Genomic DNA, 52,935 nt, shown 5'->3' on the forward strand with positions numbered 1-52,935 from the left:
GCCAAGAAGGACGCCCCGGCTGCCAGCACCTCCGCTCCTGCGCCCAGCGCCGCGCCTGCATCGTCAGGCGGTGCCGATCGCACGGAGGAGCGGGTCAAGATGACCCGCCTGCGCCAGACCATCGCCAAGCGGCTGAAGAGCGCGCAGGAGAATGCCGCGCTGCTGACCACGTTCAACGACGTGGACATGACCGCCGTGATCGAGGCACGCGAGGCGTACAAGGACGTCTTCGCCAAGAAGCACAACATCAAGCTCGGCTTCATGAGCTTCTTTGCCAAGGCCGCCTGCCTGGCGCTCAAGGACGTGCCGGCGGTGAATGCCCGGATCGAAGGCGACGAGATCATCTACAACAAGTATGTCGATCTCTCGGTCGCAGTCAGCGCCCCCAACGGGCTGGTCGTGCCGGTGGTCCGCAACGTCGAGGCGATGAGCTTCGCCGAGGTGGAGCAGGCGATCGCCGGCTTCGGCAAGAAGGCCAAGGAAGGCGCTCTGACCATGGCCGACATGGCCGGCGGCACCTTCACCATCTCCAATGGCGGCGTGTTCGGATCGCTGATGTCGACGCCGATCATCAATCCGCCGCAGAGCGCCGTGCTGGGCCTGCACCGGATCGAGGATCGCCCGGTCGCCATCAACGGCCAGGTCGTGATCCGGCCGATGATGTATATCGCTCTGTCCTACGACCACCGCATCATCGATGGGCGCGAGGCGGTGACCGCGCTTAAGATCATCAAGGACGCCATCGAGGATCCGATGCGTCTGCTGATCGACCTGTAAGGAAGAATGGGCCGGCCGCTCCGCTACGGAGCTGCCGGCCTTCTGATTTGGCCCGCTCGTGCCCACATCGGCACGCACGGAAGGAAGACCAATGGCTGAACACGACTACGACGTCCTTGTCATCGGTGCCGGACCGGGCGGCTATGTCGCCGCGATCCGCGCCGCGCAGCTGGGATTGAAGACCGCCTGCGCCGAAAGCCGCGAGACTCTGGGTGGCACCTGCCTCAATGTCGGCTGCATCCCGTCCAAGGCGCTGCTGCACGGCAGCGAGCTGTTCGAAGAAGCGCATGAGGGTGCCCTCGCCAAGTTCGGCGTGAAGGTAGAGGGCGTCAGCCTGGACCTCGACGCCATGATGGGCGAGAAAGCCACCGCCGTTAAGGAGCTGACCGGCGGCATCGAATACCTGTTCAAGAAGAACAAGGTCACCTGGCTGAAGGGTCAGGCCAGCTTCGTCGACGCCAACAGCGTCGAGGTCGCGGGCCAGAAGGTCACCGCCAGCAACATTGTGGTCGCCACTGGCTCTAGCGTCACCCCGCTGCCGGGCGTGGAGATCGACAATGCCGCCGGCGTGGTGGTCGACAGCACCGGCGCGATCGCGCTGACCAAGGTGCCCAAGCGCATGGTCGTGATTGGCGGCGGTGTAATCGGGCTGGAACTGGGCAGCGTATGGCGCCGTCTAGGGGCCGAAGTGATCGTGGTGGAGTTCCTGGATCAGTTGCTGCCCGGTATGGACGGCGAGATCCGGAAGGAAGCCGCTAAAATCTTCAAGAAGCAGGGCATGGAACTGCGCCTGTCGACCAAGGTGACCGGCGTCGCCGTTAACGGCAGCACCGCCACCCTCACACTGGAGCCCGCCGCCGGCGGCGCGGCCGAGACGCTGGAGGCGGATTGCGTGCTCGTCGCCATCGGCCGCCGCCCCAACACCGCCGACCTGAACCTGGAGGCCGCGGGCCTCGAGGTAAACGGCAAAGGCCAGATCGAGACCGACCACGGCTTCAACACCAAGGTCGAGAGCATCTGGGCTATCGGTGACGTCATCACCGGCCCGATGCTGGCGCACAAGGCGGAGGACGAAGGGATTGCCGTCGCCGAGAACATCGCCGGGCAGGTCGGCATCGTCAATCACGCGGTGATCCCGTCCGTGGTCTACACCATGCCCGAATTCGCCGGCGTCGGCTTGTCCGAAGAGGCCGCGAAGGAGGCCGGGCACGAGATCAAGGTCGGCAAGTTCCCGATGGCGGCGAACAGCCGGGCCAAGACCAACCGCGACACGACCGGCTGGGTGAAGGTCATCGCCGATGCCAAGAGCGACAAGGTGCTGGGTGTGTGGATGGTTTCCAGCCTTGCCGGCACGATGATCGCACAGGCGGCGCAGGCGATGGAGTTCGGCGCCACCAGCGAGGACATCGCCTACACCTGTCACGCGCACCCGACCCATTCGGAAGCTATCAAGGAAGCCGCCATGGCGGTTCAGGGCAAGCCGATCCACGTCTGACCGGAACGCCGGCCAAGTGGGACAAAAGGGTCGTCCGGCAGCGGACGGCCCCTTTTTGTTGCGCCGTTCCCGCAGCTAAGTCAGGGCAACGACGATGGAACCGCTGCCTACCCCTGCCCTGCCGCCTTTGCTGGACCTGACCGGAATAGCAATCTTTGCGGTAAGTGGGGCGCTGGTCGCCGCGCGGATGCGGCAGACCTTCGTCACCACTTGCTTCTTCGCACTGGTGACGGGCGTGGGCGGCGGGACCGTGCGTGACGTGCTGATCGGGTTGCAGGCGTTCTGGATCAGGGATCCGTGGGTCGCGGCCGTCATCCTTGCTTCCGCCCTGCTGGTCTGGCTGACGCCGACCCGGTGGTGGGAGGGAATGCTGCTGGAATGGGCGGATGCGCTCGGCCTGGCGGTGTTCTGCGTGCTGGGAACGGCGAAGGCGATCGCCTATGGCGTGGCACCGCTGCCGGCGGCGGTGCTGGGAGTGGTGACGGGCTGTGTCGGCGGGATCATCCGCGACGTGCTGGCCGGCGTTCCGTCCATCCTGATGCGGCCCGAACTCTACGTCACCGCCGCCGCCCTGTCGGCTGGGCTGTGCGCCTTGTTCACCGCGCTGAACGTGCCACCGGCATGGGGCTGGAGCATCTCCGCCGCGGCTGGTTTCGCATTGCGCGGGGCGGCGATGGTTTGGCGAATCGAATTGCCCGCCTATCGCGCGGAATAGCTTCGGCCATCGCCCAGGTCGCCACGTGCGCGAATATAGGTGGCATCGTCGTACTGGCCGTCAATCGGGGCCGCAGCACCGTAATAGCCATCATCGGCGGGCTGCCCAGCGTCACCCACCTGGACGTCGCTGACCCGGCCGTCATTGCCGATACGGCAGGAGAACGGCGCCCCGCCATCGACCGCGCCGGACACGAACCAACCATCGCCGGTGCGGTTGGCCCCGTCTACCCCAACGACATTGGTGCCCGTCGCCTCCAACTCGGCCACGCAGATGTCGACGGCCCGGTCTAGCCCGCTGCCACCCGCCTGGCTGCCATACTCCGCGCCATAGCCGCGCGTATCCTGTTCCGGGTAACGGACCGGTACAGGCTCGTTCTCCCGCTGGCGCCCGTCGAACACGCCCGCAATGGCGGCAATGGCGCCCAGCACGGCAACGCCTGCGATTACGTCGCCGGCACTCACGCCATTGTCACGATCATAGTGCCGATCCCAGTCGCGTCCGCGACCCCAATGGTCACGCGCCATGACAGGCGTTGTAATCAGCGCGAGGCTGGCGGCGGCGGCGGCGAGGAGTTGAGTATGGCGGCGCATGGGCGTTTGATCCGACTGGTTAGATGAACATGATAGGTGGCCGGTGCTTGCATGATGCTGAACCGGCCACCCGCTGATCACAGACCGCGGATCCCGCTGTAATCGATATCAACCACCCGGCCCCAATCGATGCGGCAGGTGAAGTTGCCGGCATCCCAACCACGGTAATTGTCGTTCCAACCGCGGTAATCATTGTTCCAGCCGCGACCGTAGCGTGGATCGCCGCGGCGCCAGCCGCGATCCATCTGGTTCACCGCAATACGGCCGCGGATGCGATAGCCGTTGCGATTGCGGTCGATGTCGCGGATGTCGGTCACTTCGGATCTGCCACCATAGGAATAACGGCTGGCCGTCCGCTCCGCCACGGCAACGCACTGCTCCACGGCGTCGCGCGGATTGTATCCGTAATAACCGTCATTGTAATAACGATCGTCGTAATAGCCGCCCCGGCGATTGTCGCGGCTGGCCGCGCTGGCGACGGCTGCGATGCCGCCGATGATCAGCGCGCCCGCGATGATCTCACCAGCGGAGATGCCATTGTCGCGGTCGCGATAACGATAACCTTGCGCCTGTGCCGGCGCGATGCTGCCCAGCGCCATGGCGCCGGCGGCAGCGGAACCGATCAGACCCTTGGTAATGCTGTGCATGATCTTGCTCCTGACTTCGTGAAGGTGACCTGATGAGCCACTGACCGGACCTGGATAGAGCCACAGCCATGATGCTTCACTGAACCGGGCTGGCAAGATCTGTTCATGTTTGCCGCCCACTATCTGAACATATTGATACGGCTGAGCGGGCGCGTTTACTTTCCGTTCTACCACCGCCATCTACTCGACATGGATGCCCTGTCCTTGCCTGCTCTTCATGCCAGCCATGCCGGTTGCTGGCTGGCCGATGCCGAAGGGAACGTCAGAGCGCTGGGCAAGGGGGCCGCGCTGAATGCTGCCGCGGAAACGCCGGTGCTGCTGCTGAACGCGCCGCTGGTCGCCAGCCGCTTGGGTTATCCCGACCTCAGCGGCCTCGATCTGCTGGAACTATTCGCCTTCCTGCACCCCGCCCGCTTCGTCGTGCCCACACCCAAGGGTCTGGCCGAAGCGCTGAGAATGCCCGTGCCCGGCAGTGACGATCAGGTGCCCGCCTTGCTACGTGCAGCCGCAGCGCGGCTCGTCTCGGTTTGCGCCGATCCCGCCTGGGCGGAACGGGAGGGCGCGTGGAGTGCGCTGCAATCACTGAGCCGATTGCGGTGGCCGTGGGCGCAGGTGCTGGGGCCGCATATCGCCAAGCCGGAGCGGGCGGAACGCTGGCTGTTCGCCCGACTACCCGAATGGCAAGAGGCCGCGCCCCGCGCTCAGCCGCGACAGGCGATCCTGGAACCCGATTCCATCAACGCACGCCTGACCAATCTCACCGGCACAGGCGCCGAACGCCGTGTCGGGCAATTCGCCTATGCCCAGGGCGTCGCGCAGATGTTCGCGCCACGCGCTACCCGGGGTCGCCCGCACCTGCTGCTGGCACAGGCGGGCACAGGCATCGGCAAGACACTGGGTTATCTTGCCCCCGCCAGCCTGTGGGCGGAACAGAGCGGCGGAACCGTTTGGGTCAGCACTTATACCAAGAACCTTCAGCGGCAGCTTCGGCGTGAAAGCGCGCGCGCATGGCCACAGCAACGGCCTGACGGCAGCCGCCCCGTCGTGGTGCGTAAGGGACGCGAAAACTATTTGTGCCTTCTGAACCTGGAGGATGCGCTGCAAGGCGGCTTCGGCGGACGGGCTGCCGTCCTGGCGCACCTGGTGGCGCGCTGGGCCGCGTACACGCAGGATGGCGACATCGTGGGCGGCGACCTGCCCGGCTGGCTGGGCACGCTGTTCCGCAGCCGCGCCATTCGCAGCCTGACCGATCAGCGCGGCGAGTGCATCTACGCCGGCTGCCCGCATTACCGCAAATGCTTCATCGAACGCGCCGCACGCGCGAGTGCCGAGGCGGACCTGGTCATCGCCAATCACGCGCTGGTGATGGTGAATGCGGCGCGTGGGCGCGATCATGCGCAACGCCCGACACGCATCATCTTCGACGAAGGACACCACGTGTTCGAGGCGGCGGACAGCACTTTCGCCGCGGCGCTGACCGGGCGGGAGGCGGTGGAGCTGCGCCGCTGGCTGCTCGGCCCCGAACGCGGCGGCAAGGGTCGCCGACGCGGGCTAGCGGCGCGCCTAGCTGACATCGCCAGCTATGACGAAGCGGGCAGCGGGGCAATCGCCGGCGCGGTCGAGGCTGCCGACGCCCTGCCGGCCGACGGATGGCTGCAGCGGGTCCATGAAGGAGTCCCGCTTGGCCCTGTAGAAGCGCTGCTCGGTGCGGTGCGCGCCACCACCTATGCCCGGGACGAGAGCGCTCAAGATGCAGGCTACGGCTTGGAGACCGAAGTAGCCGGGCTGGACGGTTCGGTAGTGGAACTGGCGCAGCAGGCCGCCATGTCTCTGGCGGCGATCCGTCAACCATTGCTGCTGCTGGGCCAGCGTTTGGAAGCGGTGCTAGAGGACGCGCCCGACTGGCTGGATGCACAAGGCCGGGCGCGGGTGGAAGGCGCGCGACACTCCCTAACCTGGCGGGTCGATCTGCTGCTGGCGTGGGAGGCGATGTTGGCGCGTCTGGGTGGCCCTGCTGACCCCAGCTTCGTCGACTGGATGGCGGTGGATCGGGCCGATACTCGCGAGTTCGATGTCGGGCTGCACCGCCACTGGCTGGATCCTAGCAAGCCATTCGCCCGCGTGGTGCTGGAACCGGCTCACGGCGCCATGCTGACCAGTGCCACGCTGTGCCCGGGCAGCGCGGAAGGGGAGGACTGGCAGGTGGCGCTGGCCCGATCTGGCGCCGCCCATCTGGAAGGCTCCCCGCTGCTCACCGCCGCCGCCAGCCCATACGATTATGCGAGCATGGCGGAGGTGCTAATCGTCACGGACGTACCCCGCGGAGACATTCCCGCGCTCGCCGGCGCGTACGGGCGGATCATTGAGGCCGCAAGCGGCGGCGTACTCGGGCTGTTCACCGCCATCCGCCGGCTGCGCGCCGTGCATGCGCGCATCGCCGACCGTTTGGCCAGGAACGGGCTGCCGCTTTACGCGCAGCATGTCGATCCGATCGATACCGGCACGCTGGTCGACATCTTTCGCGACGACACCCGCGCCAGCCTGCTGGGAACCGATGCCTTACGCGACGGTGTCGACGTGCCCGGCCACTCGCTGCGTTGCGTGGTGCTGGAACAGGTGCCCTGGCCAAAGCCGGGCATCCTGCATCGTGCCCGCCGCGCCGCGCACGGCAGCGGCACGGCCTATGACGACATGCTGATCCGCGCTCGGCTGGCGCAGGCCTTCGGCCGCCTGATCCGCTCTGCCGGGGATCGCGGCCACTTCATTGTCCTGTCAGCCGCATTCCCAAGCCGCCTGCTTGATGCCTTTCCCGCCGGCACACCGGTTAGACGCGTGAGTCTGGAGCAGGCTTTACAAGCTGTCGGTGCGGGTGTCTCATGCCTGACGGAAGCAGCGGTGCCGGACGCCGGACTGCCAGGGGAGCCGTGAGCAAGGTCGTGAAGCTGCTGGGTTTGCTGCGTCATGCCAAGTCCGACTGGTCGGAAAGCGAAATGCGCGGCGGCGCGCAGCGGGACTTCGATCGTGGACTGAACGGACGCGGGCGACGCGGCGCCGCGCTGATGGGGCGGCACATCGCCGACCATGGCGTCAGGTGGGATCACCTGCTCGCCAGCCCGGCAGAACGGGTGCGGCAGACATTCGCCGCAACCGGACTGCCGTTCCAGCCGGACTGGCGCGAACGCGCCTACCTGGCCGATGCGGACACGCTGCTGGAGTTGGTGCAGGCGCTGCCCGCAGCGGCGACGAGCGCGCTGGTCATGGCGCACAACCCCGGCTTGCAGGATCTGGTGATGCTGCTCGCCCATCATGGCGAGCCCGGCCTGTGCGCCGCAGCGGCGGAGAAGTTTCCTACAGCCGCCTTCGCCGTCCTGGAACTCGATGTGGCGACTTGGCGCGATGCGGAACCCGGGTGTGCCCGGCTGGTTCACTTCGCCCGTCCGCGCGATCTCGATCCCGCACTGGGACCGGAGCCGCACCCGGCGGGCTGACCTACGGCCTAGAGCTTGCGCTCAAGCTCCAGGTAGGTGTCCGGGATCTTCAGCGCTGCGGTGGCGACGCGGGTTTCCCGCAGGAAGTAGAGCAGCGCCACCATCAGCGTGGCAATTGCCAGGAAGAAGAAGGCGCCGGCAAAGCTCTGCAGATTGACGCTGAAGATCTCCTCCACGAACAGCATGGCGACCGTGATCCCGATCAGCAGGCCGCTCGACACCAGCAGCAGCATGGCGCTGTTGATGAGGTTGATGCGGCGGTCGACGATGCGGATCTCCCGCACGATGGCGTCATGTTCCGCGCCGCTGGTGCGCGGGTGATTTTCCTGCAGCGTGCGTGAGCGGTCGACCACTCGGGCAAGACGGTTTGATAATATATTCATGATGTTACCGATGGCGACCAGCACAAAGACCGGCGCCAGCGCCAGCTGGATCGTCTGCGCGATGACCCCCTGAAGGTTCAGTTCCATGCCCGACGGTCACTCCTTGCCCCTTGCCCGGGAACCCTAGCGGCAGCTAACGCTTTTGGAACAGAAGGAATTTATCAAGACGACATGCCTATCGGATCATTCCCGTGAGGCTGCCTCTGGCGGGGACATGAAGATAGTGGCGTATCGCACTTGGAGTGTGCCGGCGTGACCAGCACGGTCCACCAGTACGACCTGACCGATTGCGACCGGGAACCGATCCATCGGCCGGGCAATATCCAGAACTTCGGTGCGCTGATTGCGCTCAATGCCGACTGGATCGTCGCGCACCGTTCCGCCAATCTTTCAGACATTTTGGGTCGCGATCACGCTCCGACCATCGGCGCGCGCCTGGGCGAACATTTCGTTCCTACCGCCATGACCCAATTGCGCGAGGCGGCCGGTCAACTCGACGAAGGGGACACGACCGGCAACAGCGCCGACCTTGTCAGCCGACTGTTCGGCATCAGCCTGATGGGCAATGGCGATCTGTTCGACATAGCCGTGCACCGCACGGGTAGGCTGGTGGTGATTGAGCTGGAACCCCATGCACCCGGTGGTGAATTGACCCATCTGGGTGGCCTGCGGCCGTTGATGCAGCGATTGGCGCGGCATAACGACGTCGGCGATCTGTGCGCCGACGCGGCTCGCCAGATGAAAACCCTGCTCGGCTTCGACCGGGTCATGGTCTATCGCTTCCACCCCGACGGCAGCGGAGAGGTGTTTGCCGAGGCGCGCGAGCCACGGTTGGAGCCGTTCCTGAACCTGCGCTATCCTCACACCGACATACCGCAACAGGCGCGCACGCTGTACCTGCGCAACCTGCTGCGGATCATCGCCGATGTTGATGCGACGCCCGTGCCGATCGAGCCGGCAACCACGCTGGAAGGTGCGCCGCTCGATCTGTCGCTCAGCACGCTGCGGGCGGTGTCGCCGATCCACCTGGAATACCTGCGCAACATGGGCGTCGCAGCGTCGCTGTCGATCTCCATCGTCGTTGGCGGCAAGCTGTGGGGGCTGTTCGCCTGCCACCATTACGAGCCGCGCAGCGCCAGCTATTCGCTGCGGACCACGGCGGAACTCTTCGCGCAGCTGTTCGCGCTGCAACTGGAGCTGGCGATCTCTACCGCCGGCAGCCGCGTGGCGGAGCGCGGGCGGCAATTGCATGATCGCCTCATGACCCGACTGGTCGGCGGCACCGCACTGGTGGAAAACCTTGCCACGCTGGACAGCGTGATCGGTCAGGTCATCCCGCATGACGGGGCGAGTGCCTTTGTCGATGGCGATTACCGCTGCCGCGGCGCCGCTCCGTCGGAAGAGGAGTTCATGGCGTTGGTCCCGGCGCTGAACGCCGCCTCGACCAGCCAGATCATCGCCACCGAAGCGCTCGCCGACCTGCTGTCGGCCGCTGCTGCATTCGCTGATCGTGCCTGCGGCGCGCTGGTGATCCCCGTCAGCCGCCGCCCCCGCGACTATGTAGTCCTGTGGCGGCGCGACCTGCCGCAGGTGGTCGTCTGGGCCGGCCGGCCGGAGAAGGCCGTCGATTACGGTCCCAACGGCCCGCGTCTGTCCCCGCGCAAGAGCTTCGAGGCATGGCAGCAATCGGTGGAAGGGCGCAGCACGCCATGGACGCCGGAAGAGCTGACAGTGGCGGAACATGTGCGCATCACCCTGCTCGAGGTTATCCTGCGCCTCAGTGACGAACAGATGGTGGAACGCCAGCGCGCGGCGGAGCAGCAGGAACTGCTGATCGCCGAGCTGAACCACCGCGTGCGTAACATCCTCACGCTGATCCGCGGGCTCGTCAGCCAGTCCCGCAGCGAGGGGACCAGTATCGAGCAATTTGCAGATCTGGTGGGCGGACGCATCCGCGCACTGGCACTGGCGCATGACAATATCACGCGCGAACAATGGGCCCCTGCCTCGCTCCACGATCTGATCCGGACGGAGGCGGAAGCGTATCTGTCAGGCAAGATCCAACGGGTGAGCATAACCGGTCCGGACGTGCTGGTCGCCCCGGAAGCCTACACCGTGCTGGCGCTGGTCTTGCACGAGATGATGACGAACTCGGCCAAATACGGTTCGCTGTGTGACAGCAGCGGGCGGTTGGCCATTGATACGCGTCTCGACAAGTTAGGCGATCTGCAGATCAGCTGGCGCGAAAGCGGCGGACCACCGGTGCGTCCGCCGCAGCGGCGCGGCTTCGGCAGCACGATCATCGAACGATCGATTCCCTATGAACTGCGGGGCGCCGCCAATCTGCGCCACAAATTGAGCGGGGTGGAGGCTGACTTCACGATCCCGTCCCGCTTCGTCCAGCCCGCCGGCCCGGGTGCGGCGCGCGAGCCGGCGGAAGGATTCACCCTGATGGAACGCAAGGGCAGCGAAGGAACCGGCACCATGCAGCATGTGCTGGTGGTCGAAGACAGCATGATCATCGCTATGGATGCGGAGGAGGCCCTGCTTGGCCTCGGCGTGCCGCGGGTGAGCGTGGTCAGTTCCGTCGCCGGTGCCCTGCCCATGTTGGAGCAAGATCGTCCCGACCTGGCGCTGCTCGACTTCAATCTCGGTGTGGAATCGAGCGAGCCCATCGCTCGCGCGCTGGATGCGGCCGACATCCCGTACTGGTTCGTCACCGGGTACGGTGATGCCATCGCGCAACTGGGAGAGACCAGCGCCCGCGGTATCCTGCAGAAGCCGTATTCGCCTGCCGATCTGGCGGGCATCCTGGAAGAGATGCGCGGGGGCTGAACCAGCCCCCGTCATCCTGACAATTACTGACTGCTCGCGCCTGTCAGCTTGCCGACTTTCTGCGCGCCGGCCATGCTGGTCACCAGCACCTCGCCGTTATCCACGACCACCGCGATGTCTTCCAAGCCGATGACCGACACGCGTGGGCCATCCGTTTCGGCCAGCACACCGCGACAATCCACCAGCTCGACATTGCCGATCACGGTGTTCGCGCCATCGTCGTCCAGACCGCCGAGGCGCGCGTCGCGCAGAGCGTGCCAGTTGCCGATGTCAGACCAGCCCATCACCGCCGGCACGACCGCCGCGCGGTCCGTTTCCTCCATTACTGCGTAATCAACCGACTCGCCATCGATCGCGCCGAAGCTATCGACATCCGGGAAGAACAGTGCGCCCTCGCTGCGGCCATCGACCACCGATCGCTGCACCAGAGCAGCCATGTCAGGACGGAACCGCTGCAAGGCATCGAGATATGCGCCCGCACGAAACGCGAAGATGCCGCCGTTCCAGCTGTAATTGCCATCCTTCAAGAAGGCTTCCGCTGTGGCGAGGTCTGGTTTCTCCACGAAACGCTGCACTGCAAATCCGCCTGGAATTGCCTCCCCACGCAGGATGTAGCCGTAGCCGGTTTCCGGATGGGTGGGGGTGATGCCCAACGCGACCAGCCAATCCTCTCCGGCCAGGGCCGCTGCCGCGCATGCCGCCTGGGTAAAGGCGGGCGCATCGGCGATGTGGTGGTCGCTGGGGCAAACCAGCATGATCGCGTCGACCGGGAGGCGCGCCGCGGCGAGCGCGATGGCCGGTGCAGTGTTCTTGCCCTCCGGCTCGACGATCACCTCCGTTCCAGGGAATGCCGCGGCCTGTGCCTGCACATGGGCGAGGTGCGCCGCGCCCGTGACGATCAGCGCGCTGGCAAAGCGGTCATCACCGGCGCAACGGCCCAGCGTCGCTTCGAACAATGTACGTTCTCCCACCAGCGGCAGGAACGGCTTGGGCATGTGCTTGCGGCTGCGCGGCCACAACCGCGTTCCGCTGCCGCCGCTCAGGACTACCGGGTGGATCGCCGCCATTATTATTATTCTTTCTGAAGTCGAGAGAAGCCGACACCCGGCCTAGCCGGTGTCACCCACCCTGTCATGCCTATGTTGCAGCGCCAAGCTTGGTTCAGAACCAGTCCTGCCGCCATCCGAATACCGCCTCGATCGGCTCACCCGCCGCGTTGCGGGCCGGACGGAAGCGGAAGCGCCGTTCCGCCAGATCGCAGGTCCGCCTATCGGCTTCCGCGTCCGGGCTGGCCTCCACCACCCGACAATCGCGTGCTCGACCATCCACCCCGACGAGCATGTAGACCACCACGTGCCGCCCCTTCCGCACGTCGCGCCCACCAGGCGGCGTGGGATAGTCACGGGCATCGTTGATCTCACCCGCGATCTTGACCGGACGGGTCACCGCACCACCGCCACCACCCTGCCCTTCTCCACCACCTCCGCTGCCGGGCCCCTCTCCGGCGCCTCCACCGCCAGTTCCTTTCCCGGCGTCAGCCGCACCGGATCGGTTCTCGTCACCACTGCTGGCGACGGGCGGAGCGGGTGGAGCGACACGCGGCAACACGATCACAGGCGAAGGCGCAGCGATGGGGCGGGGACGTGCCCGTGGCGCCGGTGGTGCCGCCTCGCCTGCATCATCTTGTTGACGGGAAGCCGGCTCTGGCACCGGTTGCGGCGGTGGTGGTGGCGGCAGCGGCAGGTCGATGGACACCAGCCGCTGCACCTCCGCCGCCGCTCGTCTGGTGAGATCCGGAGCGAACGCATGGACTAACCCGGCCAGTGCCATACCGTGCAATGCGATTACCGCCGACAGCGTCAACCAGTGTGGACGCTCCGGCCCAGACTTGTAGGTCATCGTGCCGGGCGACCCACAGCCTTGCGGCTCAGCTATCGGGGTCGGCGACCAGCACACCCAACGGAGTCTGCGAGTGCTGGACCACAACCCACTCCTCATGCTCCAGCTGCATCAGCGTGGAGGTGGCGAGCGCATGATAGCTCTCGCCCTCGCGAGATGCCTTGGCACGATAGGCGATGACGATCAGGCCACGATGCGGGCGCGCGACGGTCTGGTCCGCAAACTCGACATCCGACCAGCGCGGCGTGTCTTCCACTGCCTTGGTCGCGCTTTCGCCATCAAAGATGAAAGGCTCCGACGGGAGCGCCATGACACAGTCATTCGCTACGCGTTCGCGATAGACGTCACCGCCACCAAGCCACAGTTCACGCTCGAAATTCCAGATCCGGTTATCGTCCATGCGACTGGTCCCTTTTATCTTTCAAGTCGCATGGGGAATGCCCGAGCCTGCGGTTCGGTGCCCTGCGCAGCGGGGCACGCGCAAGATTTCGCCAGCCGTGCCGAGCGTGCGACGAACAGCGGAACGGCAAACGCCTGCGATCCGTTATGCCGCCAAACGAAATCGAGAGGAATCGCCATGTTCGAGAAGCTGCGCATCAAGGAGCACATGGAGGTGACAGATGCCAATGGTCGCCATGTCGGCACCGTCGACCATGTGGAAGACGAGCGGATCAAGCTGACCCGGTCGGATAGCGACGACAACATGCACCACTACCTGCCGCTCGATGCGGTGGACCGGATCGACGACAACCGAATATACCTCAAAGAAGGTACAATGATCCCGCAAGGGGTCTGACGGAGGGTCGTTTTACCCTCTGGCCGGCCACTTCCCCCCTCCCCGGACGGTCAGAGGTATTGGCCCCGGCACGCTTCCCCCCGCGTGCCGGGGCTTCTGTTTAGGCCTTGCTGCGTAGTCAGCCGCGCTCCAGCAAGATTTCGATCGCAGCGGTCACTTCCCCGATTGGGGCCATGCCATCCAGTCGGCGGACGATCCCGCGCGCTTCGTAGCCAGGGAGGATCGGCGCAGTCTCCTGACGATAGACCTGCATCCGCTTGCGCACAGTTTCCTCATTGTCGTCGGGCCGGCGCTTGAATTCGTGCGATCCGCAGCGGTCACAGGTACCCGCAATGACAGGCTGCTTGGAGGTGTCGTGGTACCCCTCCCCGCATTTGGCGCAGGTGTAGCGGCCGGTAATCCGGCGGACGAGTTCATCCTCGTCCACCGCCAACTCGATCACCACATCAAGCTGACGGTCGTGCTTGGCGAGGATAGCGTCAAGCGCCTCCGCCTGAGCAGCGGTGCGGGGATAACCGTCGAAGATGGCTCCGGTGACCGGCTCCATCGCAACCAGCTCAGCATCAATGAGGGCGGAGACGATGTCGTCCGAGACCAGCTGGCCGGCATCCATGATCGCCTTGGCCTGGATGCCGATCGGCGTATGGGCGGCAACCGCCGCCCGCAGCATGTCGCCCGTCGATAGCTGCCGCATGCCATGGTGCTGCACCAGCAAGGACGATTGCGTGCCCTTGCCCGCGCCCGGCGGGCCCAGCAGGATGATGTTCATCGGCGCTCTTTCCCCCAATTCGTTCGGCTCTGCCATGGCCAGTTCTGGACCATGGCCAGCCCGTCAGCTCAGCGCAAGCGCCCCTTGAGCCGCGCCTTCTTGATCAAGTCGCCATACTGGTGCGCCAGCAGATGCGACTGGATTTGCGTGATCGTGTCCACGGTGACGTTCACCACGATCAGCAGGCTGGTACCGCCCAGAAACAGCGGCAGGCCGGTCTGCGCGACCAGGTACTCGGGCACCACGCACACTATCGTCAGGTAAATCGCGCCAAGGACGGTGATGCGCGTCAGCACGTAATCGAGATATTCCGCCGTACGCTTGCCCGGCCGGATGCCAGGGATGAATCCACCGTTCTTCTTCAGGTTCTCCGCCGTTTCCTCCGGATTGAAAACCACCGCGGTGTAGAAGAAGCAGAAGAAGATGATGCCGATGGCGTACAGCAGCATGTAGAGCGGTGCCCCGTGCTGCAGGTACTGGTTCAGCGTCTGCACGATGCCGTAGGCCGCGCTGTTCGTGTCCGTCGCGTTGCCGGCGAACTGCGTGATCGTCAGCGGCAGCAGCAGCAGCGAACTGGCGAAGATCGGCGGAATGACGTTCGCGGTGTTCAGCTTCAGCGGCAGGTGACTGCGATCCGCCTGCATCATGCCACGCGCGCTAGCCCGCTTGGGATACTGGATCAGCAATCGCCGCTGGGCCCGCTCCATGAAGCTGATGCCCCAGACCAGCGCCACCATCATGGCCACCAGACCAACGATCAGCACCGGGCTGATGGAGCCGGACCGGCCGCCTTCGAACAGGTTGCCGATGAAGGTCGGGAACTGGGCGACGATGCCGGCCATGATGATCAGCGACACGCCGTTGCCGATGCCCCGACTGGTGATCTGCTCACCCAGCCACAGCAGGAACATGGTGCCACCGATCAGGTTCACGACCGCGATCACGCGGAACATGATGCCGGGATCGACCACGGCCTGCAGCCCGCTTTGTGCACCGTAGGCTTCCAGCCCGCTGGCCAGGAACCAGCCCTGCACCGCGCACAGCAGCACCGCGCCATAGCGGGTGTACTGATTCAGCTTCTTGCGGCCCGCCTCGCCTTCCTTCTTCAGCGCCATCAATGCCGGATGCAGCGCCGCAGCCAGTTGCACCACGATGGAGGCCGTGATGTAGGGCATCACGCCGAGCGCAATCAGGCTCATGCGTTCGAGCGAACCGCCGGAGAAGGTGTTGAACAAGTCCAGGATGCCGCCACGCGTCTGGTCATAGAGCGTGGACAGGATCAGCGGGTTTACGCCGGGCAGCGGCACGAAGCTTAGGAACCGGAACACGATCAGCGCGCCGACCGTGAACCAGATGCGCTGCTTCAGCTCCGTCGCCTTGCCGAAATTGGCGAGGCTCATGTTGCTGGCGATATTATCGGCGCGTGATGCCATTGTGGGTAGATGCCTTCGCTGGCCGGGCGGCACCGATGGCCCCCGCCCCCTGTGCCAGCCCCCTATGGAGGTCCGCGATATAGGGGACAGGCGCGGTTACCGGAACCCCGCCCGCCCGTTACCTCATGCTTATTCGGCGGCGTCCTGCTGGGCCGCCTTCGGCTGCACGGTCACCTCGACCGAGCCACCGACCTGCTTCACCGCGGCGATCGCCCCGGCGGAGGCGCCGGCGACCTTGAATTGCGCGGTGGCGGTCAGCGCGCCCTTGGCCAGCAGGCGCACGCCATGCTTGCCGCCGCGCGCCACGCCCGCCGCCTTCAGCGCGGCATGGTCGATCACCGCACCGGTGTCGAGCTTGCCTGCGTCGATCAGCTTCTGGATTTGGCCCAGGTTCACCTCCGCATAATCCTTGCGGAAGATGTTGTTGAAGCCGCGCTTCGGCAGCCGCATGTGCAGCGGCATCTGGCCACCTTCGAAGCCCTTGATGGCGACACCGGAACGGGCCTTCTGGCCCTTCTGGCCACGCCCCGCGGTCTTGCCCTTGCCGGAACCGATGCCGCGGCCCACCCGCATCTTGCGGTGGCGGGCGCCGGCATTGTCGCGAAGATCTGTCAGTTTCATGTGTGCACTCGCTTTCGCTATGTTCGCGCTGATTGATAGGAAGCGGGCCCGTTAGCGGACGAGGGGCCGCTTGTCACGCCCTTACGACAGCAGACGCTGATGCGTCATTCTAGCACAGCCATTCGTCCGCAAGATAACGGTTTAACGTCTTGTGCAGTGCGGCAAAGGCAATTAATCGAATTCTTGCCAAACTTTTGCTCACCTGGCTTGGCTTAAACCCCTTTGCAGGAAGAAGCGATGAGCGTTGCACCGCCTCGGCTGTCGTATGGAGAGCCGCGCCACGCTTGGTTGGACTGGCTGCGCTGCATTTCCATACTGATGGTCCTCGGGACTCACTTCATGGTAGATTGGCGACAGGCGGGGCTGTTCATGCCGATCGCTGGCGCTGCCATGCGCATCGGTTGGTCAGGCGTTGATTTCTTCTTCGCTATCAGCGGCTTCCTTATCGGCAATCTGCTGCTGGGCGAGATCATGCGATATGGCGAACTCGACAGTTGGCGGTTTTACATACGTCGTGCGGCGAAGATTTGGCCACTTTATTACCTTGCGTGCCTGCTATACGTAGTCACAGGTCTACTGCTCGCCGGGGACAGCATGACGGCGATGCTACACGCGATTGCACCCACCCTGCTGCATCTGCAGAATTATTTAGGCACAGCGCCTGGCATGGGGCACTTCTGGAGCCTTGCGGTGGAGGAGCACTTCTACCTGCTTCTGCCTATAGTATTGATCCTGTTGCTGCAAATGCCAGGGGTGGAACAATTTCGTTGGCGCCTGCTGCTGTTGTGCATTGCCGCCATCATCACGGTTATGCTTGTGCGGATTGGCTATGTGCTGGTCACGGGCAGTACCGCGCGCGAGATGCGTTTCCTTACGCACTTTCGCATCGACGCACTATTCTGCGGCGTGCTGCTTGCCACGCTCTATCGATTTTGGCCGCATTGCTGGCGGCGTCTAAGCAACGCCAGAGTCTTGCTGGTGGCAGCAGCGGCCATCGGCATCATGACATTTGCCTTCGACCCGAATACCTCTATCTTCGTCGCCACCTTAGGGTACACCTCCATCCAGCTGCTGTTCTGTGCTGCGATCATCTTCTGTTCGCGCTTAGAAGGATGGCAGCCGTCATCCGCGCTCAAGACGCCGCTGCTGCTGATGGCGTTCGTTGGGCGACACTCCTACCCGATCTACCTCCTGCACCCATTCTTCTGGGAATACGGCAGCAAAGCTCTGCTGCCGCTGTTTGAAGGCCAAGGATTCGTCGCCCGCTCGGCGCTATGGCTCGCCGGCTTTGCGATTTTTGTGACGGTCTCGATCGGCGTCGGCGTCTTTGTGGGCGAACTAGTCGAACGTCCGCTGCTGGCATTACGTAACCGTACCTGTCCGCCACGCAGCGTCGCGCTGGAGCGACCATCACCCGCAGGTGATTGGATAGCCGACAAGGCTATGTCCCCTGTTTATGGCCGGCCAGCGACAGGTCCGTAGCCTGAAGTCTCTCCCGCAGAAAGCGGGTGAAGGACCATCACCTTATTGCTATAGGCTGCGAGCTCCAGCCATTCTTGCTGCCAGAACGGGGTCGCCGCGATGTACGAGTTTATGCTGGCCATCTCCGTGGTACTGTTCCTTGGCATAGCCGTATATTACGTGCGCCACCGGGCAGCTTCCATGTTCCACCCTGTGACCTTTTACCTAATGTTTCATGGGTTGATCTTCGTGGTACGCCCGCTGTTTGCCTGGGCTTACAACTTCCATGTCATGTATGATGTGATCGGTTTTCAGCCCGACCTGTGGCACAAGACAACTGTCTTGATCTGTACGAATTTGGCGCTGGTGGTTTTCACCTTCGTAGGCTTGCATATCGGCGGCGATGCGCCGCCGTTCCGCCAGTCAGTGGAAGAGCGCGAACATAGAGCGGACCTTCTGCGCGGCTTCTGGCCTTGGGCGGCAGTGATCGCCGCCCTTGGTCTTTGGGCCGTCATCACAGGTCTGCAATTCATGTCATCGGGCGACCTCAGCCAAATTCGGGAGATCGATTCCCGGACTGGCGCGGGGCGATTGGTCGGGGTGAGTGGCTACTTTCTCAGCCTGCCGCTCATGCTTGCTTCCCTAGTTGCCATTATCGTCTATCTGGGGCGCTTCCGCGCATGGACATTCGCCATTTTCGGCATCTATGCACTGCTTAAATTGGGAACAGGTGGCCGAGGGCAGGTGGTGGCTGCCGCCGTCATGATTGCCCTCTTCTACCTGTTCGATCGCCGGCAGAAGTGGCCCGGCATGACCATCGTCCTCGCTGCGCTGGCCGGATTTTTCCTGTTCGGTCAAATCGGTGCTGATCGCGGGGCTGGTATCCGCACCCTGATCGGCCTTGAAAACACCCGCCAAGTCCAGTTGCGCGCGCATGTGGAGGAGAAGCCGCTCGAGACCATGGATCTGGCCAACATGGAGTTTTTCGAGTACCTGGTCTGGGCCGTGCCCGAACGCACTGGAACCCACGAATACTTTGTCCATAACTTGCAAATCCTGACCGAGCCGATCCCGCGTGCATTGTGGCCGGGCAAGCCGGTCGGCCCCCCCATCAGGATGTATGACCTCTACCGCTATGCGCAGCCGCTAGGCGCGACAAATTCAATGCCCGGCACCGGCTGGGTCGCGATGGGGTTTGCCGGGGTGGTGATCTGGAGTGCGTTCTTCGCGTTCCTTTATTGCGGTGCCTACCGCCTTTTCGCGCGGAGCAGGGCCGGCAACCTGGCTGTGGTGTCGTATGTCGTGTTCGTGTCCACCTCCGTTGTGGTGTTCCGCGACGGCGAGTTGATGAGCATCCTGAAAGGTCTGCAATTCTACTTCGTGCCGGTGCTCGCCTTGCTAGGTGTAGCGATTTACCTCGGGAGGCAGGCCGGTACATATCCACAAGGAGCCGGCGCTTTGGCAGGCATTGCGGTCGATGCGCGTACGCGACGCCGGAGGCTTGCGGAACGAAATACATTGCCAAGTGCGGGTGAGCCGACCAGCAGCGCTCCCGACCCTAACTCACCCCGTGCCCGGCGTCTGGCGCGCGCAGCCGGGCAGTCCTGACGCCGCCGCGCTTGCGGTTGCCTGCGATTGTGCAATGCGGCAGAACGCAGCCGGGCGTGGATCGCGTCTGATGCAGGCGGGGTTATGGTGGCACAATCCAGGGTCGCGGTGTTCCATCCAGGTACCCAACACAGTTGGCAGACGGCGCGGGCGGCACAGCAGCTCGGCCGGCTGCAATGGTATGCCACCTCGATCCTCTACCAGGCCGACCGTTGGCCGTACAAACTGGACCGCCTGCCTGCTCCGCTAGGCCCCAAGCTGGCCCGCGAGTTCCGCCGCTTTGAGGCACCCGGGCTGGACACCGCCCTCGCCAAAACCTTCGGGGCCGACGAATGGCTGGAACGCATGGCGCAACGTGCTGGGTGGGTGAAGCTCGCCCGCTGGTTCGACAAGCGCGGCAATCGCGCCTTTGGCCGTGCCCTTGCGCGCGAGATCGGCCGGCCGGAGCCGTTTGCGCTATGGGGCTATGACAACAGCGCGCGCGAGGCGTTCGAGCATGGCCGCGCACATGGCCGCACCTGCATTCTCGACCGCACGATCGGCGACAATCGCGCGCTCAACCGCACCATGGCCGAATTGCATGCGCACTGGCCGGACTGGTTCGCGACCAAGAGCGACCCGATACCCGACTGGCGCCTGCGGCAGCAGGATGAGGAATACGAGCTGGCCGACGTGATCGTGGCTGGCAGCCAGACCTGCGCCGACACTGTCGTGGCCGAGTCCCCGGTATCCGGCCTCGCCGCCAAGCTGCGTGTCCTGCCCTATTGCTTTGATGAGACGCTGTTCGGTGGGCAGCCTGCACCTGCTCCGGTCACGGATGACGAGCCGGTTCGTTTCCTCCTGGTCGGGCATCTGGGCCCACGGAAGGGGCTCCATCTGCTGCTGCAAGCGCTGGATCACCTGCCACGCGACAAGTTCACCTTGACCCTTCTGGGCGAGATCGTCAGCCCGCCCGCAACCGTCGCGCGCTATGCGGACCGGATCACCCATATTCCGCCCGTACCGCGGCGCGAAGTACCCGGCATCATGGCGCGGCACCACGTGTTCATCTTCCCGAGCTATTTCGAAGGCTCCGCCGTGTCGCTGCTGGAGGCCATGGCAAGCGGGCTAGCCCTCATCCAATCGCCGCAAGCAGGGCAAGGGGTCACGCCCGATTGTGGCCTGCTGTTGCCCGAGCAGACGGTCGAGGCTGTAGCCGAAGCGATGCTGGCCGCGATCGAGGATCGGGAACGGCTTAACAGCTGGCGCCGTGCCGCGCAGGCGGAAAGCCGCAACTACACCTTCGCCCGCTATCGCGACCGGATAGCCACACTGCTGGACAGTCTTCCGGGCTGACGGCGCAGCGCCAAAGAAAAACCCCGACGCAGCGTGGCTGCACCGGGGTTCATTCTCATGCCGATGTGGCAGGATCGGTCAGTCGATCACCGCCACCATGTGCGGCAGACGGGCAATCGCGCCGCGCACCTCGGGGGTGTCCTGCACCTCCACAACGCGGTGCATCTTGCCCAGGCCCAGCCCGACCAGAATCTTCTTCTGGGCTTCGGGGCGGCGGATCGGCGAACCGATCTGCTTCAGCTTGATGGTTGCCATGTTGAATTACTCCACAATCGCTTCGGCAGCGGCCTCGGCCTCCGCCTCGCTGGCACCGCCACGACCCAGCAGGTCCGCGACACGCTTGCCACGACGCTGCGCCACCGACTTGGGAGAGGTCTGCTCGCCCAGCGCGTCGAAAGTGGCGCGGATCATGTTGTACGGGTTGGAAGTGCCGATCGACTTGGTGACCACGTCCGCCACGCCCAGGCTCTCGAACACCGCGCGCATCGGGCCGCCGGCGATGATGCCCGTACCCGCCGGAGCCGAACGCACATTGACCTTGCCGGCGCCGAAGTGACCCTTGCCGTCATGGTGCAGCGTGCGGCCGTCCTTCAACGGCACACGGATCATCTTCTTCTTGGCGGCAGCAGTCGCCTTGGTGATCGCTTCCGGCACTTCGCGCGCCTTGCCATGGCCGAAGCCGACACGGCCCTTGCCATCGCCCACGACGACTAGTGCGGCGAACCCGAAGCGCTTGCCGCCCTTGACCGTCTTGGACACGCGATTGATGTGGACGAGCTTCTCGATCAGCTCCTCACCACCATCGTCGTCCCGGCGATCGTCGCGCCGGCCGCGGCCACGGCCATCACGTCCGCCACGGCCACCGTCGCGGTCGCCACCACGGCCACGGCCACCGCCGCCACCGCGCGACCCGCGGCCACCATCGCGACCTTCGCGTGCCGGCTGGCTCGGCTCGCCGCCTGCCGCCGACTGGTTCTCGAACGCTTCGGACGGCGCCGCTGCGCCGGTGTTCGTGTTCTCGTCAGCCATCGTCAGAACTCCAGCCCGCCTTCACGGGCGGCATCGGCCAGCGCCTTGACGCGGCCATGGAACAGGTAGCCGCCGCGATCGAACACGACGGTGGTCACGCCCGCTGCCTTGGCAGCTTCGGCAACCTTGCGGCCCACTTCCGTGGCGGCATCGATATTGGCACCCGACGCGCTCAGACCCAGCGTGGACGCCGAGGCGACCGTGCGGCCCGCCGCATCGTCGATCACCTGGGCGTAGATGTGGCGGCCGGACCGATGCACCGACAGACGGGGGCGCGTGCCCGCCCGCTTCTTCAGAGCGGTGCGCACGCGACGACGGCGGCGCTCGAACAGGGAAAGCTTGGCCATTACTTCTTCTTCCCTTCCTTGCGGAAGATGAACTCGTCGCGATAGCGGATGCCCTTGCCCTTGTAAGGCTCCGGCTTGCGCCAGCGACGGATCTCGGCGGCGAGCTGGCCGACGGCCTGCTTGTCGATACCGCTGATCTCGATCGTGGTCTGGTCGGGGGTCTTCACCTCAAGACCTTCCGGCACGGCGATGTCGACATCGTGGCTGTAGCCCAGCTGCAGCTTCAGCGTGCGACCCTGCGCATTGGCACGGTAGCCGACGCCAGTGATGTTCAGCACCTTCGTGAAGCCGCCGGTGACGCCTTCCACCAGGTTGGACACCAGCGTGCGCTGCATGCCCCAGTGGCTGCGCGCAGCCTTGCTGTCATTCGCCGGCGTGACGGCAATGGCGCCGTCCTGCAGTTCGTAGCTGACCAATTCAGACAGGCCGAGCGACAGGGTGCCCTTCGGGCCCTTAACGCTCAGCAGCTTGCCATCGATATTGGCGGTGACGCCGTTCGGGATCACCACCGGCTTCTTGCCGATGCGGCTCATCAGAACACCTCCGCCAGCACTTCGCCGCCGACGTTCTGCGCCCGCGCTTCCGCATCGGAAAGCACGCCGCGCGGCGTCGAGACGATGGTGATGCCCAGGCCGTTGCGAACGACCGGCAGCTCGCGGCTGCCGGAATACACGCGGCGACCGGGCTTGGACACGCGGGCCACATGCTTGATCGCAGGCTGCCCTTCAAAATACTTCAGTTCGATCCGCAACGCCGGATGCTTGCCGGTCTGGTCTTCCGACCAGCCACGGATGTAGCCCTCGCGTTGGAGCACTTCCAGCACGTTGGCGCGCAGCTTGGACGCAGGCGACAGGACGGAGTCCTTCTTCGCCTGCTGGCCGTTGCGGATACGGGTGAGCATGTCACCCAGGGGATCGGTCATCGCCATCTTAACGTGTCCTCACCAGCTCGACTTGGTCACACCGGGGATCATGCCCTTGTTGGCAAGATCCCGCAGTTCGATCCGGTTGAGGCCGAACTTGCGGTAATAGCCGCGCGGGCGGCCGGTGGTGGCGCAACGGTTGCGCACTCGGGTCGGGTTGCCGTTACGTGGAACTTCCGCCAGCTTCAGCCGCGCGATCAGCCGCTCGCCTTCGTCGAGGCTGTCGTCGTTCGCAGTCGCCTTCAGCTTTTCGTAGCGGGCTGCGTACTTCTTCACGAGCTTCTTGCGACGCTCGTTCTTGTTGATGGAACTCAGTTTCGCCATGGACTTAAGCTCTCCTGCGGCGGCCTCAGGCCGCCTGCTTCTCTTCGGCCTCGGCCGGGAACGGGAAACCGAACAGGCGCAGCAGTTCGCGCGCTTCCTCGTCGGTCTTGGCGGTGGTGGTCACGATGATGTCCATGCCACGCACCTTCTCGATGCGATCGTAGCTGATCTCCGGGAAGATGATCTGCTCCTTCAGGCCCATGGCGTAATTGCCACGGCCATCGAACGACCGGGGGTTAAGTCCACGGAAGTCGCGGATGCGCGGCATGGCCACGGTCACCAGACGATCCAGGAACTCGTACATCCGCTCGCGGCGCAGGGTCACCTTGCAACCGATCGGCATGCCTTCGCGCAGCTTGAACTGGGCGATCGACTTCTTGGCCTTGGTGATCACGGGCTTCTGGCCGGCGATCAGCTCCATTTCCTCGGCAGCGGTCTGGACCTTCTTCTTGTCCTGGCTCGCCTCGCCCACGCCCATGTTGAGCGTGATCTTTTCCAACCGGGGAATTTCCATCCGGTTGGCGTAGCCGAACTTCTCCATCATCGCCTGGGCGATGGTGTCGGCATAGGCCTGCTTCAGGCGCGGGGTGTAGGTGTCAGCCATCGATCGTCTCACCGGACTTGACGGCTACGCGCACCTTCTTGCCGTCACGCTCCTCGAAGCGGACGCGGGTGGGCTTGCCATCCTTGGGATCGGCGACGGCGACCTTGGCCACCGCCATGGGGGCAGGCGCACGGTCGATGCCGCCCTGCGGGTTCGTCTGGGTCGGCTTGCGGTGACGCGCGGCGACATTCACCCCGTCCACCACGACCTTGCCGTCCTTGGGCAGAACCTGGGTCACCTTACCGGTGCGGCCCTTGTCCTTGCCACTCAGCACGACGACGGTGTCGCCCTTCTTGATCTTAGCGGCGGCCATTACAGCACCTCCGGCGCGAGGCTGATGATCTTCATGAAGCCACGGCTGCGCAGTTCGCGCACCACGGGGCCGAAGATGCGGGTACCGATCGGCTCCTCGCTCTTGTTCACCAGCACGGCGGCATTGCTGTCGAAGCGAATGACGGTGCCATCGGGACGACGCACGTCCTTGCGGGTACGCACGATCACCGCACGGTGAACGTCACCCTTCTTTACGCGGGCACGCGGCTGCGCTTCCTTCACGGACACGACGATAACGTCACCCACGCCCGCAGTGCGGCGCTTAGATCCGCCCAGCACCTTGATGCACTGGACGCGCTTCGCGCCGCTGTTGTCAGCGACGTCCAGCGTTGACTGCATCTGGATCATTGATCCGTTTCCTTCTCACACGGCTTGCCGGAACCAGTCCGGCAGTTCCAAAAATCCCCGCGGCTTGGCGGCGAAGCGCGGCCCCTTACAGGAACACGGCCCGCCTGTCAGCCCCGCGATTCAGCTTTCGAGATCGGCCTCGAACGCCTCGCCCTTGCCGGCCTGAACGCGGTCAAGCACGCTCCAGGTCTTGGTGCGGGAGAGCGGGCGCGTCTCCTCGATCCGCACGCGGTCGCCGGGGCGATACTCGTTCGCCTCGTCATGCGCGTGGTACTTCTTCGACTGCCGGATGATCTTGCCGTAGAGCGGGTGCTTGACCTTACGCTCCACCTTGACCGTCACCGTCTTGTCCATCTTGTCGGAGACGACCGTCCCGATCAGGATACGCTTGGGCATGGTTGTCTCCTTACGCCTGCGCGGCGGCGCGACTGCGCTCGCCCTGCAGGGTCTTGATCTGCGCGATCTGGCGGCGCACCTCGCGGATACGGGCCGGACGCTCCAGCTGGCTGGTCGCCGCCTGGAAGCGCAGGTTGAACTGCTCGCGCTTCAGCTCCACCAGCTGGTCGGCCAGCTGGTCATCGGTCTTGGTGCGCAGGTCTTCCACCTTGGCCATCATTCGCCTCCCAGGTGCGAGGTGTCGCCCAGGCGGGCCACGACCTTGGTCTTGATCGGCAGCTTCATCGCCGCACGCTCGAACGCCTCGGCCGCCAGCGGACCGGGCACGCCGTCCAGCTCGAACAGGATCCGGCCAGGCTTCACCTTGGCAGCCCAGTACTCGATCGAACCCTTGCCCTTGCCCTGGCGGACCTCGGCAGGCTTCTTGGACACAGGCACGTCAGGGAACACGCGGATCCACAGCCGCCCCTGGCGCTTGATGTGACGCGTGATCGCCCGGCGGGCCGCCTCGATCTGACGGGCGGTGATCCGCTCCGGCTCCATCGCCTTCAGGCCATACGACCCGAAGTTCAGTTCCGCGCCGCCAGTGGCAAGACCATGGATCTTGCCCTTGAACATCTTGCGGAACTTGGTTCTTTTCGGTTGCAGCATCGTCTCTACTCAGCCTCGCTTCCGATCAGCGCGCCGGGCGCACGCCGGAGGTCTGAGCCTCCAGCATCAGCCGGTCCTGCGCCATCGGGTCATGCCCCAGGATCTCGCCCTTGAAGACCCACACCTTGATGCCGATGATGCCGTACGCGGTCAGCGCCTCGGCCTCGGCATAGTCGACATTGGCGCGCAGCGTGTGCAGCGGCACCCGGCCTTCACGATACTGCTCGACCCGCGCGATTTCCGCGCCGCCCAGGCGGCCGCCGCACATGATCTTGATGCCTTCGGCACCCAGACGCATGGCCGACTGCATGGCACGCTTCATCGCCCGCCGGAACGCCACGCGGCGGACCAGCTGGTCGGCGATGCCCTGCGCGACGAGCTTGGCATCGATCTCCGGCTTGCGGATCTCGACAATGTTCAGCTTCACGTCGCTCTTGGTCATGGTGGCCAGCTTGGCGCGCAGCTTCTCGATGTCCGCGCCCTTCTTGCCGATGATCACGCCGGGGCGTGCAGCGAAGATGGAGATGCGGCACAGCTTGGCGGGACGCTCGATCACCACCTTGCTGATCGCGGCCTGCGGCAGGCTCGACATGATGTACTTGCGAAGCTGGATGTCTTCCTTGAGCAGCTGAGCATAGTCAGCGCCCTCGGCATACCAGCGGCTGTCCCAGGTACGGTTGATCTGCAGGCGCAGGCCGATCGGATTGCTCTTGTGACCCATGTTACGCCTCCTCGACTTCGCGCACGACGATCCGCAGCCGGCTGAACGGCTTCAGGATCCGGGTGGACTTGCCACGGCCGCGGGTGTGGAACCGCTTCATGGTGATCGACTTGCCGACGCTCGCCTCGGCCACGACCAGCGCGTCCACGTCGAGGTCATGGTTGTTCTCGGCGTTGGCGATGGCCGAAGCCAGCACCTTGCGCGCATCAACCGCCATTGCCTTCTTGGAGAAGGCGAGGATGTTCATCGCCTCTTCCGCCTTCTTGCCACGGATCAGGCCGGCAACGAGGTTCAGCTTCTGCGCGGACCCACGGATGGTGGTGCCCACGGCCAGAGCCTCGTTGTCGCCCACGCGGCGCGGAGCTTTTGCCTTGCTCATTAGCGCTTGCCCTTCTTGTCGGCGGCGTGGCCGGGGAAGCTGCGCGTGGGCGCGAACTCGCCAAGCTTGTGGCCGACCATGTCCTCGTTGACGGACACGGGGATGAACTTGTGGCCATTGTAGACGCTGAACGTCAGACCGACGAATTGCGGAAGAATGGTCGACCGGCGCGACCAGGTCCTGATCGGCGCACGGCCACCCGCATCCTGTGCGTCCTCTGCCTTCTTGAGCAGGGACAGTTCCACGAACGGACCTTTCCAGACGGAACGAGCCATGGTCGCTTACCCCTTCTTCTTCTTGGCGTGACGCGAGCGGATGATCATCTTGTCGGTCTGCTTGTTGTGCCGGGTGCGCGCACCCTTGGTCGGCTTGCCCCACGGCGTCACGGGATGACGGCCACCGCTGGTGCGGCCTTCACCACCACCATGCGGGTGGTCGACCGGGTTCTTGGCGACACCGCGCGTCAGCGGCTTCACACCCATCCAGCGCTTGCGGCCGGCCTTGGCGAAGTTCTGGTTGCTGTTGTCGGGGTTGGAAACGGAGCCCACCGTGCCCATGCAATCGGCGCGCAGGTAACGCTGCTCGCCGCTGTTCAGGCGCACGATCACCATGTTACGGTCACGACCGACCAGCTGGACATACGTACCAGCGGAACGGGCGATCTGCCCGCCCTTGCCCGGCTTCATCTCCACATTGTGGCAGATGGTGCCGACCGGCATCTGGCCCAGCAGCATCGCATTGCCCGGCTTGGTATCGACGCGCTCGCCAGCCACCACCGTGTCGCCCGGAGCCAGACGGCTCGGTGCCAGGATATAGGCCTGCTCACCATCGGTGTAGGTGATCAGCGCGATGAACGCGGTGCGGTTGGGATCGTATTCCAGCCGCTCCACGGTCGCCGGCATGTCCCACTTGCGACGCTTGAAGTCGATGTAGCGGTACTTCTGCTTGTGGCCACCAGCCATGCCACGCGAAGTGACATGACCCTTGTTGTTGCGGCCGCCGGTCTTGCGCTTGCCTTCGGTCAGCGCCTTGACGGGCTTGCCCTTGTACAGCGCCGACTTGTCGACGAGGATCAGGCCACGGCGCGCCGGGCTGGTCGGGTTGTAGTTCTTGAGTGCCATCGGATCAGCTCACGCCTTCGGTGATGTCGATCGGGTCCTGCCCTGCAACGAGGGTCACGACCGCCTTCTTCACGTCGGAACGCGTGTAGGCCTTGCCCTTCCAGCGCTTCGACTTGCCCTTGGTGACCAGCGTGTTCACGCTCTTGACCTTGCGGCCGAACAGAGCCTCCACCGCCGCCTTGATCTGCGGCTTGGTCGCGTCGCCCGAAACCTTGAACACGGTGGCGTTGTGCTCGGACAGCAGCGTCGCCTTTTCCGTGATGTGCGGGCTCAGGATCACGTCGTAGTGACGTGCGTCGATGTCCTGCTTAGCCATTGAACCGGGCCTCCAGCTTCTCGACAGCGGAGCGCGTCAGCACCAGCGTGTCATGCTTCAGGATGTCGTAGACGTTGGCGCCTACGGCCGGCAGCACGTTGACGCCCGGCAGGTTGCCGGCCGCCAGACGGAAGCCGTTCTCGACGCTCTCACCATCGATCACCAGCACGCGGCCGTTCCAGCCATTGCTGCCGAAGGTGGCGGCCAGCGCCTTGGTCTTGGCTTCGGCCAGCTCCAGGCTGTCCACGACCACCAGGCCCTCACGCGCCTTGGCGGACAGAGCCATCTTCAGGCCCAGCGCGCGCAGCTTCTTGTTGAGCGACTGCTCGAAATCGCGACGGCGGGCGCCATGGGCCTTACCGCCACCGATGAACACGGGGGCCGCACGGTCACCGTGACGGGCGGTACCGCCACCCTTCTGGCGGCCGAACTTCTTGCCCGTGCGGGCCACGTCGGCCCGCTCGCGGGTCGCGCGGGCGGTGCCACGGCGGTTCTCCAGCTGCCAGGTGACAACCCGGTGCAGGATGTCGGCGCGCGGCTCCAGGCCGAACACGGCATCGCTCAGCTCGATGTCGCCGGCGCTGGCGCCGTCAAGCTTCTGAACTGCAACCTTCACGGCTCAGCCCTCCTTGTTTTCATCGGCGGAACCCGCCGCATTGGTGTCGTCCACCGCCGGGGTGACATCGTCACCGGCGCCAGCCTGCTGTTCGGCGAGCAGGGCGGCAGCCTCTTCGGTGGTCGGGCCGGTGTCCACGGCGTGCTCCGCAGCAGCCTCGACCAGGCCGGCCGGCGCTTCCTCGTGCTCGATCACAGTGCTCTTGCGCTCCAGGATCGCGCCGGGGAACGGCGCGCCCTCGGGCATCGGCACCTTCACGGCGTCGCGCACCAGCAGCCAGCCATTCTCGGCACCCGGCACGGAACCCTTCACGAAGAGCAGGCCGCGCTCAGCGTCGGTGCGTACGATCTCCAGGTTCTGCTGGGTGCGCTGACGGTCGCCCATGTGGCCAGCCATCTTCTTGTTCTTGAAGACCTTGCCTGGATCCTGGCGGTTACCCGTCGAACCGTGCGAACGGTGGCTCAGCGACACACCATGGCTGGCGCGCAGGCCGCCGAAGTTCCAGCGCTTCATGGCGCCGGCAAAGCCCTTGCCCTGCGTGTGGCCGGTCACGTCGACCATCTGGCCGGCGATGAAGTGCTCGGCCGAGATGTGCGAGCCGACGGGCAGCAGCCCGGCCTCGTCGTCCACCCGGAACTCCGCGACCTTTTTCTTCAGCGACACATTGGCCTTCGCAAAGGCTTCGCGCTGCGGCTTGGCGACGTTCTTCTGCTTTGCCTCACCGGCGCCGACCTGCACGGAATAGTAACCGTCGCGGTCCATGGTGCGGTGAGCGACGACCTGGCACTCGTCCAGCGCCAGCACGGTCACGGGTACGTGCCGTCCATCCGCCTGGAACAGGCGGGTCATCCCGACTTTTCTTGCAATCACGCCTGTGCGCATGATGCACAGCTCCTTAACAGAGGCCCACGGGACCATCCCGTGGGCGTGCCGGCCCTGATTGTCATGCGTCGCCCCGTCCGGGCCAGATGCCCCACGATGGGGCGAGACGGGGGACGCAGCCCGGCATGAATTGCCGGCGGTATCCCTGGTATGCGTGCCGCATATCAGCAGCGAACTTCGCCGATCTGTTTAGCGTCCGATCGGGAGGACTGGGTACATCAGACCAGCACTTACGCCAGCTTGATCTCCACGTTCACGCCCGCGGCGAGGTCGAGCTTCATCAGCGCGTCCACGGTCTGGGCGTTGGGCTGCACGATATCGAGCAGCCGCTTGTAGGTACGCACCTCGAACTGCTCGCGCGACTTCTTGTCGATGTGCGGGCCGCGGTTCACGGTGAACTTCTCGATGCGCGTCGGCAGCGGGATCGGACCCCGGATCAGCGCGCCGGTGCGGCGGGCGGTGTCCGCAATCTCGCCAGTCGCCTGATCGAGCACGCGGTGATCGAAGGCCTTGAGGCGAATGCGGATGTTCTGAGCGTCCATGTCCTGCTTACCGATGCGAAAGAGCCAAGAGGGCGCCGTTCAGCACGCCTCCAAAACAAAGAGGAGCCGCCCGCCTCACCGGTTGCCCGGGAAGGGGCGGCCCCTTCGAAACCTGGCCGGCGGAAACGAATCCCGCCGGCGAAGGCGCCTATATTACTTGGAGATCGAGCTGACAACCCCCGAACCGACGGTGCGGCCGCCTTCGCGGATGGCGAAGCGCAGGCCTTCGTCCATCGCGATCGGCGCGATCAGCTTGACACTGATCGTGACGTTGTCGCCCGGCATCACCATCTCGGTGCCTTCGGGGAGGATGACCTCGCCGGTGACGTCCGTGGTACGGAAGTAGAACTGCGGGCGATAGTTGGCGAAGAACGGCGTGTGACGGCCACCCTCTTCCTTCGACAGCACGTAGACCTCAGCACTGAACTCAGTGTGCGGCTTCACGGAGCCGGGCTTGCACAGCACCTGGCCGCGCTCCACCGCTTCACGCGCGACGCCACGGATCAGGGCGCCGATGTTATCGCCGGCCTCACCGCTGTCCAGCAGCTTGCGGAACATTTCCACGCCGGTGACGGTGGTCTTCTGCGTGTCCTTGATGCCGACGATCTCGACTTCCTCCCCCACCTTGACGATGCCGGTCTCGACGCGGCCGGTCACCACGGTGCCGCGGCCGGAGATCGAGAACACGTCCTCGATCGGCATCAGGAACGGCTTGTCGACCGGACGCTCGGGCTGCGGGATGAACTCGTCAACCGCGGCCATCAGGGCCTTGATCGACTCTTCGCCGATCTTCGGGTCCCGGCCTTCCAGGGCGGCCAGAGCCGAGCCCTTGATGATCGGAATGTTGTCGCCATCGAAGTCGTACGAGGACAGCAGCTCGCGAACTTCCAGCTCGACCAGCTCCAGGATTTCCTCGTCGTCGACCTGATCGACCTTGTTCATGTACACGACCAGCGCCGGCACGCCAACCTGACGGGCCAGCAGGATGTGCTCGCGGGTCTGCGGCATCGGACCGTCAGCGGCGTTCACCACCAGGATCGCGCCGTCCATCTGCGCCGCGCCGGTGATCATGTTCTTCACATAGTCGGCATGGCCCGGGCAGTCGACGTGCGCATAGTGGCGCGCATCGGTCTCGTACTCGACGTGTGCGGTCGAGATGGTGATGCCGCGCTCACGCTCTTCGGGCGCCTTGTCGATGTTGGAGAAGTCGACGGGCGCGCCCTGCACCTTGGTGATCGCTGCGGTCAGCGTGGTCTTGCCATGGTCGACGTGACCGATGGTGCCGATGTTGCAGTGCGGCTTGTTCCGCTCAAACTTTGCCTTCGCCATTTTGCAAAAACCTCTGTTCTGGAAATTCGATTAACTGACTGGAGGCCAGGCGGGGCACCCGCTGAATCGAGCGCCCGCCCCTAGACACATCGCCTGCCTTAGGCAAGCTTCTCCTTGACTTCGGCGGCCACGTTGGCGGGCACCTCGTCATAGTGGGAGAACTGCATCGAGTACTGCGCGCGCCCTTGCGTGAAGGAGCGCAGTTCGTTGACGTAGCCGAACATGTTGGCCAGCGGCACGTGGGCGTCGACCACCTGGGCATTGCCGCGGCTGTCGGTGCCCTGGATCTGCCCACGACGGCTGTTAAGGTCGCCGATCACGTCGCCCATGAATTCCTCGGGCGTCACCACCTCGACCTTCATGATCGGCTCGAGCAGCTTGATGCCGGCCTTCTGCGCGGCCTCACGCATCGCACCGCGGCCGGCGATCTCGAACGCCAGGGCGGACGAGTCGACGTCGTGGTACTTGCCGTCCAGCAGCTCGATATCGAAATCGATGATCGGGAAGCCGATCAGCGAGCCCGTCTCGGCCGTTTCGCGCATACCCTTCTCGACGGAGGGGATGTATTCGCGCGGGATGTTGCCGCCCTTCACATTGTCGATGAAGTTGATGCCCTGGCCACGCTCGCCCGGCTTCAGCGCCACCTTCACCTCGCCGAACTGGCCGGAGCCGCCCGACTGCTTCTTGTGGGTGTAGACCAGCTCCACCGGACGGGCCAGCGACTCGCGGTACGCAACCTGCGGCGCGCCGACATTGGCCTCCACCTTGAACTCGCGACGCATGCGATCGACGATGATGTCGAGGTGCAGTTCGCCCATGCCCTTGATGATCGTCTGACCCGATTCATGGTCTGACGACACCCGGAAGGACGGATCCTCGGCCGCCAGGCGCGACAGGGCAACGCCCATCTTCTCCTGGTCGGCCTTGGTCTTGGGCTCCACCGACAGCTCGATGACCGGCTCGGGGAACTCCATTCGCTCCAGGATGATCGGGGCGTTCGGCGCGCACAGCGTGTCGCCGGTGGTGGTATCCTTCATACCGGCGATCGCGACGATGTCGCCTGCGAATGCTTCTTCGATGTCCTCCCGGTTGTTGGAGTGCATCAGCAGCATGCGGCCAATCTTTTCCTTCTTGTCCTTCACGCTGTTCAGGACCTGGCCCTTGCTGAGCTTGCCCGAATAGATGCGGGTGAAGGTGAGCGAGCCCACGAAGGGATCGTTCATGATCTTGAAGGCCAGACCTGCGAACGGCGCGTCGTCGCTGGAAGGACGGCTGTCCTCCTCATCGCTGTCGGGCTTCACACCCTTGATCGCGGGGACGTCGATCGGGCTCGGCATGTAGTCGACCACGGCGTCGAGCAAGGGCTGCACACCCTTGTTCTTGAACGCGGAGCCGCACAGCACAGGCACGAACAGCTGGTCCAGCGTGCCCTTGCGGATCAGGGCCTTCAGCGTCGCGGCGTCGGGCTCGTTGCCTTCCAAATACGCTTCCATGATCTCGTCGTCGCTCTCGACGGCGGTCTCGATCAGACGCTCGCGATATTCAGCGGCCTTGTCGGCGAGGTCCGCGGGGATGTCGACATAGTTGAACGACGCGCCCAGGCTCTCGTCTTCCCAGACGATGCCGCGGTTGTTCACCAGGTCGACCACGCCCTTCAGGTCGGCTTCGGCACCGATCGGCAGGTACAGCACCAGCGGCTTGGCACCCAGGCGGTCGATGATGGACTGCACGCAGTAGTAGAAGTCCGCGCCGGTGCGGTCCTGCTTGTTGATGAAGCACATCCGAGGCACGCGGTACTTGTCCGCCTGGCGCCACACGGTTTCGGACTGCGGTTCCACGCCGGCGACGCCGTCGAACACCGCGACCGCGCCGTCGAGGACGCGCAGCGAACGCTCGACTTCGATGGTGAAGTCGACGTGGCCGGGGGTGTCGATGATGTTGATGCGGTGCTTCGGGCCCTGGCCATCCTCGGCCTGCCAGAAGGTGGTCGTCGCGGCGGACGTGATGGTGATGCCGCGCTCCTGCTCCTGCTCCATCCAGTCCATCGTCGCGGCGCCGTCATGCACCTCGCCGATCTTGTAGGACTTGCCGGTGTAGTAGAGGATCCGCTCCGTCGTCGTCGTCTTGCCGGCGTCGATGTGCGCCATGATGCCGATATTGCGGTAGCGTTCCAGCGGATATTCGCGGGCCATGTGAACTTCCTTGGGGTGTGCGGGGATCGCCGGTGCGGCCGGGCGACCCCCATATAATCAATTATGTGACCGCTTGAAGGCCGCGCAGCTTACCAGCGATAGTGGCTGAAGGCGCGGTTGGCGTCGGCCATGCGGTGCGTGTCTTCCCGCTTCTTCACCGCGTTGCCGCGATTGTTGGCGGCATCGAGCAGCTCGCCCGAGAGACGCGCGGCCATGGTGGTTTCCGCACGACCGCGAGCGGCCGAGATCAGCCAGCGGATGGCGAGCGCCTGCGCACGTTCCGCACGCACTTCAACCGGGACCTGATAGGTCGCACCGCCGACGCGGCGGCTGCGCACTTCCACGGCCGGCTTCACGTTGTTCAGCGCATCGTGGAACATCTGCACCGGATCGTTCTTGGAACGGGCCTGCACGGTTTCGAGCGCGCCGTAGACGATACGCTCCGCAACAGACTTCTTCCCGTCCAGCATCAGGTTGTTCATGAACTTGGACAGCACCAGATCACCATACTGGGGATCGGGCAGGATTTCCCGCTTCTCGGGACGACGACGACGTGACATGGATCTTCTTCCTTAACCCGAGAGGCTTACTTGGGACGCTTCGCGCCGTACTTCGAACGGCTCTTCTTGCGGTCCTTGACGCCCTGCGTGTCGAGCACGCCGCGCAGCACGTGGTAGCGCACACCGGGAAGGTCGCGCACACGGCCGCCGCGGATCAGCACCACGGAGTGTTCCTGCAGGTTGTGGCCTTCGCCGGGGATGTAGGAGATCACCTCGCGCCCGTTGGTCAGACGGACCTTGGCCACCTTGCGCAGCGCCGAGTTCGGCTTCTTCGGGGTGGTCGTGTAGACGCGGGTGCAGACGCCGCGCTTCTGCGGGTTCTGCTCCATCGCCGGGACCTTGCTCTTGGCCTTGACCGGCGTGCGGCCCTTGCGGACCAGCTGGTTGATAGTGGGCATTGGTATCCTTCACCGTGCGGGTGGCGCCACGATGGAAAGGGGTCGGGAGCGGAAGAAGCATCGCGCCAGCGGACCGGACGGCCACACCCGACCAACGGGAAGTGAGCCGCAAACCGGGTCCTCGCGCGAGCCGAAACGCTCCACCCCTTGCCGAAACGGGCGCCGGGTTACTTTGACAGCCGCCCCGCCGGAAGGACCGGACCGCACCGCCAATGTTCAGCTACGCCACCGGCGCGGCACGAAGACCGCAGGCCGGGAACGAGGCGCCTTTAGGGGAATGGCGGCAGCCGGTCAAGCCGAGCGGGTGAGCGCCCACCGCCGGGCTGCCCAACCGCCTGCCGCGTGCCCGGTCACCCGGCCGTGGGGGGCGGCAGCGGGGTCGCCACCGGCTCCGCCGTGGCGGGCACAAGTTCCACAACGTATTCGCCGGGGGTGCTGCCCCCCGCCGCGCTGACCTGCACCACCAGCCTTTCGAGCCAGGGGCCAGCCGCCTGCACATCGCTGAGCGGCAGCATCAGATCGGCCGAGCTGCCATCCAGCGATTCGCCGCTGGCAAGCGCCATGGCATAGCCGAAGGGCGTGTCGAAGCCCGCCTCCACCATGGGGGTCCAGCCGACGGCGGTGACCCGCACCAGCAGCGCGCCTTCCGCAGCCATGCCGGGCAGCGAGTCGGGCGACAGGCGCCAGGTCTGCACGGGTGCGAGCGGACCAAGCTTGCCCGCCGCCCGTTCGCCAAAGGTCAGCACCTGCGCCGCCGCGGGCTCCACCGCCGCCATGTCCCGCGCGACGAACTGGTAGGCGGCGTTCTGCGCGCCGAGGCCGCTGGCATGCACCTCGTACTCGCCGGTCGCCGGCAGCGTCACCACCAGCCGCGAATTGAGCGAGCCGCCCGAATCGTCATCTTCCGCCAGGCTCTCCCCATCGGGGCCGAACACTTCCAGATAGGCGTCCAGCCCGGACGCGTCGGCCGCCAGCAGCATCTCCCATTCCTGCCCCGCTTCGCCCGCCAACGTGAAGACCTGCGGGTTGTTGCTGCTGACCAGCCCCTTCTGCTCCGCCCCCGAGGTGATCGCGCGCGGCGTATTGGGGCGGTAGTCGGTCGGCATCAGCAGGATGCGCACCGGGCCACCCGCCTGCCCTTCCCCGCCGCTGTGACTGATCGAGAGCGTCACCGTCTGCGCGGTTTCAGAGAACAGCACGGCCATGGGGTTGAGATTGCCCGCCCCGTCATCATCCTGCGCCATCTGCGTGCCGTCCGCGGCGGTCACGGTCAGCAGCGGATCGAAGCCGCCGCTGGCGAGCACGGTGATCTCCACCGCCTTGCCCGCCTCCAACCGCAAGGTGTGTTCGAGCGAGCCCGACCCCGGCTCCAGCGTGCCGCCATCGACGATGCGGCCGGCCTGGGGCAGCCGGTCAATCGAGGTCTGCGCAGAGGCCGCCCCAGCGAACAGTAAACCCGCGCTGACCGACAGCAGGCAGTACAGGCAGGATCGCGGGTAGATGCGCATAAACAACCGTCCTTGCTGATGATAATGAGTGTGGGTCGGCTGAAATCAGGAAGTCGGACGCCGGAAAGCGTAGCCGCCTTTGGTAAGCGTATCGTAGATTTCTGCCGCAAGGGCTCCGGCCTCGTCCCGGACCCGTCTAAAGTCGTCCATATCCGCCGCGTATGGCTGGCACTGCGCCTCCACCGCAAGCGCCCGGATCGACTGGCCGAGTAGTTCCCCTTCCCCATAATCGTCGAAATAGTAGGGCGGCTTCAACTCGCGTCTGGCCTTTTCAAATTCGCTGCGGATCTTGCTCACCGCACGCCGGTCACAACGGACAGTAGGCAAAGCGTTGAGCACAAGCGACAGACTTTCTCGATTGTACTTGCGCAAGATGGTCGCATCGAGAGCCATCCGTTGCCGCACATCGGCAAACCGGCCAGCCGCATTGCGGATTATCAAGGTAAGGTTGCCGGTGCGCCCATGCTTGTCGAGCCGCAGCGGCGTGTCGCGGCTGGTCAGGATCGCAGGGGTGCCGGTCGCGGTGAGCAATTCAAACATCTTGCTTCGCACCGCCGCCTCATCAATGGTGAGGGTGATTGGTCCATACTGAGCATCGGCCGGACGCGGCGCCGCTATCCCGCAGAAGATCACCGCGATGGCGACGAGCGTGAAGCGCATCAACGCCCCCCTTGCTCAGACGAGAGCAGCCGCTTGATTGCGGGCACCGCCTGTGCACCGAGCAGGCCGGAGATCAACCCGACATACCAGGTGAACAATTTCCAAAAGGCATCGTGCATCTGACCCGCCAGCCGAACAGGATCGGCATCGTCCACGATGAACGGCAGGTGCGCGATCGGCAGGGGATACGGACCCATGACGTCCGCTGACGTCATGCCGAGGGGAACCTGCAACTGGTACGCCCCGGCCAGCACCACGCACACCGCGGCCATCAGCACGGACCCGCCGATCAGGACATGCCACAGCACGCGCCGCAGACTGTTGCCGACGAAAAAGGCGGGCGGCACGGCCAGGCATAGGGCAAGCGCGGTCTTCGCCGCCTCCGGCATAGCCAGCATGGCGGACCGTGCCACGATCATGCGCGACCATGTCAACACATCGGGCACCTTGACCCGATAATGCAGGATATATTCGACAGCAAAGCCGAAGACCACCGCCGATACAACAACGAAGCTGCCCATCAGCAAAGCCTGCCGGATGCGGATAATATCGCGCTGGTGCTGGTCCGTGTGCCTGGCTGTGGCGGAAAGTTGCGCCGTGTCGCCGGCAGATGGCGTGACGCGATCGAACGCGCCGCCGATCGCTACGCCATCTCGCTCGATCGATGTATCGGACATCGCCACCCCCTAAGCGCAGCCGCGATACACGGCGAAGTTCTAGCCCGGTACTGGCGGACCATTCGAATCGGCGCGCTTCTCTCCCAAGTATCTGCCCTGCGACGACTGCAGTAAAGATGCATTACCATTCATTGCATCCGATCCGGCCAAGTAACCGCGGGGACGCGCAAGCTGCGGCGATTATCGTTTTCCTACAGCCACCTGCCTGTGCCACCGCGCTGCGACTGAGCAGACAGGAGGCAGGGCGGATGGCAGGCAGCAAGCCGGCGGTGTGGCGACCGGGCACAGTCACGATCGAGGAATCGGTCGCCGGATCGAGCACCGGCGAGACGGTGAGCTTCGAGGTTCCGGCGGACCAAGCCCCGCCCCAGATGATGGCGTACCGCGGCCGTCTGCCGACGGAGCAGGCCTTCACCACCTATGAGTCGGGTCACGACTACCTGGTGGAGCCGGCGCGCGGCGGGCAGGCGCTGCCCGGCAACGACACGGCGGAGGCACAAGGGCGAAGGTTCGGCCGGCAGACGTCCTACGTCCACAACCCGCGGCAGATGCCGGTCGAGGGCGACCCCCTGCTGGACTTCGTGCCGGCGCCGCATACCGCGCCGCGGCGCAATTCGATCACCGCGGACCGGCAACGCGAATTCATCGCCGCGCTGGCGGTGGGCGGCATCGTGCTGAAGGCCGCGCTGCATATCGGCGCCAGCCCCGAAGCGCTATACAACCTGCGCAACAAGCCGGGCGCCGAGGGGTTCGCCGCGGCATGGGACGAGGCGGTGGAGCGCGGGTTCCAGCGGCTGGAGGACGCGGCGATTGAGCGGGCGATCTGCGGCGAGAACCGGCTGGTATCCTCGGGCGGCAAGCTGCTCGGCTATGAAACGCGGCACAACGAGGCGCTGGTGATGTTCATGCTGCGCAACCGCCGGCCGGAGCGGTATGGCGGCAGCGGGCGCAGCCCGAAGCTGCCGCCGCTGCGGACGGCGCGCCGGGTGGCTGCGGAGGGTGCCGGGACAGGGGTGGAGGCGGCGCTGCCTGCCGCGCCCGCGCCTGTTCCCGCCTTGCCCGATCCGGCGGCGGAGGAAGCGGAGCTGAGGGGGTGGAAGCGGCGGATGCTGGAGCAGCCGGGCAGCGTGGACCTGCGGCGCTTCACCGGGTTCCAGTTGGAGCGGCTGGAGGCGATCACCCCGGCGGAGGCGTTCGCGCCCGATCCGGTGCCGGACGGGTTGGAAGGCGGCTGAGGTCCGTGCCTACGCCGCCAGCGCCAGCGGGACCGGGCGGGCGGGCGCGGGGCGGTTCGCCTGCAGGTAGGCAGTCATCTTGGCATAGCCCAGTTCCGACAGGCGCACGAAGCAGCGGCGGCCATCGCGGCGGTCCGCCTCCCGCAGGAGCAGGCCGTTCTTCTCCAGCTGCTTCAGCCAGCGCAGGGCTGTCGTCTCCGGCACGCCCGCGCCGAGGCAGGCGGCGGTGACGGACACGCGCTTGCCCTGCCGGTCGCAGATATACAGGTCGAGCAGGATGTCCCAGGCGGGTTCGCCGAACAGGTCGCCGTCGAAGAAATCGCGCCGGCGCTGGCGTTCGCGGTAGATGTCCTGCGCGACCACCAGCCAGGCGTCGCTGTCATTGCCATAGGCGTCGAACGCGGCGCGGTCCGCCTCCGCCGCGTCGCGCGCGGCGACATCGGCGGCGAGGCGCATGGCCTGGTTGCCGAGCATGCGGAGCTGGCGGGTCAGCGCGGCCATGTCGGCGGCGACGTCGGCCGGGGTGGAACCGATGGTGGCGGGAACTGGCTGGACGCTCATGCCGCGAACTCCGGCAGGCGGGCGCTCAGGCTGGGGCTCAGGCCGGGGCGGGCGGTGGTCGCCAGTCGGGATAGGGGCCAATCCGCCGCTGCCGCCGCCAATGCGCCGCCGTGCCGCAGGCCAGCGTGATGATGACGAGCAGCGTGGGCGGCTCCACCATGATCCAATAGGCGAGCGTCATGCCCGATGGCACGATCCACGCGGCGAGGTGCCCGAGCACCGCGGTCAGCATCAGCGCGGCGGCGACCAGCGGCCACACCCGGTTGGCGCGGATCGCCAGCACCGTGAACACGGCCAGCTCCAGCGCGTTCACCGCGAACTGATAGGGCTCGAAACCCAGGAACCTGAGCGGGCCGAAGACGGCGGCGCGAACCTCGTCCGCCACGAACACCGCCAGAAGGAGGGCGCCGGCCACCCGCTCCGGCCCGCCGCCCCGCCACACGGCGAGGAAGTAGACCGCCAGCGACAGGCTGGAGATGAGGATGGTCAGCGGGTGCACGAAGCGTGCCCCCCTCTGCCGCCAGTATCTTCGCCACGACCCCGACCATTGCCAAACCCCCAGAGGCCCGACCGTGCGATGGGACGGGCGCCAGTCACCGGACGCTGGCCGAAGGGGGCGGCGGGGTGGCCATGCTGCGCGACAACTGGTCGTACATCATCACCGCACCCAGCACGACGAAGACGAGGAGGACCGCGAGAACCGCGATGGCGCCCAGCCGCATGATCGTGCCGCCCTGTCCTTCGAACAGGTCCGGAGCGACGCGGTGATCCGCCGGGCTGCCTTCCCCGGCCGGGGCCGGGGCGGGCGGTGCCGGGGGCGCCGCATCGTTCGCCCCGCCGATATCCACCGGACTAGGCACGACCACGATACGGGGTTCTTCATATGTCGGCGGCCCGGATGTTTCACCATGCCCGTTAGCCATGCCATCCAGCAGCGCGCGGTAGGCGACGGCGACCTCCCCCCGGCTTTCCACGCCCAGCTTGGTCTTGGCGAACTGGATACGCTGATCAACCGTATGGTGGGAAATACCGAGTTCGCGCGCGATCTCCTTGGAGGTCTTGTGCGCGATCAGGAGATCGAGCACCTCGCGCTGCTTATCCGTAAGGGCGTCCAATCGTGCCCGTATGTCAGAGTCTGACATATGCCTTCCGCGCCCTTATGTACCGCTGCGGCACATCTAGCGACGCATGCGGGCGAGGGGAAGTGTGCTTTTGGTGCGCCGAAGCGACTCAGATGGTTGCCGCGGGGGTAACGAGATGCACCACCAGCGCGCGCACCTTGGCCTGGCGCCATTGCGGGCGCGGGGCGACCAGCCAGTAGGCGCGGCGGCTTTCGGCGGGCGGGCCGAGCGCCTCCAGCCGGCCGGCGGCCAGCGCCTCCTCCACCAGCGGCAACGGCAGCGTGGTGCGGCCGAGCCCGGCCAAGGCCGAGGACAGCGCCTGCCCCGCATTGCCGACCTGCAGCAGCACGTCGGCCGCCTCCCCTTCCCCCTCCGGCTCCGGACAGCCGGGCCAGGTGATCCAGCCGGCGGGCGCGCCAGGCGCGGCGACAGTCACGCGGCGGGCGGGGGAGAGTTCCACGCCTTCCAGATCGTCCGGGCCTTCCACCAGGCGCACGGCGGCATCGAGGTTCGCCTCCGTGAAGTCGGCATCCTCCTCCGCCACCAGCTGGAACCGGACCTGCGGGTTCGCCGCGCGGAAGCTGGCGAGCCGGGGCGCGAGCCATTGGGCATAGAATTCGCGCGGCACGGCGAGCGCGAAGGCGTGACTGGACTGCCCCGCCTGCATCGCCTGCACAGCCTCCTCGAACCGGAGGAATCCTTCGCGCAGCGGGTCGAGCCCCGCCTCCGCCTCCCCGGTGAGTTCCAGCCCGCGACTGGTGCGCCGGAACAGGACCACGCCCAGCACATCTTCCAGTGCGCGGATCTGCTGGCCTACGGCGGCGGGCGTCACCGCCAGCTCGTCCGCTGCGCGGGTGAAGCTGAGGTGGCGGGCGGCGGCGTCGAAGACGCGCAGGGCGTTGAGCGGGAGATGCGTGCGCTTCATGCCATGCGATCTATTGCGCCCGGCGGCAGGCGGCAAGACGCGGGCGGCAACGGGACGCTAGCTGGCAGTCGCCGGCGCGGCGAGCGGGAAGAAGGGAATGGCGACCTCGAACGGGGTGCCGTCTTCCGCCAGGAAGCCGTAATGCCCTTCCATCGAGCCGGTGCGCGTGGTGAGTTCGCAGCCGGACACGTAATCATGCGTGCTGCCGGGGGCGAGCACGGGCGTTTCCCCCACGACCCCTTCCCCATCCACCAGGCTGACGACGCCGCGCCCGTCGGTGATGCGCCAGTGGCGCGTGGCGAGCTGCACCGTGTCGTCGCGGTTGTTCTCCAGCCGCATGTGATAGACCCAGAACCACCGGCCGCCCGCGACGCGGGACTGGTCCGGCATGAAGGTCACGGCCACGCGCACGGTCACGCCGGCGGTGATCGCCGCGTGCTGGAACATGTTGGCGAGCAGTTCTGCCATGGCGCGGGAGAGTAAGGCCCCAGCCCGCAAACGGCAACAGCGCTAATCCGCCAGCACCGATCCATCGAGATCGAGGCGCCAGACCACACCGCCTTCCGCATAGTCCAGCGTGACGGCGCCATTCAGATTGTGACGCGGCACGTCGCGGATCAGCGTGGTGCCGAACCCCTTGTGATCGGGTGGCGTCACCGGCGGCCCGCCGCTTTCGTGCCACCAGATGGAGAAAGCCGAGCGGTCGGGAGCGCAGGTCCAGCCGATTGCCACATGCCCCCCGGTGACGGACAAAGCGCCATATTTCAGCGCATTGGTGCCGAGTTCGTGCAGCGCCATGCCGATCACCTCCGCCGCGCGCGGCGTCAAAGCGCAAGGATCGCCGCCGGAGACCACTTCGCCCTGCGCGGCTTCCACGAAGGCGAGTTGGCTGCCGACGAGTTCGGCCACCGGCACGTCGCGCCAGGCGCGGCGGACCAGGATGTCCTGGTTCACCGCCAGGCTGCGCACGCGATCTTCGAACCGGGCGATGAATTCGGCCTGCCCCGGCGCGGAACGGCGGGCCAGCGCCTGCACCGTGCTGAGCATGTTCTTGGCCCGGTGGTTCACCTCCATCAGCAGGAGGCGGATCTGTTCGGCCTGGTCGCGCTGGTCGGTGATGTCGGTATTGGTGCCGACATAGTTCACCACCTTGCCGGCATCGTCGCGGATCGGGCGCGTCCGGCACAGGAACCAGCGATAGCTGCCGTTGCTGGCGCGCAGAGGATAGGTATCCTCCCACGCCTGCTCCCCCGCGACGGCAGCGAGGAAGCCCGCGACCACCGCATCCGCGTGATCGGGATGGATCAGGTCCTGCGCGACCTGCAGGGGTGGCGACGTCGCGGGATCGACCCCGGCATAATCGTACCAGCGCCGGTTGTACCATTCGGGCCGGCCGGTCGCATCGGTGATCCAGGCGAGCTGGCTGATATTGTCGGCCAGCATCCGGAAGCGCTGTTCGCTGGTGGCAATGCGGCGCGTGTCTGCCAGATGCTGCCCGGCATCCCGCGCGATCTTGCTGGCGCCGATGATCTGCCCCTGCCGGTTGCGCACCGGCGACACGGTGACGGACACGTCCAGCAGTCGCCCGTTCTTGCCGATGCGCTGCGTGAAGAACTGCCCTACCCGCTCCCCCGCGCGGATCCGGTCGAGGATATGATCCTCCTCGTGCTGGCGATCGGCGGGCAGCAGCAGACGGATCGACTGGCCCACCATCTCCGCCGCGGAATAGCCGAACAGCCGTTCCGCCGCCGGGTTCCATGCCTGCACGATGCCGTCGGTGGTCTTGGCCACGATCGCATCGTCCGATCCCTGGAACAGCGCGGAGAACAGATCCTCTGGTTCGATCACGCGGTCAGCTTTTCCATCGGATGGGCAGGAACTTGATGCATCTTCATACGGACGCGGCCGCGGAAAGCAATCAGCCCCGGCGCACGGGGCCGAGGAGTGCGCGTGCAGCGCGGCAAGACGTTGGGAACATTGGCCGATCGCGGGCGGTTGTGCCCGGTGAAAGCGAGGACGCGCAATGTTTACGCAACTCAACCCGCCCATGCCGCTGCATGTATTGGGCAAGGGCGACGGGATGGCGATCGGCATGATCGACTACGGCCCCGAACACAATCTGATCTGGGTCACCGCCATCGACGGCACGGGCGAACTTTGGTGCGCCCCCAACCCGCAGGTGCGGATGCAGAAGAACTGGACGCTGGGCCGGCCGGAAAACCCGCTGGTGACGCAATCCAAGGCGGAGCTGCGCGCCAAGGCGGCGGCGCCCGCGCCCGACATGGTGGTGGCGGCGCCCGCCTGACTTGCCCTGAGCGTCGCCGGGCGGCAGGGCGGCGGCCATGCATCTGCGTTGCCCGGCCCTGCTGCTGTCAGCCCGCGCCCATGGCGAGACGGCGACGATCGCCCGCGCGCTGACCGAGGAATATGGCGTTGTCGCCGCCTATGTCGCCGGTGGGCGTGGGCGACGGCTGCGGCCGGTGCTGATCCCCGGCAATCTCCTGGACCTGCAGCTCTCCGCGCGAAGCGAGGCGCAGCTGCCCTTCGCCACCCCGGAATTGCTGCGCAGCCGCGGGGCACTGCTGGCGGAACCGCTGGCGGCGGCGGCGATCGGCTGGGTCACGGCGCTGACCGCCACCGTCCTGCCCGAACGCCAGCCCTACCCCCGGCTGTTCGCCGGACTGGGCGGCCTGCTGGATGCGATCGGCACAGCCGGCGCGGCACGCGACTGGTTGCCGGGCCTGCTCGCCTACGAGACGCTGGTGTTGCGCGAGCTGGGCTTCGGCGGCACGGCGCCGGTACCCGGCACGCTGGCCGAGACGCTGGCCGGGCTGGACCGGCTGCGCCCGCTGATCGAGCGCTACCTCCTTGCCGACCGGCGCGGCGATGTTATGGCCGCGCGCACCCGCCTGCGTGGCCTGTTGTCCAGGATGGAATAGATGAAGATTGCCTGCCTGCCCGGTGACGGGATCGGTCCCGAGATCATGGCGGAGGCGTTGCGCGTGCTCGACGCGTTGGGCCTGCCGGTCGAGGTCGCGCATGGCGACGTGGGTGGCATTGCCTACCGCCGGCACGGCCATCCGCTGCCGCCCGAGACGCTGGCGCTGGCGAAGGATGCCGATGCGCTGCTGTTCGGCGCCGTGGGCGATCCCGAATGCGACAATCTGGAACGGCACCTGAGGCCCGAACAGGCGATCCTGGGGCTGCGGCAGGCGCTGGGCCTGTTCGCCAACCTGCGCCCGGCCAAGATGTTCGCGGGGCTGGAGCATCTGTCCGCCCTGCGCCCCGAAGTCGCCGGCGCGATCGACCTGCTGATCCTGCGCGAGCTGAACGGCGACGTCTATTTCGGCGAGAAGGCGATCCGCACGCTGGACGATGGCCGGCGGCAGGGCTTCGACCTCATGTCCTATGCCGAGGACGAGGTGCGGCGCATCGCCCATGCCGCGTTCCGCGCAGCGCAAGGGCGGCAGGGCCGGCTGACCAGCGTCGACAAGGCCAATGTGCTGGAAACCAGCCAGCTATGGCGCGACGTGATGATCGAGGTTGCCGCCGAATACCCCGACGTGGCGCTGACCCACATGTATGTGGACAATGCCGCCATGCAGCTGGTGCGCAATCCCGGCCAGTTCGACGTGATCGTCACCGGTAACCTGTTCGGCGATATCCTGTCCGATCAGGCGAGCATGTGCGTCGGTTCCATCGGCCTGCTGGCCAGTGCCGCGCTGGGCGCGCGGCAGACGGAGCATGGCACGCCCGGCCTGTTCGAGCCGATCCATGGCAGCGCCCCCGATATCGCCGGGCAAGGCAAGGCCAACCCGCTGGCGATGATCCTGTCGCTCGCCATGCTGCTGCGCCATGCTTTGGGCCAGGAAGCGGCCGCCGCGCGGGTCGAGGCGGCGGTGGCGGCGACGCTGGCCGACGGGATCATGGGCGCGGATCTGGGCGGCAGCGCAGGCACGCGCGAGATCGGCGATGCGGTGCTGGCGCGGCTCTGATCCGCGCCAGCCCGTGATCACCCCTGGTTAGCGGCGACCGCCGTAGATCACCCGTCCGCCGTAGCGATGGGCAACCCGCTCCGCCTGGCGGCAGCTGGTGGCCGCGGGCTGGTGACCAGGGGGGCGGCCCTCGAACCACACGCGGCAGGTGCCGGCGCGCGGCAGGTGGCCCGGCGGCACGCCATAGCGACCGACGCCGTTACCATTGTTGCCGCGGCCACGATCGTCATAGCGGTCGTAGCGATCATGTCGGTCGTTCCGGTCGTAGCGATCGTGGCGTTCATACCGGTCATGACTGCGCCCGTGCTTCGGATCGGCCGAAGCCGGGGTGGCGAGCGCCGTCGCGAGGACGGCCGTGGCAAGGATGAGTTTCTTCATCGAACTTCTCCGACTTGGATCTGTGTGGGTAACGATCCTCGTCGTTCATGTATCCGTGCTTTTTAATGAACGGAAACTGACAGCGACTAGACCCAGCTGTTCAGCCATGCATAGGCGCGGAAGCCCTGCGGCCCTTGCAGTGGGCCCGCGGTCAGCACCGGCCAGAACCAGGCGAGCAGCGCCAGCGCCCCAAACGGGATCGCCAGCACGCTGCGCCAGCCGCGCTGCCACAGCGCGTTCAGCGCCAGCGCCAGCGCGGCGGTCGCGAACAGGCCGGGCAGCGCATAATGGTAGAAGAACTGCACGTTCTTGGCCGTGACCAGCCACAGCCCCATGCTGGCGGCGTAGAGGAGCACCACCGCCAGCGCGTCCGCCCGACCACGCAGCCCCGCCCAGACGCACCAGCCGAGTGCCGGCAGCGCAGGTAGGTGGACCAGCGGGTTGCCAATCAGCATCACCCCGCGTTGCGCGCCATCGACCGGTTCGTACAGGTACCAGATCGCCCGCCAATCCAGCACCCATTGCCACCAGCGGCTCTGATACGGGTGGCCGGGCAATGTCTGGTGCTGGAGGCTCAGCATCTGGCGGTGCTGGTCGATGAGGCCATGCCAGCCTTGCAGCGGCTGCACCTCCACGAACCAGTAGGGCGCGTAGCTGGCGGCATAGACCGCCAGCGGCACGGCGCCGAGCCACAGCGCCGCCTCCGCCAGGCGCATGCCGGGCACCGGCGGGCCGCGGCGGGTGAGCAGGCCGGGCCAGCCGCAGGCGCGGAGGCGCGCGGCGGCGAAGGCGAGGCCGGGCAGGACGGCGACGGGGATCGCGTTCCACTTCGTCGCCATCGCGCAGCCGAGCGCCACGCCCGCCAGCGCCAGCCGCCAGCGGCCCTGTTCCGGCTGGCGCACGGCGGCGGCGCACATCCACAGCGCGACGGCGACGCCCGCCAGCATGAACACGTCGAGCATGGCGATGCGCGCCTGCACCAGCAGCGGGAACCCCGCCGCCGCCAGCACGCCGCCCGTCAGGCTAGCGAAGCGTGTGCCGGCCGCAAACCACATCGCGCGGGCGAACGCCCACAGCGTCAGCACGCCCGCCGCCCACGGCATCACCCGCCAGCCCAGCGGATTGTCGCCCAGCAGCGCCATGCCGCCCGCGATCAGCTCCTTGCCGAGCGGGGGGTGTTCCGGGTTGGCGATGTGCGTCAGTCCCAGCAGCGCGCGCGCGGCGGGGAGATAATGCACCTCGTCGAAGAAGGGCGCGGACGGGATCGTCAGCCGCCAGCCGGCCAGACACGCGAAGACAGCCACCAGCAGCGCCGTCCAGCCGAGGGGATCGCCGGCGCGGGTGGGCGGGCTGCTCATGGCCGGGGCCTACAAACGGGCAAGCGGGAGGGCAAGCTTGCCCCGCGCGGCGGCCTTCCGTAATGCCCGCCCTCATGAAGAAGACCACCGGACAGGACCGTTCCATCACCGCCGCCTGGCGCCCCGCCACCCAGGCTGTGCGCGCGGGCACGATGCGGACCGAGCATGGCGAGACCAGCGAGGCGCTGTTCCTCACCAGCGGCTACACCTATGACAGCGCCGAGATCGTGGCCGACCGCTTCGCCGGCGAGGCGCCGGGCATGGTCTATTCGCGCATGCAGAACCCCACCACGCAGATGCTGGAAGACCGCATCGCCGCGCTGGAGGGGGCCGAGGCGTGCCGGGTGCAGGCGACCGGCATGGCGGCGATGAGCGCCGCGATCCTGTCGCACCTGTCCGCCGGCGACCACATCGTCGCGGGCAAGGCGGCGTTCGGGTCGTGCCGCTGGATCGTCGACAATCTGCTGCCCCGCTTCGGGATCGAGGGCACCACGGTGGACGCGCGCGACAATGCCGCTTGGGAGGCGGCGATCCGCCCCAATACCCGGATGTTCTTCTTCGAAACGCCGGCCAACCCGACCATGGACGTGGTCGACATGGCGCATGTCTGCGCCCTCGCCCGCGCGCACGGCATCACCACGCTGGTCGACAACGCCTTCGCCACCCCCGTGCTGCAGCGGCCGATGGAGTTCGGCGCGGACATCGTTGCCTATTCCGCGACCAAGCTGATGGATGGCCAAGGCCGTGTGCTGGCAGGCGCGCTATGCGCGTCCGAGCAGTGGATCACCGATGTCCTGATGCCGTTCCAGCGCAATACCGGGCCGATCCTGGCGCCGTTCAACGCCTGGGTCGTGCTGAAGGGGCTGGAGACGCTGGACCTGCGCGCCAGGCGGCAGAGCGAAAATGCGCTGGCCGTGGCACAATTCCTGGAAAGCCGGGGCGTGGAGGTGCTGTATCCGGGGCTGCCGAGCCACCCGCAGCACGACCTTGCCATGCGGCAGATGGTCGCCGCCGGGCCGATCTTCGCCTTCTACATGGCGGATCGCGGGCAGGCCATGGCGCTGCTGAACGGGCTGGGGCTGATCGACATCAGCAACAATATCGGTGATTCCAAGTCGCTGATGTGCCACCCGGCGACCACCACGCACCACAATATGGGGCCGGAAGGCCGCGCCGATGCCGGCGTGACCGACGGAATGCTGCGGCTGAATGTCGGGCTGGAAGATCCGCTGGATCTGATCGCGGACCTGGATCAGGCGCTGGACCGGATCGGCCGGTAAGGACCAGTACGCCGCCCCAGACCTGATCCGGGGCGGCCACAATCTGTTATACGCCTTCGAGCGGGTCGATCCCGGACGAGTCGGTGGTGGAGGTGGTCGTGGCGCCGGCGGAAAGCTGCGCCTCCAGCGCGGTGACGCGGGCCTGCAGCTTCTCCGCCTCCTCCCGCGCGCGAGCGGCCATGTCCTTCACCGCGTCGAATTCGTCGCGGCTGACGAAGTCCATCCCGCCGAACGCCTCCTTGAAGCGTTCACGGGCGGTCTCCCGCGCTTCCCGCGTCATGCCGGCGAAGGTGCCAGCGGCGCTGTTGGCGAGCTTGACGAAGTCGGCGACAAAGGGGTTCTGGCTCTGCATGCCTGCTATCTGGCGTGGGCCGCGCCCTGCTGCAAGTGGCTAAGCCGCCGGATTGAGCTGCAGGAACCGCCAGTTCAGGACCGCCGCGAACAGGACCCATGCCAGATAGGGCAGCAGCAGCACGCCGGCAGCCTGCCGCACGCGCAGGAACAGCACCAGCGTCACGATCAGCGCCACGTCCAGCGCCAGCAGGATCGCGAGGGCCAGCCCGATCCGGTGCCCTGCGAAGAAGGTCGGCGACCAGGCGAGATTGAGCAGGAGCTGCACGGCAAAGGCGGCGAGCGCCCGGCGGCGCAGCGCGCTGTCGGGCGAGGCGCCGACCAGCGCCAGCGCGACGCCCATCATCACGTAGAGGATCGGCCAGACGATCCCGAAGGTCGCGCCCGGCGGATTGATCGCCGGCTTCACCAGCGCCTGGAACCATGGATCATCGGCCGACGAGCCGGAGGCGAGGCCCGACAGCGTGCCGAGCAGCAGAACCCCCGGCACGCAGAAGATCAGCCAGCGGGCCAGCGACGGATTGCGGCGGGTGGTCATTCCCCGTTCTTACGCGCGCTGACGAGAAATTCCACATTCCCCTCGCTGCCGGTGATCGGGCTGGGGATGATGCCGGCGACCTGCCAGCCGACGGTGCCGAGCCAGTCGGCCACCTCCTGGCAGACACGGTCGTGCAGCGCGGGATCGCGCACGATGCCGCCCTTCCCCACCTCTTCCCGCCGAACTTCGAACTGCGGCTTGATGAGCGCCACCAGCTGCGCGCCCGGCAGCGCCAGCGCCAGCGGCGCCTCCAGCACCTTGGCGAGGCCGATGAAGCTGGCGTCGCAGACCACCCAGTCGCAACCTTGCGTGATGATGGCAGGCGTCAGGTCGCGGGCATTGGTCTGTTCCAGCACGGTGATGCGCGGGTCCTGCCTGAGCTTCCAGTCGAGCTGGTTGGTGCCGACATCGACCGCGAAGACATGCGCCGCACCGTTTTCCAGCAGCACTTGCGTGAAGCCGCCGGTGCTGCTGCCGATGTCCATCGCCACCGCGCCCGTCGGGTCCAGCGCAAAGTGTTCCAGCGCATGGGCGAGCTTCACCCCGCCACGCCCGACCCAGGGATGGTCGCGCCCGCGCACGTCGGGCACGGCATCCGCCGCGACCTGCTGGCCCGGCTTGTCGATCCGCTTGCCCCCCACGAACACCAGCCCTGCCATCACCAGCGCCTGCGCGCGGGCGCGGCTGGGGGCAAGGCCCCGTTCCGTCAGCAACTGGTCGATCCGCGTCTTGCCCGCCATGGGTCGGGACCTTTAGGAGCGGTGGTCACGTTTCGCCAGCCTGACGAGAAAGCCCATGAAGACAGCCCTGATCCCCGCGCTCACACTCGCCCTGCTGCCCGCCGCCTGCAACCAGCCGGCCGACGAGGCGGAGGCGCCGACCCCGGCACTGACCAGCGCCGCGCAGCCCACCACGGCCGCCGATGGCGAGGCGCTGACCGCCGGTAGCTGGCGGATCGAGGAGGCGGCCAACGGCGCCAGCGCCGCGTTCGTCACCGCTGGCGGCGCCCCGCTGTTCCGCATGGTGTGCCGCCGCGCGGACCGGGCGATGATCCTGACCCGGTCGGGCGTGGATTCGGCCGTGACCGTCTTCCGGGTGGCAGCCGGCGGCATGTCGGCGGATGTCACCATGAACCCCGCCGGGCCGGAGGCGGGCGGCGACGCCGCAACGCGCGCCGGCGAAGTGGAGGCGGTGGTCGATCCCGGCCAGCCGATCCTGGCAGCCTTCGCCGACCCCGCTGCCACCATCCGCATCACCGCGCCGGGCGTGGCGCCGCTGCATCTGCCGAGCCATAGTGGCACGATCCGCGTTGTGCAGGCATGCAGCTGATGAGATCCCTCCACCTCCCCGTCGTGACCCTGCCCGCGGTGCTGGCGCTGGCCGCCTGCGTGCCGTCCGTGCCGCAGCCGACCCCGGCGCCGCCGCCGACCCGCACACCCGCGCCCGCGCCGGCGCCCGCGCCCGCCCCGCCGCCGCCGCCCAGCAACTGGATGGACGCGGCCCAGACCGCGGGCGACTGGCGCTACGCCGCGGGCAGTGCGAGCTTCGCCGATGCGGGCGGCCGCGCGCTGTTCACGCTGGCGTGCAGCAACGGTCAGGTGACGCTGGCGCAGCCCGGCACGGCGGCGACGCAGATGGTGGTGCGCAGCGAGGCGCTGGACCGCACGCTGGCGGCCGGCGTCGCCGGCGGTGCGACGACCGCTACCCTGCCGGCAGGCGACCGGCTGCTGGACGCCATGGCCTTTTCCAAGGGCCGGTTTGCCATCGAGGTGCCTGGCGCCGCGCCGCTGTACCTGCCCGCCTGGCCGGAGGTGACGCGGGTGATCGAGGACTGCCGCTAGGGAGCAATACGCAAGCTGCGCGGGGGTGTGGAAAAATCGCGCGACGGCCCTTGCTTTGAAGCGCCGGCTGACTCAGATTACCGCCAGGTCCGGCGAAGCACGCAGGGCCCGGCCACCGGTGAAACGGCGGCATGGCTATCCAGCGCGAAAGGAGGTGATCCGATGTCTCATGGTTCAGCAGAGAGGTCGGTTAAGTCCCGTGCGGAGCATTATCGGTAATCTGATCTATCGCCGATAGAGGCTTCGTGGGCGGCACTTCCGGCCGCTGACCATGTGAAGGGCGGTATCGCGATGCGCGGTGCCGCCCTTCTCATTTCTGCGCTCTTGCCTCCGCCAGTGGAGCGTCTTACGCGCATGGTCCAGGAGACAAGAGCCCATGGCCGACGCGCAGACCTTCACCCCCAGCCTCAATATCGCCACCCTGCCCCACCCCGCCCCCGTGCCGGGCGCCAGCCGCGAGCAGGCGATCGCCGACCCCGGCTTCGGCAAGATCTTCACCGATCACATGGTGGTGGTGGAATGGAGCGAGGCCGAAGGCTGGCACGGCGCGCAGCTTGGGCCCCGCGAACCCATCGCGCTCGATCCCGCGGCCGCGGTGCTGCATTACGCGCAGGAGATCTTCGAAGGGCTGAAGGCGTATCGCCTGGCCGATGGCAGCATGGCGCTGTTCCGGCCGGAGGAGAATGCCCGCCGTTTCAACGCCTCGGCGCGCCGCCTCGCCATGCCGGAACTGCCCGATGGCCTGTTCGTGGAGGCATGCCGCGCGCTGGCGCTGGCCGACCGCGACTGGTTCCCCAAGGTCGATGGCGGCTCGCTGTATCTGCGCCCCTTCATGTTCGCCAGCGAGGCGTTCCTGGGTGTGCGCCCGGCGAAGGAATACAAGTTCGTCGTGATCGCCAGCCCGGCCGGCAATTACTTCAAGTCCGGCGCCCCGGCGGTGTCGATCTGGGTATCCGCAGACTACACCCGCGCGGCCCCCGGCGGCACGGGCGCTGCCAAGTGCGGCGGCAATTACGCCGCCAGCCTGGTGCCGCAGGCTGAAGCCATCGCCCGCGGGCATGACCAGGTGGTGTTCCTGGACGCGGCCGAGCACAGGTGGATCGAGGAACTGGGTGGCATGAACCTGTTCTTCGTGTTCGACGACGGCACGCTGATCACCCCGCCGCTGGGTGGCACGATCCTGCCCGGCATCACCCGCGACAGCCTGCTGCTGCTGGCGCAGGAGGAAGGGCTGAGTGTGCGGGAGGAACGCTATTCGCTGGACCAGTGGCGCACCGATGCCGCCAGCGGCCGGCTGGTGGAAACCTTCGCCTGCGGGACCGCCGCGGTCGTCACCCCGGTGGGCCGCGTCGCGGGCGAGGATGGCGAGTTCACCATCGGCAGCGGCGGCCCGGGCCAGACGACTCAGCGCCTGCGCGAACGGCTGGTCGCCATCCAGCGCGGCACCGCGCCCGATCCACACGGCTGGGTGAAGCGGCTGGATTGAGGGTGATGCGGGCGTGACCCGCAAATCCTCCTTCCCGCCGGTCGTCGCGCCTGACACTCGGCTGCTGATCCTGGGCAGCCTGCCTGGCGAACGCTCGCTGGCGGCAGGGCGGTACTACGCCCATCCGCAGAACCGGTTCTGGCACCTGGTGGGCCA

67 protein-coding genes (2 of these 67 cut by a window edge) are annotated in these 52,935 nt (G+C 66.3%); 19 read left to right on the plus strand and 48 right to left on the minus strand.

Annotation, left to right across the window (positions count from 1 at the left end):
- The 3 genes from odhB to V5740_RS07475 all read left to right on the plus strand — a co-directional run.
- Positions 1–777, plus strand: the 3' portion of a protein-coding gene (odhB, locus tag V5740_RS07465) for a 2-oxoglutarate dehydrogenase complex dihydrolipoyllysine-residue succinyltransferase (protein ID WP_347301875.1). 480 nt of this gene lie to the left of the window's left edge; the window shows 777 of its 1,257 coding nt (coding positions 481–1,257); the start codon falls outside the window, past its left edge; it ends in the stop codon at positions 775–777.
- 91 nt (positions 778–868) lie between these two features.
- A complete protein-coding gene (lpdA, locus tag V5740_RS07470) occupies positions 869–2,272 on the plus strand; it encodes a dihydrolipoyl dehydrogenase (RefSeq protein ID WP_347301876.1) in 1,404 nt (467 codons plus the stop codon).
- A gap of 94 nt (positions 2,273–2,366) precedes the next feature.
- Positions 2,367–2,987, plus strand: coding sequence for a trimeric intracellular cation channel family protein (locus V5740_RS07475; RefSeq protein WP_347301877.1), 621 nt, complete (start codon positions 2,367–2,369; stop codon positions 2,985–2,987).
- Here V5740_RS07475 and V5740_RS07480 read toward each other — a convergent pair.
- On the minus strand, positions 2,972–3,580 hold the full coding sequence (locus V5740_RS07480; RefSeq protein WP_347301878.1) for a hypothetical protein: 609 nt from the start codon (positions 3,578–3,580) through the stop codon (positions 2,972–2,974). The genes V5740_RS07475 and V5740_RS07480 overlap by 16 nt on opposite strands.
- A 77-nt stretch (positions 3,581–3,657) precedes the next feature.
- A complete protein-coding gene (locus V5740_RS07485) occupies positions 3,658–4,227 on the minus strand; it encodes a hypothetical protein (RefSeq protein WP_347301879.1) in 570 nt (189 codons plus the stop codon).
- Positions 4,228–4,416: 189 nt separating this feature from the next.
- On the opposite strand from V5740_RS07485, the gene V5740_RS07490 reads away from it, so the two are divergent.
- Positions 4,417–7,155: an ATP-dependent DNA helicase gene (locus V5740_RS07490; RefSeq protein ID WP_347301880.1), complete on the plus strand. Its 2,739-nt coding sequence runs from the start codon at positions 4,417–4,419 to the stop codon at positions 7,153–7,155.
- Positions 7,152–7,715 carry a histidine phosphatase family protein gene (locus V5740_RS07495; RefSeq protein WP_347301881.1) on the plus strand — a complete coding sequence of 188 codons (564 nt, stop codon included), beginning with the start codon at positions 7,152–7,154 and terminating at the stop codon, positions 7,713–7,715. Before V5740_RS07490 ends, V5740_RS07495 begins: the two co-directional genes overlap by 4 nt.
- A gap of 8 nt (positions 7,716–7,723) precedes the next feature.
- Here the strand turns inward: V5740_RS07495 and V5740_RS07500 are convergent, their stop codons facing one another.
- The gene (locus tag V5740_RS07500) at positions 7,724–8,185 is read right to left on the minus strand and encodes a DUF2721 domain-containing protein (RefSeq protein ID WP_347301882.1); all 462 of its coding nucleotides are present in this window, start codon (positions 8,183–8,185) and stop codon (positions 7,724–7,726) included.
- Positions 8,186–8,350: 165 nt separating this feature from the next.
- Between V5740_RS07500 and V5740_RS07505 the strand changes: the two genes are divergently transcribed.
- Positions 8,351–10,933 (plus strand): HWE histidine kinase domain-containing protein, encoded by a 2,583-nt coding sequence (locus tag V5740_RS07505; RefSeq protein ID WP_347301883.1) that lies wholly within the window; start codon positions 8,351–8,353, stop codon positions 10,931–10,933.
- 23 nt (positions 10,934–10,956) lie between these two features.
- Here V5740_RS07505 and V5740_RS07510 read toward each other — a convergent pair whose 3' ends face one another.
- From V5740_RS07510 to V5740_RS07525, 4 genes are all read right to left on the minus strand, one after another.
- On the minus strand, positions 10,957–12,000 hold the full coding sequence (locus V5740_RS07510) for a mannose-1-phosphate guanylyltransferase (RefSeq protein WP_347301884.1): 1,044 nt from the start codon (positions 11,998–12,000) through the stop codon (positions 10,957–10,959).
- Positions 12,001–12,094: 94 nt separating this feature from the next.
- Entirely contained in the window at positions 12,095–12,379 is a 285-nt protein-coding gene (locus V5740_RS07515; protein ID WP_347301885.1) for a hypothetical protein, read from the minus strand.
- Positions 12,376–12,498 carry a hypothetical protein gene (locus V5740_RS07520; RefSeq protein WP_347301886.1) on the minus strand — a complete coding sequence of 41 codons (123 nt, stop codon included), beginning with the start codon at positions 12,496–12,498 and terminating at the stop codon, positions 12,376–12,378. The genes V5740_RS07515 and V5740_RS07520 overlap by 4 nt, the downstream gene beginning before the upstream one ends.
- 362 nt (positions 12,499–12,860) lie before the next feature.
- Entirely contained in the window at positions 12,861–13,232 is a 372-nt protein-coding gene (locus tag V5740_RS07525) for a DUF4440 domain-containing protein (RefSeq protein WP_347301887.1), read from the minus strand.
- A gap of 177 nt (positions 13,233–13,409) precedes the next feature.
- Between V5740_RS07525 and V5740_RS07530 the strand changes: the two genes are divergently transcribed.
- A complete protein-coding gene (locus tag V5740_RS07530) occupies positions 13,410–13,628 on the plus strand; it encodes a DUF2171 domain-containing protein (protein WP_347301888.1) in 219 nt (72 codons plus the stop codon).
- Between the two features lie 118 nt (positions 13,629–13,746).
- On the opposite strand, the gene V5740_RS07535 is transcribed toward V5740_RS07530, so the two are convergent.
- The 3 genes from V5740_RS07535 to rplO all read right to left on the minus strand — a co-directional run bounded on the left by V5740_RS07535 (position 13,747) and on the right by rplO (position 16,451).
- Positions 13,747–14,397: an adenylate kinase gene (locus V5740_RS07535; RefSeq protein WP_347304468.1), complete on the minus strand. Its 651-nt coding sequence runs from the start codon at positions 14,395–14,397 to the stop codon at positions 13,747–13,749.
- Positions 14,398–14,465: 68 nt separating this feature from the next.
- On the minus strand, positions 14,466–15,830 hold the full coding sequence (secY, locus tag V5740_RS07540; protein ID WP_347301889.1) for a preprotein translocase subunit SecY: 1,365 nt from the start codon (positions 15,828–15,830) through the stop codon (positions 14,466–14,468).
- Positions 15,831–15,959: 129 nt separating this feature from the next.
- Positions 15,960–16,451, minus strand: a complete 492-nt coding sequence (rplO, locus tag V5740_RS07545) for a 50S ribosomal protein L15 (RefSeq protein ID WP_347301890.1) — start codon at positions 16,449–16,451, stop codon at positions 15,960–15,962.
- Between the two features lie 237 nt (positions 16,452–16,688).
- Between rplO and V5740_RS07550 the strand changes: the two genes are divergently transcribed.
- The 3 genes from V5740_RS07550 to V5740_RS07560 all read left to right on the plus strand — a co-directional run bounded on the left by V5740_RS07550 (position 16,689) and on the right by V5740_RS07560 (position 20,855).
- The gene (locus V5740_RS07550; RefSeq protein ID WP_347301891.1) at positions 16,689–17,933 is read left to right on the plus strand and encodes an acyltransferase; all 1,245 of its coding nucleotides are present in this window, start codon (positions 16,689–16,691) and stop codon (positions 17,931–17,933) included.
- Between the two features lie 99 nt (positions 17,934–18,032).
- Positions 18,033–19,520, plus strand: coding sequence for an O-antigen polymerase (locus V5740_RS07555; protein WP_347301892.1), 1,488 nt, complete (start codon positions 18,033–18,035; stop codon positions 19,518–19,520).
- A gap of 84 nt (positions 19,521–19,604) precedes the next feature.
- Positions 19,605–20,855 carry a glycosyltransferase family 4 protein gene (locus V5740_RS07560; protein ID WP_347301893.1) on the plus strand — a complete coding sequence of 417 codons (1,251 nt, stop codon included), beginning with the start codon at positions 19,605–19,607 and terminating at the stop codon, positions 20,853–20,855.
- Between the two features lie 78 nt (positions 20,856–20,933).
- Here V5740_RS07560 and rpmD read toward each other — a convergent pair whose 3' ends face one another.
- The 27 genes from rpmD to V5740_RS07695 all read right to left on the minus strand — a co-directional run bounded on the left by rpmD (position 20,934) and on the right by V5740_RS07695 (position 37,716).
- The gene (rpmD, locus tag V5740_RS07565; RefSeq protein ID WP_347301894.1) at positions 20,934–21,110 is read right to left on the minus strand and encodes a 50S ribosomal protein L30; all 177 of its coding nucleotides are present in this window, start codon (positions 21,108–21,110) and stop codon (positions 20,934–20,936) included.
- Between the two features lie 6 nt (positions 21,111–21,116).
- Complete coding sequence (gene rpsE / locus V5740_RS07570; RefSeq protein ID WP_347301895.1) at positions 21,117–21,884, minus strand: 30S ribosomal protein S5; 768 nt, start codon at positions 21,882–21,884, stop codon at positions 21,117–21,119.
- A gap of 2 nt (positions 21,885–21,886) precedes the next feature.
- Positions 21,887–22,231: a 50S ribosomal protein L18 gene (gene rplR, locus V5740_RS07575; RefSeq protein ID WP_347301896.1), complete on the minus strand. Its 345-nt coding sequence runs from the start codon at positions 22,229–22,231 to the stop codon at positions 21,887–21,889.
- Entirely contained in the window at positions 22,231–22,764 is a 534-nt protein-coding gene (rplF, locus tag V5740_RS07580) for a 50S ribosomal protein L6 (protein ID WP_347301897.1), read from the minus strand. The genes rplR and rplF overlap by 1 nt, the downstream gene beginning before the upstream one ends.
- Positions 22,764–23,159, minus strand: coding sequence for a 30S ribosomal protein S8 (gene rpsH / locus V5740_RS07585; RefSeq protein WP_347301898.1), 396 nt, complete (start codon positions 23,157–23,159; stop codon positions 22,764–22,766). The genes rplF and rpsH overlap by 1 nt, the downstream gene beginning before the upstream one ends.
- A gap of 12 nt (positions 23,160–23,171) precedes the next feature.
- Positions 23,172–23,477 (minus strand): 30S ribosomal protein S14, encoded by a 306-nt coding sequence (gene rpsN / locus V5740_RS07590; protein ID WP_347301899.1) that lies wholly within the window; start codon positions 23,475–23,477, stop codon positions 23,172–23,174.
- Positions 23,478–23,502: 25 nt separating this feature from the next.
- Positions 23,503–24,081 carry a 50S ribosomal protein L5 gene (gene rplE / locus V5740_RS07595; RefSeq protein ID WP_347301900.1) on the minus strand — a complete coding sequence of 193 codons (579 nt, stop codon included), beginning with the start codon at positions 24,079–24,081 and terminating at the stop codon, positions 23,503–23,505.
- A complete protein-coding gene (gene rplX, locus V5740_RS07600; RefSeq protein WP_347301901.1) occupies positions 24,074–24,394 on the minus strand; it encodes a 50S ribosomal protein L24 in 321 nt (106 codons plus the stop codon). The genes rplE and rplX overlap by 8 nt, the downstream gene beginning before the upstream one ends.
- Positions 24,394–24,762 carry a 50S ribosomal protein L14 gene (gene rplN, locus V5740_RS07605; RefSeq protein WP_347301902.1) on the minus strand — a complete coding sequence of 123 codons (369 nt, stop codon included), beginning with the start codon at positions 24,760–24,762 and terminating at the stop codon, positions 24,394–24,396. Before rplN ends, rplX begins: the two co-directional genes overlap by 1 nt.
- 120 nt (positions 24,763–24,882) lie before the next feature.
- The gene (rpsQ, locus tag V5740_RS07610) at positions 24,883–25,158 is read right to left on the minus strand and encodes a 30S ribosomal protein S17 (protein ID WP_347301903.1); all 276 of its coding nucleotides are present in this window, start codon (positions 25,156–25,158) and stop codon (positions 24,883–24,885) included.
- A gap of 10 nt (positions 25,159–25,168) precedes the next feature.
- On the minus strand, positions 25,169–25,375 hold the full coding sequence (rpmC, locus tag V5740_RS07615; RefSeq protein WP_347304469.1) for a 50S ribosomal protein L29: 207 nt from the start codon (positions 25,373–25,375) through the stop codon (positions 25,169–25,171).
- Positions 25,375–25,809, minus strand: coding sequence for a 50S ribosomal protein L16 (rplP, locus tag V5740_RS07620; protein WP_347301904.1), 435 nt, complete (start codon positions 25,807–25,809; stop codon positions 25,375–25,377). The genes rpmC and rplP overlap by 1 nt, the downstream gene beginning before the upstream one ends.
- A gap of 25 nt (positions 25,810–25,834) precedes the next feature.
- Positions 25,835–26,530, minus strand: coding sequence for a 30S ribosomal protein S3 (gene rpsC, locus V5740_RS07625; RefSeq protein WP_347301905.1), 696 nt, complete (start codon positions 26,528–26,530; stop codon positions 25,835–25,837).
- Between the two features lies 1 nt (position 26,531).
- A complete protein-coding gene (gene rplV / locus V5740_RS07630) occupies positions 26,532–26,909 on the minus strand; it encodes a 50S ribosomal protein L22 (protein ID WP_347301906.1) in 378 nt (125 codons plus the stop codon).
- Positions 26,909–27,184, minus strand: a complete 276-nt coding sequence (gene rpsS / locus V5740_RS07635) for a 30S ribosomal protein S19 (protein ID WP_039095559.1) — start codon at positions 27,182–27,184, stop codon at positions 26,909–26,911. Before rpsS ends, rplV begins: the two co-directional genes overlap by 1 nt.
- A 6-nt stretch (positions 27,185–27,190) precedes the next feature.
- Positions 27,191–28,030: a 50S ribosomal protein L2 gene (rplB, locus tag V5740_RS07640; protein ID WP_347301907.1), complete on the minus strand. Its 840-nt coding sequence runs from the start codon at positions 28,028–28,030 to the stop codon at positions 27,191–27,193.
- 4 nt (positions 28,031–28,034) lie between these two features.
- Positions 28,035–28,346, minus strand: coding sequence for a 50S ribosomal protein L23 (locus V5740_RS07645; protein WP_347301908.1), 312 nt, complete (start codon positions 28,344–28,346; stop codon positions 28,035–28,037).
- Entirely contained in the window at positions 28,339–28,962 is a 624-nt protein-coding gene (rplD, locus tag V5740_RS07650; RefSeq protein WP_347301909.1) for a 50S ribosomal protein L4, read from the minus strand. Before rplD ends, V5740_RS07645 begins: the two co-directional genes overlap by 8 nt.
- 3 nt (positions 28,963–28,965) lie before the next feature.
- Positions 28,966–29,844, minus strand: coding sequence for a 50S ribosomal protein L3 (gene rplC, locus V5740_RS07655; protein ID WP_347301910.1), 879 nt, complete (start codon positions 29,842–29,844; stop codon positions 28,966–28,968).
- 230 nt (positions 29,845–30,074) lie between these two features.
- Positions 30,075–30,386: a 30S ribosomal protein S10 gene (rpsJ, locus tag V5740_RS07660; protein WP_010234663.1), complete on the minus strand. Its 312-nt coding sequence runs from the start codon at positions 30,384–30,386 to the stop codon at positions 30,075–30,077.
- A gap of 153 nt (positions 30,387–30,539) precedes the next feature.
- The gene (gene tuf / locus V5740_RS07665; RefSeq protein WP_347301911.1) at positions 30,540–31,715 is read right to left on the minus strand and encodes an elongation factor Tu; all 1,176 of its coding nucleotides are present in this window, start codon (positions 31,713–31,715) and stop codon (positions 30,540–30,542) included.
- Positions 31,716–31,813: 98 nt separating this feature from the next.
- Positions 31,814–33,907 carry an elongation factor G gene (fusA, locus tag V5740_RS07670; protein ID WP_347301912.1) on the minus strand — a complete coding sequence of 698 codons (2,094 nt, stop codon included), beginning with the start codon at positions 33,905–33,907 and terminating at the stop codon, positions 31,814–31,816.
- 89 nt (positions 33,908–33,996) lie between these two features.
- Positions 33,997–34,467: a 30S ribosomal protein S7 gene (gene rpsG / locus V5740_RS07675; RefSeq protein ID WP_347301913.1), complete on the minus strand. Its 471-nt coding sequence runs from the start codon at positions 34,465–34,467 to the stop codon at positions 33,997–33,999.
- Between the two features lie 26 nt (positions 34,468–34,493).
- On the minus strand, positions 34,494–34,865 hold the full coding sequence (rpsL, locus tag V5740_RS07680; RefSeq protein WP_039095576.1) for a 30S ribosomal protein S12: 372 nt from the start codon (positions 34,863–34,865) through the stop codon (positions 34,494–34,496).
- A gap of 350 nt (positions 34,866–35,215) precedes the next feature.
- Complete coding sequence (locus V5740_RS07685) at positions 35,216–36,373, minus strand: hypothetical protein (protein WP_347301914.1); 1,158 nt, start codon at positions 36,371–36,373, stop codon at positions 35,216–35,218.
- Between the two features lie 45 nt (positions 36,374–36,418).
- Positions 36,419–37,033, minus strand: a complete 615-nt coding sequence (locus V5740_RS07690) for a hypothetical protein (protein WP_347301915.1) — start codon at positions 37,031–37,033, stop codon at positions 36,419–36,421.
- Positions 37,033–37,716, minus strand: a complete 684-nt coding sequence (locus V5740_RS07695; RefSeq protein WP_347301916.1) for a hypothetical protein — start codon at positions 37,714–37,716, stop codon at positions 37,033–37,035. The genes V5740_RS07690 and V5740_RS07695 overlap by 1 nt, the downstream gene beginning before the upstream one ends.
- Before the next feature lie 242 nt (positions 37,717–37,958).
- On the opposite strand from V5740_RS07695, the gene V5740_RS07700 reads away from it, so the two are divergent.
- Positions 37,959–38,945: a hypothetical protein gene (locus V5740_RS07700; protein WP_347301917.1), complete on the plus strand. Its 987-nt coding sequence runs from the start codon at positions 37,959–37,961 to the stop codon at positions 38,943–38,945.
- A 9-nt stretch (positions 38,946–38,954) separates the two neighbouring features.
- Here V5740_RS07700 and V5740_RS07705 read toward each other — a convergent pair whose 3' ends face one another.
- The 6 genes from V5740_RS07705 to V5740_RS07730 all read right to left on the minus strand — a co-directional run bounded on the left by V5740_RS07705 (position 38,955) and on the right by V5740_RS07730 (position 43,400).
- Entirely contained in the window at positions 38,955–39,506 is a 552-nt protein-coding gene (locus V5740_RS07705) for a MarR family transcriptional regulator (protein ID WP_347301918.1), read from the minus strand.
- A gap of 37 nt (positions 39,507–39,543) precedes the next feature.
- Complete coding sequence (locus V5740_RS07710) at positions 39,544–40,005, minus strand: hypothetical protein (RefSeq protein WP_347301919.1); 462 nt, start codon at positions 40,003–40,005, stop codon at positions 39,544–39,546.
- A 94-nt stretch (positions 40,006–40,099) separates the two neighbouring features.
- The gene (locus V5740_RS07715; protein WP_347301920.1) at positions 40,100–40,621 is read right to left on the minus strand and encodes a helix-turn-helix transcriptional regulator; all 522 of its coding nucleotides are present in this window, start codon (positions 40,619–40,621) and stop codon (positions 40,100–40,102) included.
- A gap of 115 nt (positions 40,622–40,736) precedes the next feature.
- The gene (locus tag V5740_RS07720; protein WP_347301921.1) at positions 40,737–41,552 is read right to left on the minus strand and encodes a LysR family transcriptional regulator; all 816 of its coding nucleotides are present in this window, start codon (positions 41,550–41,552) and stop codon (positions 40,737–40,739) included.
- 57 nt (positions 41,553–41,609) lie between these two features.
- A complete protein-coding gene (gene apaG, locus V5740_RS07725) occupies positions 41,610–42,020 on the minus strand; it encodes a Co2+/Mg2+ efflux protein ApaG (RefSeq protein WP_347301922.1) in 411 nt (136 codons plus the stop codon).
- Between the two features lie 42 nt (positions 42,021–42,062).
- Positions 42,063–43,400: a PAS domain S-box protein gene (locus V5740_RS07730; RefSeq protein ID WP_347301923.1), complete on the minus strand. Its 1,338-nt coding sequence runs from the start codon at positions 43,398–43,400 to the stop codon at positions 42,063–42,065.
- Positions 43,401–43,575: 175 nt separating this feature from the next.
- On the opposite strand from V5740_RS07730, the gene V5740_RS07735 reads away from it, so the two are divergent.
- Genes V5740_RS07735 through leuB form a run of 3 tightly spaced genes read left to right on the plus strand, consistent with a single transcriptional unit; the run spans position 43,576 to position 45,547 of the window.
- Positions 43,576–43,857: a hypothetical protein gene (locus tag V5740_RS07735; protein ID WP_347301924.1), complete on the plus strand. Its 282-nt coding sequence runs from the start codon at positions 43,576–43,578 to the stop codon at positions 43,855–43,857.
- Positions 43,858–43,894: 37 nt separating this feature from the next.
- Positions 43,895–44,491 (plus strand): recombination protein O N-terminal domain-containing protein, encoded by a 597-nt coding sequence (locus V5740_RS07740; protein WP_347301925.1) that lies wholly within the window; start codon positions 43,895–43,897, stop codon positions 44,489–44,491.
- Positions 44,492–45,547 carry a 3-isopropylmalate dehydrogenase gene (gene leuB, locus V5740_RS07745; RefSeq protein ID WP_347301926.1) on the plus strand — a complete coding sequence of 352 codons (1,056 nt, stop codon included), beginning with the start codon at positions 44,492–44,494 and terminating at the stop codon, positions 45,545–45,547. It abuts the gene before it with no gap.
- Between the two features lie 27 nt (positions 45,548–45,574).
- Here the strand turns inward: leuB and V5740_RS07750 are convergent, their stop codons facing one another.
- Both V5740_RS07750 and V5740_RS07755 read right to left on the minus strand, forming a co-directional pair.
- On the minus strand, positions 45,575–45,925 hold the full coding sequence (locus V5740_RS07750) for a hypothetical protein (protein WP_347301927.1): 351 nt from the start codon (positions 45,923–45,925) through the stop codon (positions 45,575–45,577).
- Between the two features lie 86 nt (positions 45,926–46,011).
- Positions 46,012–47,283, minus strand: coding sequence for a glycosyltransferase family 39 protein (locus tag V5740_RS07755; RefSeq protein WP_347301928.1), 1,272 nt, complete (start codon positions 47,281–47,283; stop codon positions 46,012–46,014).
- A gap of 74 nt (positions 47,284–47,357) precedes the next feature.
- Here V5740_RS07755 and V5740_RS07760 point away from each other — a divergent pair, with 74 nt between their 5' ends.
- Positions 47,358–48,563, plus strand: coding sequence for an aminotransferase class I/II-fold pyridoxal phosphate-dependent enzyme (locus tag V5740_RS07760; RefSeq protein ID WP_347301929.1), 1,206 nt, complete (start codon positions 47,358–47,360; stop codon positions 48,561–48,563).
- Positions 48,564–48,609: 46 nt separating this feature from the next.
- On the opposite strand, the gene V5740_RS07765 is transcribed toward V5740_RS07760, so the two are convergent.
- The 3 genes from V5740_RS07765 to V5740_RS07775 are packed head-to-tail and all read right to left on the minus strand — an operon-like array spanning position 48,610 to position 50,192.
- On the minus strand, positions 48,610–48,915 hold the full coding sequence (locus V5740_RS07765; protein ID WP_347301930.1) for an accessory factor UbiK family protein: 306 nt from the start codon (positions 48,913–48,915) through the stop codon (positions 48,610–48,612).
- Between the two features lie 39 nt (positions 48,916–48,954).
- Positions 48,955–49,452 carry a TspO/MBR family protein gene (locus V5740_RS07770; protein ID WP_347301931.1) on the minus strand — a complete coding sequence of 166 codons (498 nt, stop codon included), beginning with the start codon at positions 49,450–49,452 and terminating at the stop codon, positions 48,955–48,957.
- Positions 49,449–50,192 carry a TlyA family RNA methyltransferase gene (locus tag V5740_RS07775; protein ID WP_347301932.1) on the minus strand — a complete coding sequence of 248 codons (744 nt, stop codon included), beginning with the start codon at positions 50,190–50,192 and terminating at the stop codon, positions 49,449–49,451. Before V5740_RS07775 ends, V5740_RS07770 begins: the two co-directional genes overlap by 4 nt.
- A gap of 55 nt (positions 50,193–50,247) precedes the next feature.
- Here V5740_RS07775 and V5740_RS07780 point away from each other — a divergent pair, with 55 nt between their 5' ends.
- The 4 genes from V5740_RS07780 to V5740_RS07795 all read left to right on the plus strand — a co-directional run.
- Positions 50,248–50,781, plus strand: coding sequence for a hypothetical protein (locus tag V5740_RS07780; protein WP_347301933.1), 534 nt, complete (start codon positions 50,248–50,250; stop codon positions 50,779–50,781).
- Positions 50,781–51,293: a hypothetical protein gene (locus V5740_RS07785; RefSeq protein WP_347301934.1), complete on the plus strand. Its 513-nt coding sequence runs from the start codon at positions 50,781–50,783 to the stop codon at positions 51,291–51,293. Before V5740_RS07780 ends, V5740_RS07785 begins: the two co-directional genes overlap by 1 nt.
- A 376-nt stretch (positions 51,294–51,669) precedes the next feature.
- Positions 51,670–52,779 (plus strand): branched-chain amino acid aminotransferase, encoded by a 1,110-nt coding sequence (locus V5740_RS07790; RefSeq protein WP_347301935.1) that lies wholly within the window; start codon positions 51,670–51,672, stop codon positions 52,777–52,779.
- Positions 52,780–52,792: 13 nt separating this feature from the next.
- On the plus strand, positions 52,793–52,935 hold the 5' portion of the coding sequence (locus V5740_RS07795) for a DNA-deoxyinosine glycosylase (protein ID WP_347301936.1). It continues 385 nt past the right edge of the window; the window shows 143 of its 528 coding nt (coding positions 1–143); the start codon lies at positions 52,793–52,795; its stop codon lies off the right edge, out of view.

It is taken from the genome of Croceibacterium sp. TMG7-5b_MA50 (assembly GCF_039830145.1).
Lineage (GTDB): Bacteria > Pseudomonadota > Alphaproteobacteria > Sphingomonadales > Sphingomonadaceae > Croceibacterium.

Coding starts and splice junctions, on each gene's coding strand:
- V5740_RS07490 (WP_347301880.1), top strand. CDS start 4,417: ATGGATGCCCTGTCCTTGCCTGCTCTTCATGCCAGCCATGCCGGTTGC.
- V5740_RS07780 (WP_347301933.1), top strand. CDS start 50,248: ATGAAGACAGCCCTGATCCCCGCGCTCACACTCGCCCTGCTGCCCGCC.
- V5740_RS07720 (WP_347301921.1), bottom strand. CDS start 41,552: ATGAAGCGCACGCATCTCCCGCTCAACGCCCTGCGCGTCTTCGACGCC.
- V5740_RS07535 (WP_347304468.1), bottom strand. CDS start 14,397: ATGAACATCATCCTGCTGGGCCCGCCGGGCGCGGGCAAGGGCACGCAA.
- V5740_RS07550 (WP_347301891.1), top strand. CDS start 16,689: ATGAGCGTTGCACCGCCTCGGCTGTCGTATGGAGAGCCGCGCCACGCT.
- rpsN (WP_347301899.1), bottom strand. CDS start 23,477: ATGGCGAAACTGAGTTCCATCAACAAGAACGAGCGTCGCAAGAAGCTC.
- V5740_RS07685 (WP_347301914.1), bottom strand. CDS start 36,373: ATGCGCATCTACCCGCGATCCTGCCTGTACTGCCTGCTGTCGGTCAGC.
- rpsL (WP_039095576.1), bottom strand. CDS start 34,865: ATGCCCACTATCAACCAGCTGGTCCGCAAGGGCCGCACGCCGGTCAAG.
- V5740_RS07765 (WP_347301930.1), bottom strand. CDS start 48,915: ATGCAGAGCCAGAACCCCTTTGTCGCCGACTTCGTCAAGCTCGCCAAC.
- rplN (WP_347301902.1), bottom strand. CDS start 24,762: ATGATCCAGATGCAGTCAACGCTGGACGTCGCTGACAACAGCGGCGCG.
- rpsE (WP_347301895.1), bottom strand. CDS start 21,884: ATGGCTGACGAGAACACGAACACCGGCGCAGCGGCGCCGTCCGAAGCG.
- rpsS (WP_039095559.1), bottom strand. CDS start 27,184: ATGGCTCGTTCCGTCTGGAAAGGTCCGTTCGTGGAACTGTCCCTGCTC.
- rplF (WP_347301897.1), bottom strand. CDS start 22,764: ATGAGCCGCATCGGCAAGAAGCCGGTGGTGATCCCGAACGGCGTCACC.
- V5740_RS07785 (WP_347301934.1), top strand. CDS start 50,781: ATGAGATCCCTCCACCTCCCCGTCGTGACCCTGCCCGCGGTGCTGGCG.
- V5740_RS07735 (WP_347301924.1), top strand. CDS start 43,576: ATGTTTACGCAACTCAACCCGCCCATGCCGCTGCATGTATTGGGCAAG.
- V5740_RS07555 (WP_347301892.1), top strand. CDS start 18,033: ATGTACGAGTTTATGCTGGCCATCTCCGTGGTACTGTTCCTTGGCATA.
- apaG (WP_347301922.1), bottom strand. CDS start 42,020: ATGGCAGAACTGCTCGCCAACATGTTCCAGCACGCGGCGATCACCGCC.
- V5740_RS07510 (WP_347301884.1), bottom strand. CDS start 12,000: ATGGCGGCGATCCACCCGGTAGTCCTGAGCGGCGGCAGCGGAACGCGG.
- rplC (WP_347301910.1), bottom strand. CDS start 29,844: ATGCGCACAGGCGTGATTGCAAGAAAAGTCGGGATGACCCGCCTGTTC.
- V5740_RS07755 (WP_347301928.1), bottom strand. CDS start 47,283: ATGAGCAGCCCGCCCACCCGCGCCGGCGATCCCCTCGGCTGGACGGCG.
- V5740_RS07760 (WP_347301929.1), top strand. CDS start 47,358: ATGAAGAAGACCACCGGACAGGACCGTTCCATCACCGCCGCCTGGCGC.
- rpsJ (WP_010234663.1), bottom strand. CDS start 30,386: ATGGACGCTCAGAACATCCGCATTCGCCTCAAGGCCTTCGATCACCGC.
- rpmC (WP_347304469.1), bottom strand. CDS start 25,375: ATGGCCAAGGTGGAAGACCTGCGCACCAAGACCGATGACCAGCTGGCC.
- rplE (WP_347301900.1), bottom strand. CDS start 24,081: ATGGCTGACACCTACACCCCGCGCCTGAAGCAGGCCTATGCCGACACC.
- V5740_RS07775 (WP_347301932.1), bottom strand. CDS start 50,192: ATGGCGGGCAAGACGCGGATCGACCAGTTGCTGACGGAACGGGGCCTT.
- V5740_RS07750 (WP_347301927.1), bottom strand. CDS start 45,925: ATGAAGAAACTCATCCTTGCCACGGCCGTCCTCGCGACGGCGCTCGCC.
- V5740_RS07480 (WP_347301878.1), bottom strand. CDS start 3,580: ATGCGCCGCCATACTCAACTCCTCGCCGCCGCCGCCGCCAGCCTCGCG.
- rplB (WP_347301907.1), bottom strand. CDS start 28,030: ATGGCACTCAAGAACTACAACCCGACCAGCCCGGCGCGCCGTGGCCTG.
- rplR (WP_347301896.1), bottom strand. CDS start 22,231: ATGGCCAAGCTTTCCCTGTTCGAGCGCCGCCGTCGTCGCGTGCGCACC.
- rpsQ (WP_347301903.1), bottom strand. CDS start 25,158: ATGCCCAAGCGTATCCTGATCGGGACGGTCGTCTCCGACAAGATGGAC.
- rplV (WP_347301906.1), bottom strand. CDS start 26,909: ATGAGCAAGGCAAAAGCTCCGCGCCGCGTGGGCGACAACGAGGCTCTG.
- lpdA (WP_347301876.1), top strand. CDS start 869: ATGGCTGAACACGACTACGACGTCCTTGTCATCGGTGCCGGACCGGGC.
- tuf (WP_347301911.1), bottom strand. CDS start 31,715: ATGGCGAAGGCAAAGTTTGAGCGGAACAAGCCGCACTGCAACATCGGC.
- V5740_RS07525 (WP_347301887.1), bottom strand. CDS start 13,232: ATGGACGATAACCGGATCTGGAATTTCGAGCGTGAACTGTGGCTTGGT.
- rpmD (WP_347301894.1), bottom strand. CDS start 21,110: ATGGCAACCATCAAGCTGAAGCAGATCGGTTCGCCGATCCGCCGCCCC.
- V5740_RS07700 (WP_347301917.1), top strand. CDS start 37,959: ATGGCAGGCAGCAAGCCGGCGGTGTGGCGACCGGGCACAGTCACGATC.
- rpsH (WP_347301898.1), bottom strand. CDS start 23,159: ATGGCGATGACCGATCCCCTGGGTGACATGCTCACCCGTATCCGCAAC.
- V5740_RS07705 (WP_347301918.1), bottom strand. CDS start 39,506: ATGAGCGTCCAGCCAGTTCCCGCCACCATCGGTTCCACCCCGGCCGAC.
- rplX (WP_347301901.1), bottom strand. CDS start 24,394: ATGGCCGCCGCTAAGATCAAGAAGGGCGACACCGTCGTCGTGCTGAGT.
- V5740_RS07485 (WP_347301879.1), bottom strand. CDS start 4,227: ATGCACAGCATTACCAAGGGTCTGATCGGTTCCGCTGCCGCCGGCGCC.
- fusA (WP_347301912.1), bottom strand. CDS start 33,907: ATGGCCCGCGAATATCCGCTGGAACGCTACCGCAATATCGGCATCATG.
- V5740_RS07690 (WP_347301915.1), bottom strand. CDS start 37,033: ATGCGCTTCACGCTCGTCGCCATCGCGGTGATCTTCTGCGGGATAGCG.
- rplP (WP_347301904.1), bottom strand. CDS start 25,809: ATGCTGCAACCGAAAAGAACCAAGTTCCGCAAGATGTTCAAGGGCAAG.
- rpsC (WP_347301905.1), bottom strand. CDS start 26,530: ATGGGTCACAAGAGCAATCCGATCGGCCTGCGCCTGCAGATCAACCGT.
- V5740_RS07645 (WP_347301908.1), bottom strand. CDS start 28,346: ATGGCTAAGCAGGACATCGACGCACGTCACTACGACGTGATCCTGAGC.
- V5740_RS07475 (WP_347301877.1), top strand. CDS start 2,367: ATGGAACCGCTGCCTACCCCTGCCCTGCCGCCTTTGCTGGACCTGACC.
- V5740_RS07530 (WP_347301888.1), top strand. CDS start 13,410: ATGTTCGAGAAGCTGCGCATCAAGGAGCACATGGAGGTGACAGATGCC.
- leuB (WP_347301926.1), top strand. CDS start 44,492: ATGAAGATTGCCTGCCTGCCCGGTGACGGGATCGGTCCCGAGATCATG.
- rpsG (WP_347301913.1), bottom strand. CDS start 34,467: ATGTCACGTCGTCGTCGTCCCGAGAAGCGGGAAATCCTGCCCGATCCC.
- secY (WP_347301889.1), bottom strand. CDS start 15,830: ATGGCATCACGCGCCGATAATATCGCCAGCAACATGAGCCTCGCCAAT.
- V5740_RS07770 (WP_347301931.1), bottom strand. CDS start 49,452: ATGACCACCCGCCGCAATCCGTCGCTGGCCCGCTGGCTGATCTTCTGC.
- V5740_RS07560 (WP_347301893.1), top strand. CDS start 19,605: ATGGTGGCACAATCCAGGGTCGCGGTGTTCCATCCAGGTACCCAACAC.
- V5740_RS07500 (WP_347301882.1), bottom strand. CDS start 8,185: ATGGAACTGAACCTTCAGGGGGTCATCGCGCAGACGATCCAGCTGGCG.
- rplO (WP_347301890.1), bottom strand. CDS start 16,451: ATGAAACTGACAGATCTTCGCGACAATGCCGGCGCCCGCCACCGCAAG.
- V5740_RS07740 (WP_347301925.1), top strand. CDS start 43,895: ATGCATCTGCGTTGCCCGGCCCTGCTGCTGTCAGCCCGCGCCCATGGC.
- V5740_RS07790 (WP_347301935.1), top strand. CDS start 51,670: ATGGCCGACGCGCAGACCTTCACCCCCAGCCTCAATATCGCCACCCTG.